Source organism: Streptomyces niveiscabiei, assembly GCF_033794345.1.
GTDB lineage: Bacteria > Actinomycetota > Actinomycetes > Streptomycetales > Streptomycetaceae > Streptomyces > Streptomyces niveiscabiei.
Genome location: NZ_JARAYJ010000012.1, coordinates 1 through 57,671, shown reverse-complemented (window position 1 = coordinate 57,671; position 57,671 = coordinate 1). Strand labels below are relative to the sequence as shown.

Annotated in this window: 46 protein-coding genes and 1 tRNA gene (1 of these 47 running past the window's edge); 22 read left to right on the top strand and 25 right to left on the bottom strand. The window is 72.3% G+C overall.

All coding sequences use genetic code 11. The annotated features are described in order from the left end of the window. Nucleotides 1–1,255 carry the 3' portion of a glycoside hydrolase family 26 protein gene (locus PV682_RS18545; RefSeq protein WP_319731158.1) on the top strand. The gene continues 80 nt to the left of window position 1, outside the view, so the window shows 1,255 of its 1,335 coding nt (coding positions 81–1,335); its start codon lies off the left edge, out of view; it ends in the stop codon at nucleotides 1,253–1,255. Between the two features lie 28 nt (nucleotides 1,256–1,283). On the opposite strand, the gene PV682_RS18540 is transcribed toward PV682_RS18545, so the two are convergent. From PV682_RS18540 to PV682_RS18500, 9 genes are all read right to left on the bottom strand, one after another. After that, nucleotides 1,284–2,390, bottom strand: coding sequence for a GNAT family N-acetyltransferase (locus PV682_RS18540; RefSeq protein WP_319731156.1), 1,107 nt, complete (start codon nucleotides 2,388–2,390; stop codon nucleotides 1,284–1,286). After that, nucleotides 2,387–3,121: a YveK family protein gene (locus PV682_RS18535; RefSeq protein WP_319731154.1), complete on the bottom strand. Its 735-nt coding sequence runs from the start codon at nucleotides 3,119–3,121 to the stop codon at nucleotides 2,387–2,389. Before PV682_RS18535 ends, PV682_RS18540 begins: the two co-directional genes overlap by 4 nt. Further along, nucleotides 3,118–4,251, bottom strand: a complete 1,134-nt coding sequence (locus PV682_RS18530; RefSeq protein ID WP_319731152.1) for a glycosyltransferase — start codon at nucleotides 4,249–4,251, stop codon at nucleotides 3,118–3,120. Before PV682_RS18530 ends, PV682_RS18535 begins: the two co-directional genes overlap by 4 nt. Next, entirely contained in the window at nucleotides 4,248–4,994 is a 747-nt protein-coding gene (locus tag PV682_RS18525; RefSeq protein WP_319731151.1) for a polysaccharide deacetylase family protein, read from the bottom strand. Before PV682_RS18525 ends, PV682_RS18530 begins: the two co-directional genes overlap by 4 nt. Beyond that, nucleotides 4,978–6,717, bottom strand: a complete 1,740-nt coding sequence (gene murJ, locus PV682_RS18520) for a murein biosynthesis integral membrane protein MurJ (RefSeq protein ID WP_319731149.1) — start codon at nucleotides 6,715–6,717, stop codon at nucleotides 4,978–4,980. Before murJ ends, PV682_RS18525 begins: the two co-directional genes overlap by 17 nt. Nucleotides 6,718–7,634: 917 nt before the next feature. Continuing rightward, nucleotides 7,635–8,942, bottom strand: a complete 1,308-nt coding sequence (locus tag PV682_RS18515) for an O-antigen ligase family protein (protein ID WP_319731147.1) — start codon at nucleotides 8,940–8,942, stop codon at nucleotides 7,635–7,637. A gap of 5 nt (nucleotides 8,943–8,947) precedes the next feature. After that, the gene (locus tag PV682_RS18510) at nucleotides 8,948–10,348 is read right to left on the bottom strand and encodes an exopolysaccharide biosynthesis polyprenyl glycosylphosphotransferase (RefSeq protein WP_319731145.1); all 1,401 of its coding nucleotides are present in this window, start codon (nucleotides 10,346–10,348) and stop codon (nucleotides 8,948–8,950) included. Then, on the bottom strand, nucleotides 10,345–11,523 hold the full coding sequence (locus tag PV682_RS18505; RefSeq protein ID WP_319731143.1) for a glycosyltransferase: 1,179 nt from the start codon (nucleotides 11,521–11,523) through the stop codon (nucleotides 10,345–10,347). Before PV682_RS18505 ends, PV682_RS18510 begins: the two co-directional genes overlap by 4 nt. 54 nt (nucleotides 11,524–11,577) lie before the next feature. After that, nucleotides 11,578–12,672 carry a DUF3344 domain-containing protein gene (locus PV682_RS18500; RefSeq protein ID WP_319731141.1) on the bottom strand — a complete coding sequence of 365 codons (1,095 nt, stop codon included), beginning with the start codon at nucleotides 12,670–12,672 and terminating at the stop codon, nucleotides 11,578–11,580. 265 nt (nucleotides 12,673–12,937) lie between these two features. Between PV682_RS18500 and PV682_RS18495 the strand changes: the two genes are divergently transcribed. The 7 genes from PV682_RS18495 (at nucleotide 12,938) to PV682_RS18465 (ending at nucleotide 17,737) form a co-directional block, all read left to right on the top strand. Next, nucleotides 12,938–13,177: a chaplin gene (locus PV682_RS18495; RefSeq protein ID WP_050371008.1), complete on the top strand. Its 240-nt coding sequence runs from the start codon at nucleotides 12,938–12,940 to the stop codon at nucleotides 13,175–13,177. Nucleotides 13,178–13,406: 229 nt separating this feature from the next. Then, nucleotides 13,407–14,366 (top strand): hypothetical protein, encoded by a 960-nt coding sequence (locus tag PV682_RS18490; protein WP_319731137.1) that lies wholly within the window; start codon nucleotides 13,407–13,409, stop codon nucleotides 14,364–14,366. 282 nt (nucleotides 14,367–14,648) lie between these two features. Beyond that, entirely contained in the window at nucleotides 14,649–14,939 is a 291-nt protein-coding gene (locus tag PV682_RS18485; RefSeq protein WP_319731135.1) for a hypothetical protein, read from the top strand. 203 nt (nucleotides 14,940–15,142) lie between these two features. After that, nucleotides 15,143–15,637 (top strand): DUF5949 family protein, encoded by a 495-nt coding sequence (locus PV682_RS18480; RefSeq protein ID WP_319731133.1) that lies wholly within the window; start codon nucleotides 15,143–15,145, stop codon nucleotides 15,635–15,637. Between the two features lie 186 nt (nucleotides 15,638–15,823). Then, a complete protein-coding gene (locus tag PV682_RS18475) occupies nucleotides 15,824–16,336 on the top strand; it encodes a hypothetical protein (protein WP_112475666.1) in 513 nt (170 codons plus the stop codon). A gap of 134 nt (nucleotides 16,337–16,470) precedes the next feature. Beyond that, complete coding sequence (locus PV682_RS18470; protein ID WP_319731130.1) at nucleotides 16,471–16,887, top strand: tyrosinase cofactor; 417 nt, start codon at nucleotides 16,471–16,473, stop codon at nucleotides 16,885–16,887. Continuing rightward, complete coding sequence (locus tag PV682_RS18465; RefSeq protein WP_319731128.1) at nucleotides 16,871–17,737, top strand: tyrosinase family protein; 867 nt, start codon at nucleotides 16,871–16,873, stop codon at nucleotides 17,735–17,737. Before PV682_RS18470 ends, PV682_RS18465 begins: the two co-directional genes overlap by 17 nt. 79 nt (nucleotides 17,738–17,816) lie before the next feature. Here PV682_RS18465 and PV682_RS18460 read toward each other — a convergent pair whose 3' ends face one another. From PV682_RS18460 to PV682_RS18445, 4 genes are all read right to left on the bottom strand, one after another. Further along, entirely contained in the window at nucleotides 17,817–18,107 is a 291-nt protein-coding gene (locus tag PV682_RS18460) for a chaplin (RefSeq protein WP_109362596.1), read from the bottom strand. Between the two features lie 82 nt (nucleotides 18,108–18,189). Beyond that, entirely contained in the window at nucleotides 18,190–18,468 is a 279-nt protein-coding gene (locus PV682_RS18455) for an acyl carrier protein (protein ID WP_319731125.1), read from the bottom strand. Then, the gene (locus PV682_RS18450; RefSeq protein WP_319731123.1) at nucleotides 18,465–19,541 is read right to left on the bottom strand and encodes an HAD-IIIC family phosphatase; all 1,077 of its coding nucleotides are present in this window, start codon (nucleotides 19,539–19,541) and stop codon (nucleotides 18,465–18,467) included. Before PV682_RS18450 ends, PV682_RS18455 begins: the two co-directional genes overlap by 4 nt. Next, a complete protein-coding gene (locus PV682_RS18445) occupies nucleotides 19,538–21,394 on the bottom strand; it encodes a GNAT family N-acetyltransferase (RefSeq protein WP_319731122.1) in 1,857 nt (618 codons plus the stop codon). The genes PV682_RS18450 and PV682_RS18445 overlap by 4 nt, the downstream gene beginning before the upstream one ends. Before the next feature lie 356 nt (nucleotides 21,395–21,750). On the opposite strand from PV682_RS18445, the gene PV682_RS18440 reads away from it, so the two are divergent. After that, complete coding sequence (locus PV682_RS18440) at nucleotides 21,751–22,131, top strand: S-adenosylmethionine decarboxylase family protein (protein WP_055724003.1); 381 nt, start codon at nucleotides 21,751–21,753, stop codon at nucleotides 22,129–22,131. 42 nt (nucleotides 22,132–22,173) lie between these two features. On the opposite strand, the gene PV682_RS18435 is transcribed toward PV682_RS18440, so the two are convergent. Next, nucleotides 22,174–22,584 (bottom strand): hypothetical protein, encoded by a 411-nt coding sequence (locus PV682_RS18435; protein ID WP_319731119.1) that lies wholly within the window; start codon nucleotides 22,582–22,584, stop codon nucleotides 22,174–22,176. Nucleotides 22,585–22,670: 86 nt separating this feature from the next. On the opposite strand from PV682_RS18435, the gene PV682_RS18430 reads away from it, so the two are divergent. Beyond that, nucleotides 22,671–24,776 (top strand): NB-ARC domain-containing protein, encoded by a 2,106-nt coding sequence (locus PV682_RS18430; RefSeq protein ID WP_319731117.1) that lies wholly within the window; start codon nucleotides 22,671–22,673, stop codon nucleotides 24,774–24,776. 131 nt (nucleotides 24,777–24,907) lie between these two features. Next, nucleotides 24,908–26,584 (top strand): hypothetical protein, encoded by a 1,677-nt coding sequence (locus tag PV682_RS18425; protein ID WP_319731115.1) that lies wholly within the window; start codon nucleotides 24,908–24,910, stop codon nucleotides 26,582–26,584. Between the two features lie 11 nt (nucleotides 26,585–26,595). Here the strand turns inward: PV682_RS18425 and PV682_RS18420 are convergent. Beyond that, nucleotides 26,596–26,668: transfer RNA gene (locus PV682_RS18420), tRNA-Arg, on the bottom strand. Between the two features lie 316 nt (nucleotides 26,669–26,984). Between PV682_RS18420 and PV682_RS18415 the strand changes: the two genes are divergently transcribed. The 7 genes from PV682_RS18415 (at nucleotide 26,985) to PV682_RS18385 (ending at nucleotide 35,790) form a co-directional block, all read left to right on the top strand. Continuing rightward, nucleotides 26,985–28,586 carry a dynamin family protein gene (locus tag PV682_RS18415; protein ID WP_319731113.1) on the top strand — a complete coding sequence of 534 codons (1,602 nt, stop codon included), beginning with the start codon at nucleotides 26,985–26,987 and terminating at the stop codon, nucleotides 28,584–28,586. A 3-nt stretch (nucleotides 28,587–28,589) separates the two neighbouring features. After that, nucleotides 28,590–30,479, top strand: a complete 1,890-nt coding sequence (locus PV682_RS18410) for a YfjP family GTPase (protein WP_319731110.1) — start codon at nucleotides 28,590–28,592, stop codon at nucleotides 30,477–30,479. 262 nt (nucleotides 30,480–30,741) lie between these two features. Beyond that, complete coding sequence (locus tag PV682_RS18405) at nucleotides 30,742–31,179, top strand: single-stranded DNA-binding protein (RefSeq protein ID WP_319731108.1); 438 nt, start codon at nucleotides 30,742–30,744, stop codon at nucleotides 31,177–31,179. 292 nt (nucleotides 31,180–31,471) lie between these two features. Further along, nucleotides 31,472–32,875 carry a Cys-Gln thioester bond-forming surface protein gene (locus PV682_RS18400; RefSeq protein ID WP_319731106.1) on the top strand — a complete coding sequence of 468 codons (1,404 nt, stop codon included), beginning with the start codon at nucleotides 31,472–31,474 and terminating at the stop codon, nucleotides 32,873–32,875. Nucleotides 32,876–33,044: 169 nt separating this feature from the next. Further along, nucleotides 33,045–34,709: an energy-dependent translational throttle protein EttA gene (gene ettA, locus PV682_RS18395; RefSeq protein WP_319731104.1), complete on the top strand. Its 1,665-nt coding sequence runs from the start codon at nucleotides 33,045–33,047 to the stop codon at nucleotides 34,707–34,709. Between the two features lie 2 nt (nucleotides 34,710–34,711). Beyond that, nucleotides 34,712–35,122: an acyl-CoA thioesterase gene (locus PV682_RS18390; RefSeq protein WP_055717978.1), complete on the top strand. Its 411-nt coding sequence runs from the start codon at nucleotides 34,712–34,714 to the stop codon at nucleotides 35,120–35,122. Further along, nucleotides 35,119–35,790, top strand: a complete 672-nt coding sequence (locus PV682_RS18385; protein WP_319731101.1) for a hypothetical protein — start codon at nucleotides 35,119–35,121, stop codon at nucleotides 35,788–35,790. The genes PV682_RS18390 and PV682_RS18385 overlap by 4 nt, the downstream gene beginning before the upstream one ends. 40 nt (nucleotides 35,791–35,830) lie before the next feature. Here the strand turns inward: PV682_RS18385 and PV682_RS18380 are convergent, their stop codons facing one another. Beyond that, the gene (locus PV682_RS18380) at nucleotides 35,831–36,244 is read right to left on the bottom strand and encodes a globin (protein WP_319731099.1); all 414 of its coding nucleotides are present in this window, start codon (nucleotides 36,242–36,244) and stop codon (nucleotides 35,831–35,833) included. 83 nt (nucleotides 36,245–36,327) lie between these two features. On the opposite strand from PV682_RS18380, the gene PV682_RS18375 reads away from it, so the two are divergent. Further along, nucleotides 36,328–37,230, top strand: coding sequence for a methyltransferase domain-containing protein (locus tag PV682_RS18375; RefSeq protein WP_319731098.1), 903 nt, complete (start codon nucleotides 36,328–36,330; stop codon nucleotides 37,228–37,230). Between the two features lie 169 nt (nucleotides 37,231–37,399). Here the strand turns inward: PV682_RS18375 and PV682_RS18370 are convergent, their stop codons facing one another. The 9 genes from PV682_RS18370 to PV682_RS18330 form a co-directional block, all read right to left on the bottom strand. After that, complete coding sequence (locus PV682_RS18370; RefSeq protein ID WP_319731096.1) at nucleotides 37,400–39,673, bottom strand: FHA domain-containing protein; 2,274 nt, start codon at nucleotides 39,671–39,673, stop codon at nucleotides 37,400–37,402. Nucleotides 39,674–39,722: 49 nt separating this feature from the next. After that, complete coding sequence (locus PV682_RS18365) at nucleotides 39,723–41,069, bottom strand: vWA domain-containing protein (protein WP_319731094.1); 1,347 nt, start codon at nucleotides 41,067–41,069, stop codon at nucleotides 39,723–39,725. Nucleotides 41,070–41,150: 81 nt separating this feature from the next. Beyond that, nucleotides 41,151–42,383, bottom strand: coding sequence for a PP2C family serine/threonine-protein phosphatase (locus PV682_RS18360; protein WP_319731092.1), 1,233 nt, complete (start codon nucleotides 42,381–42,383; stop codon nucleotides 41,151–41,153). Between the two features lie 3 nt (nucleotides 42,384–42,386). Continuing rightward, nucleotides 42,387–45,014, bottom strand: coding sequence for a serine/threonine-protein kinase (locus PV682_RS18355; protein ID WP_319731090.1), 2,628 nt, complete (start codon nucleotides 45,012–45,014; stop codon nucleotides 42,387–42,389). Continuing rightward, nucleotides 45,011–46,279: a coiled-coil domain-containing protein gene (locus PV682_RS18350; protein ID WP_319731088.1), complete on the bottom strand. Its 1,269-nt coding sequence runs from the start codon at nucleotides 46,277–46,279 to the stop codon at nucleotides 45,011–45,013. Before PV682_RS18350 ends, PV682_RS18355 begins: the two co-directional genes overlap by 4 nt. 83 nt (nucleotides 46,280–46,362) lie before the next feature. Further along, on the bottom strand, nucleotides 46,363–47,370 hold the full coding sequence (locus tag PV682_RS18345) for a glutamate ABC transporter substrate-binding protein (RefSeq protein WP_319731086.1): 1,008 nt from the start codon (nucleotides 47,368–47,370) through the stop codon (nucleotides 46,363–46,365). Then, nucleotides 47,367–48,689 carry a hypothetical protein gene (locus PV682_RS18340; RefSeq protein WP_319731084.1) on the bottom strand — a complete coding sequence of 441 codons (1,323 nt, stop codon included), beginning with the start codon at nucleotides 48,687–48,689 and terminating at the stop codon, nucleotides 47,367–47,369. Before PV682_RS18340 ends, PV682_RS18345 begins: the two co-directional genes overlap by 4 nt. 619 nt (nucleotides 48,690–49,308) lie before the next feature. Further along, complete coding sequence (locus tag PV682_RS18335) at nucleotides 49,309–49,446, bottom strand: hypothetical protein (RefSeq protein WP_319731082.1); 138 nt, start codon at nucleotides 49,444–49,446, stop codon at nucleotides 49,309–49,311. A gap of 75 nt (nucleotides 49,447–49,521) precedes the next feature. Further along, nucleotides 49,522–50,790, bottom strand: a complete 1,269-nt coding sequence (locus PV682_RS18330) for an acyltransferase family protein (RefSeq protein ID WP_319731080.1) — start codon at nucleotides 50,788–50,790, stop codon at nucleotides 49,522–49,524. 500 nt (nucleotides 50,791–51,290) lie between these two features. On the opposite strand from PV682_RS18330, the gene PV682_RS18325 reads away from it, so the two are divergent. The 3 genes from PV682_RS18325 (at nucleotide 51,291) to PV682_RS18315 (ending at nucleotide 57,234) form a co-directional block, all read left to right on the top strand. After that, a complete protein-coding gene (locus PV682_RS18325) occupies nucleotides 51,291–51,791 on the top strand; it encodes a hypothetical protein (protein WP_319731078.1) in 501 nt (166 codons plus the stop codon). A gap of 89 nt (nucleotides 51,792–51,880) precedes the next feature. Then, a complete protein-coding gene (locus PV682_RS18320; RefSeq protein ID WP_319731076.1) occupies nucleotides 51,881–53,527 on the top strand; it encodes a S1 family peptidase in 1,647 nt (548 codons plus the stop codon). 137 nt (nucleotides 53,528–53,664) lie between these two features. Continuing rightward, a complete protein-coding gene (locus PV682_RS18315) occupies nucleotides 53,665–57,234 on the top strand; it encodes a hypothetical protein (RefSeq protein ID WP_319731075.1) in 3,570 nt (1,189 codons plus the stop codon). Nucleotides 57,235–57,671 lie beyond the last annotated feature (437 nt).

Genomic DNA, 57,671 nt, shown 5'->3' with positions numbered 1-57,671 from the left:
CTCCGGTCCTGGTTTCGCCGCGAGTGCGGGGGTGGTGCAGCGCGCCGATCCTCCCGCTCCCGCGTGGTGGGAGCGCGACGGGTGGTGGGGGGACGACGAGGAGGGCACGCCCCCCGTCGAGAGCCCGGCGCCGGCCCCCGTACCCGTAGACCCCGTAGTACCTCCGAAGGACCCGGCGGCCCCCGCCAAGAAGTACCCCGCCTTCGGCGCCTACCTCGACTACGGCCCCCGGGGCGTGTCCCGGATGGCCGAGCTGAGCCGGTGGCTCGGCGGGTCGGAGCTGAAGGTCGGCCACACCTACCTGCCGGGCGACCGGTGGAGCAACATCGAGGGCGCCCCCGGCTTCCTCGACGTGTGGGCGGACTGGCGGCGCGAGAAGGACGACCGGATGTTCGTCCTCAACGTGCCGATGCTGGAGCGCAACGAGGAGGGCGTCTCCGACACCGAGGTGCGCCGGCTGCTGCGGCAGGGCGCCGCCGGACAGTTCGACCACCACTACAAGGCCCTCGCCGAACGCCTCGTCGCCCTGAAGGTGCCGGACACGGTGATCGTGCTCGGCTGGGAGATGAACGGCACGACGTACACCCATCGGTGCGGCCCCGACCCGCAGACGTGGAAGACGTACTGGAACAGGATCGTCACCACCATGCGTTCGGTGCCGGGCCAGCAGTTCAAGTTCGACTTCACGCCGAGCCGGGGCCGGGACGCCGTTCCGTGGACCGAGTGCTACCCCGGTGACGACACGGTCGACATCGTCGGAATGGACTCGTACGACCAGCCGACCGGCCGGACGTTCGACGAACAGGTGACGGAGCCCTACGGCCTTCAGAGCCACGTGGATTTCGCGAAATCCCACAACAAGGCCATCTCCTATCCGGAATGGGGACTCTTCCGCAACGGCGACAACCCGGAGTACATGCGGCGCATGCTCGCCTGGATGGACGAGCACAAACCGCTGTACAACACCGTCACCGACTACTGCCCGCACGGCGTGTGGCAGTGCGGATCGAACCCGCGCTCCTCCGAGGTCTACCGGTCGATGCTGTCCGGCCGGATCGACGAGCCGGTCACCCCGGTCGAGCCGCCGGTCACGCCGCCGGTCACGCCTCCGGTGACACCCCCGGTGGAGCCCCCTGTGGTGCCTCCGGTGGACCCGCGGCCGGACTGCTCGCCGGTCGACCTCGGCAGCTGGGTCGAGCACTGGCTCGGCGGGAAGCTCTGCCTGAAGTTCGACTGGTTCTCCCGCAACCGGTGACCCGGCCGGTGGCGGCGGGCTCACACGCTCAACTCCCGCCGCCACCGGACCGCTCCCTGAAGGACTCCCAGCGGTGCAGTAACTCCTTGCCGCGCCGCCGGGCCGCCACGTCGCACAGCGCCGCCGACAACAGCGGCGCGGTGCGGCGCCGGGCGAGCAACAGCCGCTGGTTGACGACGGGTTCGGGCCGCCAGTGGTGCTTGTACGGCTCGTTCCCGCGCAGCAGGCTCAACGCACCCCGGGGCGGCTTGCGGGCGTGCTCGGCGCACGCGTCCAGCAGCATCACCGCCACGTCCGCCTTCCGCTCCCGCAGCCGCGGATGCGCCCCGTACAGATAGCCGCCGGCCAACTCCCGGGACAGCAGCGTGAGATCGACGGCCACGACGTCGTCGTCGAGCCGGAACTCGGTCACCACCGCGTCCCCCGACCGCACCATCGGCCCCACCGACCTCACCAGGTGGTCGCAGAACCGCTGTTGCAGGTGCTCGGACGTCACCTTCCGGCCCTGCCACTGGAGTCGGTGCAGTTCGAGCAGGCGCCGCAGCGCCGCGTCCACGCCGTCGGCCGGTACGACGCTGCGCTCCACCCCGAGCGAGGTCAGCTTGCGCAGCTTGGCCCGCACGCGCTGCGCCTTCGCGGACGGCAGCCGCGCCACCAGCTCCTCCATGGGCACGGCCGGCAGCTCCAGGCACACCGAGTCCCCGACCCGTCGGCGCGGCCCCCGCCAGTGCTCGTACACCCGCTCCACGGCACCCCCCGGACGCACCTCGCGGAAGTCGATCAGCGCGGTGCGCGCCGCCGCCGCGAGCCCTTCGGTGAGCGCGGCGACGGCCTCCTCCGCGCGCTCGTCGTCGACCAGGACGTCCCCGTAGTCGGAGATCGCCCCGCCCAGCGGCACGAGCGAGGGGAACGGACTGTGTACGGCCATCAGGGGCGCGGCGGCGAGGAGTTGGCCGTTTCCGCCGCGCACCAGGAGCAGGCGCAGTCGGCCGCGCCTGCCGTAGGACAGCCACCAGGAGTGCAGCCAGGCGTGGCTCTGGAACGGGGTCGCCGTCGCGCAACGCCCGTACAGGTCGGCCCAGTCAGCGGCGAGGGCGGCGAACTGGGCCTCGTCCGTGACCAGTTCGGCGTTCATCGTGCCCCGTGGACGTCGGCGGCGAGGGCCGGGCCGGGGACAGAGGTCTTGGCGTCCTCGGTGGTCCGCGTCTCCTCGGCGGTCCGCTTCTTCTCCGCCGCCCGCGTCTCTTCCGGCGCCCGCGTCTCTTCCGAAGTACGCGTCGCCGCCTTGGTGCCCCGCTTCGGGCGGGCCAGCAGCACCAGCCCGCCCAGCAGCCCGCCCGCGCTCGCGCCGACCAGGCCGGTGACCGCCGGGGACTGCGAGGACGGGTCGGTCGGCTTCAACGCCCTTGCGAACTGCTGGAGTTCGACGTTCGTCGTCTTCTCGCTGCCCTTCGCGTGCTGGGTCAGCGCCCGCGACACCGCGTTCGCCATGTCGGCGGCGAGGTCCGCGCGGCCCGAGGTCGCGGTGATCGACACCATCGGCGCGTCCGGCGAGGTCGCCGTCTGCACGCTCTTGCGGAGCGTGTCCACCGGCACCCCGGCCCACACCTGGGCGTCGCCGAGCACCGCGAGCTGCGTCGCGACCCGGCCGTACGCCTGCGCGAAGCCCAGCGCGGAGGACGGGTCGGACTTCTCGGCGGGGACGGCGACGACGTACGCGGTCGCCGTGTAGACGGGCGGCTTCAGCGCGCCGTACGCGCCGCCCGCGAGGCCACCGGCGAGGGCGCCGGCGGCGAGCAGGGTCCAGGGCGGGAGGGCCTTGGCGCGGGTGAGGAGGGCCGGGCGGCGGGAGGTGTTCTCGGTCATGTGGCGGTGGCTTTCTGGGGTGACGGGACGGAGAGGGTGGTCGTGTAGACGTCCATGAGGCGTGCGGCGCTGCGGGCGATGTCGTAGTGGCGGGCGGCCTCGGGCGGGGTGCGCGGGCCACAGGTCGGGGGTCGGCGCAGGGCGTCCGCGAACTCTGCGGCGCCGCACGGGACTTGGCGGGCGTCCGGGGCCTGGCCGGGCAGGTCCTCGATCGCCGGGCACGATGCGTACCGCACCGGCAGACCGGCGGCGAGCGCCTCCACGGCCGCCAGGCCGAACGCCTCGTCCGGTGAGGGGGACGCCAGGACGTCCATCGCCGACGTCAGCGACGGCAGGTCGGGGCCGGGGGAGCCGTCCGGGACGTACGGGCGCTCGCCGGTGAACAACACCCGGTCGGCGACGCCCACTTCGTGCGCTGTGCGCCGCAGCACGCTCTCCTCGGGGCCGCCGCCCACCAGCAACAGCCAGTGGTCGTCCGGGAGTTGGGCCAGGGCCTCGATCAGGACGTCGAAACGTTTCCCGGCGCTCAGCCGGCCGATGCCGCCGATCACGTACGCGCCCTCGGGCAGGCCGAGGCGGCGGCGCGTGCGGTGGCGGGCCACCGGGTCGAAGCGGAAGCGGTCCAGGTCGATGCCGTTCGGGACGACCTCGATGCGCGGCGCGGGCACGCCCCAGCGGCGCAGGCGGTCGGCGACCGTGGGGGAGACGGCGACCGTCGAACGCCCCAGCCGCTCGCTCGCCAGGTACAGGGCGCGCACACCCTGCGTGAGGCTGCGGCCCTCCATCTGCGCGTCGCCCAGGGAGTGTTCGGTCGCCACGATCGCCCGCACCCCCGCGAGCCGCGCCGCGAGCCGGCCGTACACGCAGGCGCGGTACAGGTGGGTGTGGACGAGGTCGTAGCCGCCGGCCCTGATGTGCTTCACCAGGCGGGGCAGCGCGCCCAGGTCGCGGTTGCCGGACATGCCGAGGTGCGTGACGCGCACCCCGTCCGCGATCAGGCCGTCGGCGACCGCGCCCGGGTTGGTGAGCGTCACCACGTCGCACTCGACCGGCAAGTGCCGGATCAGCAGCCGCAGTTGCTGCTCGGCGCCGCCCGTGCCCAGGCCCGTGATGATGTGCAGCGCCCTCACCGCAGGCCCTCCACCGGACGCCGGCGCAGCCGGTGCAGGCGGTGCTTGAGGAAGAGGCGGGCGGCGGTGTCGTTCTGGCCGATGTGCACGCGGGGGAGGGCGTGGACGCCGTTCAGCGGGCCGGGGTCGATCGCGCAGGCGTAGGCGTAACCGGCGTCGCGCACGGCCGTCACGGCGCGCTCGTCGATCGTGCCGTAGGGGTAGCAGAAACCGTCGACATCGGTTCCCAGGAGGTCACTTAGCTGGTCGCGGCTCTGTTCGGTCTCCGCCGCGAGCGTCTCGTCGTCCGCCTTCGTCAGGTCGACGTGGGTAAGGCCGTGGGAACCGATTTCTACGCCCTGGGCCGCCGCCTCGCGGATGCCGTCCGCCGTGAGGAGGGGCTTGCGGGGGCCCAGCGGGTCCCAGGCGTTGTCGCCGCCGAGGCGGCCGGGGAGGACGAAGAGGGTCGCGTTCATGCCGTGCGCGCGCAGGACGGGGAGCGCGCGTTCGACGAAGTCCGTGTAGCCGTCGTCGAAGGTGAGGCCGATCAGGCCGGTGCGGTCGGGGGCCGCGAGCAGCTCGGCCATCGAGACGCCCCTCAGGCCGCCGCGCGCGAACCAGGCGAGCTGCGCGGCGAGGCGCTCCGGGGTGACGGTGATGCGGTACGGGTCGTCGGAGCAGTCGCCCACCGAGTGGTACATCGCCACCCAGGGAAGGGAGTTGGGTGTCCGGCGTCTGCTTCTGGTCTCAACGGGAACGGACATGGGCTGCCAGCCTTCGGGATGCGGAACGGACGGAGCTGAGGACGGGCTCGACCCCCTGGGCGTCCAGCGCCCAGCCGAGGACGAGGAAGACGGCGGTCACGGTCAGCCCCCCGGCGAACGCCCCCGCGATCGGCCCGCCGGTGACGTGGCCCGCCGCGTACGCGCCGAGGACCGTCGCGACCAGCGCGGCGCGCAGCGGCCGGCTCAACTCGCGCAGCACGCCCCGGACATGGACCGGGACACTCCGTTGGCCCATCCCCGCGAGCAGCACCAGCGCGGTCACCGAGATGCCCGCCGCGTTCGCCACGGCGATGCCGGTGACCCCCAGGCTCCCCACGCTCAGCGCGCCGATCCACGACGTCACCACGATCCCCGCGGCCATCGCGCCCACCGGGTACCAGCTCGGGCGGCCCGCCGAGAAGTACGAGCGCACGAGTACGCCGGTGAGGGTCTGGCCCAGCAGGCCCAGCGCGTACACGCGCATCACCTGCGCGGTCGCCGCGGTGTCCTCCGGGGTGAACGCGCCCTTCTGGAACAGGAGTTGGATGATCTGCGGGGCACAGGCGACGACGGCCGCCGTGCCGAGGAGGACGACGCAGGTCGCCAGCGCGAGGTCGCTCTCGACCCGCTTCCTCGCCCGCTCCGTGTCCCCCTCCGCCAGCGCCCTCGCGACCACGGGGAACGTCACCGTGATCAGCATCATCGACAGCAGCATCGGCATCTGCGCCACCTTCTGGGCGTAGTTGAGATGCGAGATGGCCCCCTCGGGGAGCCGGGACGCGAGGAACCGCTCGATCAGCACCTGCGACTGGCGGCACAGCGCGAACAGCAGGACGGTCGCGAGGAGGGCGGTGTTCAGGGCCTGGGGCTCCTGCCCGGCGCGCTTGTCCTCCGTGGCGGCTTTGCTGGTCAACTGCTTGAGCAGCGAGGGCAGTTGCACGAGGACCATGAGCACGCCGCCGACCGCGACCCCGGCGGCGGCCGACCGCACCCCCCAGTGCTCGCCCAGCACGAACATCCCGGCGATGATGCCGATGTTGTACGCGACGTAGATCGCGGCGGGGGCGCCGAACTTGCGGTGTGCGCGGAGGGCGGCGCTGCAATATCCCGCCAGCCCGAAGCTGACGATGCACGTCGCCGTCAACCGGGTGCAGTCGACGGCGAGTCGGGGGTTGGACAAGCCGGGCGCGAGCGCGTCGACGACCTGGGGTGCGAGCCCGGCGACAATCGCCCCGACGCCCATGAACGCGAGCGACAACTTCGGCAGGGTCCCGGCGACAAGCGCCCGCACAGGGTCCCCCGAGGCACCCTGCGCCTTCCGCGCCAAGGCCATGCTGAACGCCGGAATCAGCGCGAACGCCATCCCGTCCTCGATCAGCAGCGTCGCCGCGAACTCCGGCACGGTCCAGGCGACGAGGAACGCGTCGGTCTCCTGCCCGGCCCCGAAGAGCCGGGCGAGCGCCTGATCCCGGACGAGCCCGAGGAGGGACCCGGCGATGGAGAGGGCTGCGGTGAGAACGGCGGCTTTGGCGAGGAACTTGCCGGTGGGGTGCGCGGCTTGGGAGGGGCGGGGGGCACGCTGACCGGGGGGCGAAGAGGGGGCACTCTGGCCGGGGTGTGGCCTGTCGGCCGGGTGATCGGGAACCGGCTTGCCAGCAGGGCGCGCGGGGGCCCTCCGGAGACGAGCGCCATCGGAACCCGCGACGCTGCCACGAGCCGACACACCACCGCTGCCCCACGCCTCGACTCCCCCATACCGCTCGATGTCCGGGGCGGCACAGCGCCCCCCATCGAACTCGGCACGCGCGGCGGCTCCGCTCGGCGGCCGGGTTCCGGCCCGCGCGGAGGCTGGGCCCGGTGGTTCGGCTCCTGGCGCGGCTCCGGGATTTGCCCGCAGGGCGGCTCCGCCTGGTGTCTCGGCTTCCGCTGGCGCGGTGGCTCCGCCCAGCGATCCGGCCTCCGACGCGGCCCCGGCCCTCGCCTGCGCGGCGGCCCCGCTCGGCGGCCGGGTTCCGGCCTGCGCGGAGGCTGGGCTCGGTGGTTCGGCTCCGGCCTTTGTTCGCAGGGCGGCTTCGCCTGGTGTCTCGGCTTCCGCTGGCGCGGTGGCTCCGCTCAGCGATCCGGCCTCCGACGCGGCCCCGGCCCTCGCCTGCGCGGCGGCTCCGCTCGGCGGCCGGCTTCCGGCGCGCGCGGAGGCTGGGCTCGGTGGTTCGGCTCCGGCCTTTGCCCGCAGGGCGGCTCCGCCTGGTGTCCCGGCTTCCGCTGGCGCGGTGCTTGCGTTCGGTCGGCCGGCTCCCAGAGCGGTGTCGGCTTCCGCCCACGCGGTGGTTCGGCTCGGTGGTTCGGCTCCCGGCGCGGCCTCGGCCTTTGCCCGTACGGTGGCTCGCCCTGGTGTTCCGGCTTCCGCCCACGCAGTGGTTGGGCGCGGGTGCCCGGTTTTCGTGGAGGGCTCGGTCTGGGCCCGGGCGGTGGCCTCGTCCAGTGGTTCGGTGCCCGTTCTTGGCTCCGCGTTGGACGATGCCCGGACCTCGGTCAGTTCCTCGGTGTCCGGCTCCGGCGTTCCGAACGCCCCGGTGGACGGCTCCCGCGCAACCTCCTGCGCCGGGCTGTCCGTTCGGGGTGTTCGGGAAGGGGGCACCGTCATCGGGCGCTGGCCCCCTCGGAGTGGGCGGCGAGGCCCCACCATGCGATCAAGCCGACGCAGATCGCTGTGAGGACTGTCGACGGTCCGCCGATGTCCGCGTACATGAAGTCCGTGAGCTGCCACACCGACAGCCCGCAGGCGATCAACGCGCAGTCGAGGGAGCCTTGTTGGCGCTTATGCGCGCGGGCCAGGTTGCGCAGGGCGCAGGTCAGGAGGGCCAGCCAGCCGCCCGCGAGGGCCAGCAGGCCGAGGAGGCCCTGTTCGCTGAGGATCAGCAGGTACATGTTGTGCGGGGACAGGAGGGGCTGCTTCACGTACCCCGAGCCGGCGCCCTCCGTGTCGCTGCCGGAGGACAGTGCCAACGAGGCGTGCGCGTCACGGTGTTCGGGGAAGCCCTTCAAGCCGACGCCCGTCAGGGGGTGTTCGCGCCACATGCCGATCGCGGCGGCCCACATGGTGTAGCGGTCGGTGACGGACTGGTCCGGGGTGTCGGTGACTTGGGTGATGCTGCTGACCCGCTCCTGGAGCATCGCGGAGCCGACGCCGAGGCCGCCGACGAGGATGATGCCGAGGGAGACGACAACCGCCCCCACTTTCAGGGCCCTTCGCAGTCCCGCCAGCACCAGCTGGACCGTGCAGGTGAGCGCCGTGGCGATCCAGGCGCCCCGGCTGAAGGACAGGGCCAGCGGAATCAGCAGCGCGCCCGCGCACGCCGCCGCGATCAGGCGTTCCCGCCGCACCGACCGCCCCAGCGCGAGCCCCACCGCGCAGATCAGCCCGAAGGACACGACGGTCGCCATCCCCATGACGTCCTGGGGCCCGAACGTGCCGACCGCCCGGATCTCCTCGCCCTGGTAGGACGCCCCGGTGTGGGTGACGAACTGGTGGACGCCGACGGCCCCTTGCCACCCGGCGAGGCCGACGAAGGACCAGGCGAGGAGCCGGAAGTCGCGGGCGTCGCGGATGAGGAGGAGGACGGCGGCGGGGACGAGGACGAAGACCTGGAGGTAGCGCCCGAGCCCGGACATCCCGGCGCTCGCGGAGGACGCGCCGAGCGCGGCGAGCGTGAGCCCGGCGACCGGCATCCCGAAGAGCACGGCGGCCCGCCGGGACAGCGGCCGGGCCCGCTGCCGCAGCAGCCGTACGACGCAGAAGAGGACGACGAGCGCGGAGAGCGCGTCGGCGGGCCCGGCACCCCCTTCGCCGCCGGGCGCGACGGGCAGGGCGATGAGCGCGATCACGGCGGCGACCGGCAGGACCGGCGAGAAGGACCGGGGCGGCGTGAGGGGCAGGGCGAGGGCCATCGGCGTCAGCTCCCGGTCGGACGGACGAAGGCGGCGGCGGTGCGCAGCAGGATGCAGACGTCCTGCCACAGCGACCAGTTGTCGATGTAGGCGTTGTCGAAGCGGGCCCGGTCCTCGATCGAGGTGTCCCCGCGCAGCCCGTTGATCTGGGCGAGCCCGGTGATCCCGGCCCGCATCCGGTGCCGGGCCGCGTAACCGGGGTAGGTCTGGCTGAACTGCCCGACGAAGTACGGCCGTTCGGGACGCGGCCCGACGAGGCTCATGTCCCCGCGCAGCACGTTCCACAGCTGGAGCAACTCGTCCAGCGAGGTCTGCCGCAGGAACCGGCAGAACGGGCTCATCTCCCGCTCCCCGGCGACACTCCACCGCGTCGCGGACTCGTGCTCGTCGGCGGGCCGGTACGTGCGGAACTTCAGCAGCGTGAACGGCCGCCCGTCCTTCCCGATCCGCTCCTGCCGGAACACCACCCCGGGCCCGTCGGTCAGCCGCAGCACCACCGCGCACACCAGCAGCAACGGGCTGATCAGCAGCAGCAGAACCCCGGAGACGGCAACGTCGAGCAACCGTTTGCCGGCGCTGCCCCGCCGCCGCGACCCCAGGTCCAGCGGCCGGCGCGCGTACCCGGCGAGCTGGTCGCGCGAGGCGTACGACGGCGACTCCGCGTCCACCTCCCACACCGCGCACCCGGACTCCGCGAGCGCCCGCAGCAGCGGCGCCTGCCTGACCCGTACGGCCGGGTCGACGCACAGGACGTCCCGCACCCCGTTCTGCACGACCGCCATCTGCACGTCCTGACCAGTCGTCAGAACCGGCAACCCGCCGCTCCCGCCGCCCTGTTCGGCGACGATCCCGACCGGCTCGACCCCGCACCGGGGCTGCCGCAGGACGGCGGCGGCGACCTTCTGCGCGGTGGCGGCGGGGCCCACGACGAGCGCGGCACGCGGCCGGCGGGCCAGCAGCCGACGGCGCCGGTGGTGCACCAGCGACCGCCCGGCGCACGCGGCACCCGCCTGCGCCGCGCACCCGAACCCGAGGGTCCCCCAACTCAGTGCGTCCTCGGGGGAGTTCGCGGCGACGAGGGCGGCGAGCAGCAGCCAGGCGACCGCGATCCGCCCGCAGACGGCGGGGAGTTCGTCCAGCACCCCCGCGACGGGCCGTGCCCGCTGGGGCCGCAGAAGTATCGTCGCCGCCACCAGCACCCCGACCAGCAGAGGCCGGCGCTGCGCCTCGGCGAGCGCGGGGAGACCGGCGGCCACGGCGGCGAGGTCGGCCAGCAGCAGCGGCAGCGGCGACGCGGGCCGCGCCGAGGGCCGCCGTACCGGGAACCGGAACCCCGTACCGCTGTCGCGGCGCGGGATGACGGAGACGGGCGAACCGGGGGAGGGGACGGTGCTTTCGGCGGTCACGAGTGGATGGACTCCCTGCACTCGGTGGGCTCGACGCGCGGCAACGGCCGCTCGCCGCCCAGGAGTTCGCGGTACAGCTCCGCGACCGTCCCGGCGCTGCGCCGCACGTCGTGTGTGGACAGGACGTGCCGGCGGCCCCGGGAGCCGAGGGACTCGCGCAGCAGGGGGTCGAGCAGCAGGCCGGTGACCGCGCCCGCCAGCGCGGCGGGCTCCCCGGGCGGCACCAGGCATCGTTCGGCGAGCGCGGGCGGCAGGCTCTCGCGGGCGCCGGCCACGTCGGTCACCACCACCGGCCGGCCGCACGCCATCGCCTCCAGCGGGGCGAGCGCCATGCCCTCCCAGCGGGACGGCAGGACGACCAGATCGGCGGCCTGGTACCAGGGGGCGGTGTCCTCGACGGCACCGGCGAACGTCACCGACTCCGGTGCGCGAAGGGCGAGTTGAGACCGGTCCGGGCCGTCCCCGACCAGCACGAGACGGGCTCGCGGCACCTGCCGGACGACCGGCTCCCACGCCGCGAGCAGCACGTCCTGGCCCTTCTGCCGGCACAGCCGCCCCACGCACACCACGAGCGGCGCGGCCGGGTCGACGTCCGGGAGGAGGGCGGCGCGGACGGTGTCCACGGGGGCGGGGTGGAAGCGGCCGGTGTCGATGCCGTTGGGGATCACCTGGTACCGGGCGGCGATCCCGGCGCGCTCGCCCGCCGCCCGCTCGCCCTCGCTCACGCACACCAGCCGGTGCGCCCAACGCGCCCCGAACCGCTCCCAGTTGAGGGCGAGCGCGGCCATGGCCCCGTCGACGGCCTCGAACGACCAGGCGTGCGGCTGGAACACCGTCGGCACCCGCCCGCGCACCGCGAGCCGCCCGGCGAGACCGGCCTTCGCGGAGTGCGCGTGCACCAACTCCGGCCGCACGTCCCGCAGTACACGCCCGAGCCGCCGAACCTCCGGGCCCAGCGAGGGCCCTGGCGCGCGGGCCGCCTCCCACCGGCGCACGACGGCCCCCAGCGCGGCCAGGTCGGCGGCGAGCGGGCTGTCGGGGAGGGCGACCGTGACCTGGCACCCGGCGGCGAGCTGAAGGACCGTCAGATCCCGGACGACGCGGGCGACTCCGCCGTCCACGGGCTGGGTGACGTGCAGGACCCGGGGACCGGCTTCGGGTACCGACTGGTGCATGGCGCGGTTTCCTCGCTCACGGACGACGCTCGGGACGGGCGGGAACGCGCCTGACTACTGCCGGGCGTCGACGGCGACGAAGACCGCGCCGGCCCACGCCGCGTCCCGGGAGGAAACGAGACGGAAGGCCGCCTGGTCACCACCGCGCCGCAAACCCTCGCTCAGATCGAACACGTCGGAGTCGTAGCCGAGGGTGCTCGCGTACGCCGGTTCACGCGCCGCCGGAGCCTCCCCCGGCTCGCTGATCGTGGAGTTCAGTACGTCGCCGGCCGGATTGGCGGCGTTCTTGAGCGCGGTCTCGCGGCCCTTCCCCGTCGAAAACACGAGCGAGTCACCCGTTCGGCCGGGGGTGCCGCCGTAGGCCACGAGCCCGGCGTACCCGCCCGCGTGCGCCGCCAGCGCGCGCCCCTTGAGTGTCACTTCGTGCCCCCGCTTTCCGTTCAGGGTGTCGAAGCCGTCCCAGAGGGAGAGGTGGCGGAGGGGTTCGCTGCGATTGTCGTACGCCACGACGAGCGTCCACCCGCCCCAGGCGCCGGCCTTCGACCTGCCCATCGCCACGTTGACTTGTGCGACCGTGTACAGCCCCTCGCCGCTCTCCCGGACGAGCTTCGTGACGTCCGCGGAGGCCTGGAAGGCGTCGGCGCCGCCCGCGACCCGGTGGCCCACGACCGTGTCGGCGAGGAGCGCCTTGTAGGAGCCGCCGGGCTCGGCGATCAGGACGCGGCCGTTGTCCTTCGGCGGCTTCTGCTCGCCGACGCGCAGGTTGCCGCCCCAGTAGAGGCGGGCGTACGTGACGCGCGAGCCCTCCGGGAGGCGGACCTCGGCGCGGGAGGAGTTGTAGGTGTTCGGGTCGTCGTCGACGTCGACGTAGAACATGTCGAAGTCGCTGTTGGCGCCCGGGAGCCGCCCGTCCCGCACCTCGGCGCAGCCGGGTGCCTGGGCGCGGCAGGTGATCGAGGTGTTCGCGGCGCGGACGATGCCGCCGTGCTGGGTGGCGCGGTAGCGCTCGGCGAACGGGAGGGCGGGGGCCTCGGCGGCGGCCGGCGGTGCGGGCGGGGCGGCGAGCGCCGAGCCGGCGCTCCAGAGGGCGGCGAGGGCGAGGGCGCCCACCGTCGCGCGGCGCAGCAGCGGAGCCGTGGGAGTGCGCATGACCGGCATGGCCCTTTCGGGGAACCTGCGGGGTGAGTCCGCAGTGCGATTTGCTGGCTTATAGGGGTGCGTCGGATGGGCCGCAACTCTAGACCGTATTCGGACTAATACGGTGATAGCGGTCAAGTGTGTCGGAATGGTGAAAGTCGGACCGGCGCCACATCACCCCATTGGCCGCACAACCCCTCAGGGCGCCGCGCGTTGACACAGCGCCGGGCATCCCCGCCCGGATGTCTGTGTCAAGACCTCCAAGGAGCACCTCTCCATGTCGCGTATCGCGAAGGGCCTGGCCCTCACCACCGTTGCCGTAGCGGCCGTCGCCGGCGCCTCCGGCATCGCCGCCGCCGACAGTGGCGCGCAGGGTGTCGCCGAGCACTCCCCGGGCGTGCTGTCGGGCAACGTCGTCCAGGTCCCCGTGCACGTGCCGGTCAACGTCTGCGGCAACTCCGTCGACGTCATCGGTCTGCTGAACCCGGCGTTCGGCAACACCTGCGTCAACGACTGACGCGCCTCTTCGCCGGACGGCCGCTCCCCAGCCAGGGGGGCGGCCGTTCCGTGTCTGCTCCCCCGAATGGGGGGTCGGCCGCGCGACACGGGGCGCGACGCTTGACGACCCGTCCGACCTGGGGTGATGCGGTCGAGCAAGCGGTCGCGGAAGGTGATTGATCTGTTGCGGTGAGTGTGTGTCACTCGCACGGTGGGCTCAAGACCTGACGCAATCGAAAGGAATTCCCATGCGTGGTCTGCCCGTACGGCGTATCGCGTCCACCGCACTGTGCGCCTCCCTCGTCCTCGGCGTCGCCGCCCCCACCGCGTTCGCGGCGGACGGCCCCGCCCATGAGCGCACCGCGGCGTCCAAGGCGCCCCTCCCCAACGCCGACGCGCTGCTCGCCCAGACCAAGAGCCTCGGTGACCTCGGTTCCCTGCTCACTCCCGTCACCGACCTCATCAACGCCGTACTCGCCGCCCCCGACGGCCAGTTGACGCCCGACAAGGCCGCCGCCCTGTCCGACGCGATCAAGGCGGCCGTCGCGAAGATCACCGCGGCGGTCCCCGCGGCACCGGCGCTGCCCGCGACCCCGGCGGTGCCTCCCGCACCGGACGCGGCGGGACTTCCGGCGACCCCGGCCCTGCCCGAGGCCCCGGCGCTCCCGGCGACGCCGCCCCTGCCCGCGACCCCCGCGCTCCCGGCGACGCCGCCGCTCCCCGCCACGCCGTCGCTGCCGCTGCCGGCCGCGAAGTCGGGTTCCGGGGCCGGAGAAGGGGCCGGGGAACTTGCCGCGAGCGACGAACGTTCAGTGAGTGACGACGGCAAGTCCGGCGCGCGAGGCGAGAGGAAGGCCGCCGACCTCCAGGGTGACGCCCTCGCCGCGCTCCAGGGCGCCGTCGCGAAGCTGCTCGCGGCGGTGACGTCCGGCGACGTCACCGGTGTCGTCCCCGCGGCGACCGGCACGCTGCTGGGGCTGGTGAACCTCGTCGCGGCGACCCTGCTCGGCGGCGGCCTCCCCGCGCCGAGCCTGGCGGGACTGCCGGCGCTGCCCGCGCTGCCGGTGGACCCGGCGGCGGCCGTACCCGCCGCGCCCGCCCTGCCGGTCGACCCGGCGGCGGCCCTGCCCGCCGCGCCCGCCCTGCCCCCGACCCCGGCGCTCCCGGCGGCGCCCGCGCTGCCGCCGCTTCCCGTATCGGCGCAGTAGCAGCGCAGTGACGGCGGATACGGCGCTGACACCGCCGTGAATCCGAAAAAGGTTTCCGCACCCCGGCCGACGGCGTCCCGGCTGCTCCTCCTTTGTGAACTCGCCCTGCGCGAGCCGTATTTGAGGAGCACCGGAACAGCCGGTGAACTCCCGCCCGCCAGGTGGGAATCCGGCCGGGGTGCAGAAATTTTCTGCGTCCGGGGTTTCCGGCGCGCGAGGCGGTCGTTAGGCACGGCGTCGTGTTTTGCCGACTTTCTCTCAGCCGCCGATGAAAGGAACCCGATGAAGTCGCTCAAGGCTGCCGCTGTCGTCGCCGGAAGCATTGCCCTCGCCGGCGCCGCGGCGCCCGCGTTCGCGCACAGCACCGCCGACCTCACGCCCACCAGCCTCACCGGCGCGGTGAACACGCTCACCTCGGGGAACCTCACCGCGAAGGACGTGATGCCGCTCCAGCACCAGTCCGACGCGCTCAACACCGAGAACGAGGACTCCCCGCTCAACACCGTCAAGGGTGCGACCGGCGCGCTCAACCAGCACAACCCGCTGCTGGGCGGGCTGCCGTTGCAGGGCTGAGCGCCGTACCGAAGGCCGGTCCCGGCACGCACGGGACCGGCCTCGCGCGTCACCGGACCCCCGCGACCCGGCTCGCGCGTCGCCGCCCCCGCGTCGACCTGGAACCCCGCCCGTCCCTCGTACGGGTGGCGCGCCCACCCCGCGTCCTCCGCTCGGGTGAGGACGCGTTCTGACGGGGCGTCGGCCGCCGCTATGGTCGCGCGGTGACCTCAACTAGCGAAACCCGCCCCTTCCGTGTCGCCGACCTCGGCACCCTGGTCGTGATGCCGTGGAGCGGCGAGGCCCCCGACGGCAGTGACATGCCCTACCTGCTCGCCTACTCCCTCGGTGACGCGGCCGACGGGCCCGAGGTGACCGCGAGCGCCATCGAGCGGCTCCTGACCGACAACGGCCTGCCCGTCGGCGGCGACCTCGTCGACGGGACCGAGCGGCCCAGCCTGCCGGTCAGCCTGCTGGTCGAGTCCGGCCAGGCCGTGCTGAACATGCCGAGCCTCAACGCGCAGTGCGTGCCGCCGCCGGAGTGGCTGGCCGCCGTCGAGCACCGGGGGTACGCCTACCTCGTGTTCACCACCCGCCCCTGGCCCGAGGCCGAGCCGGGCAAGCCCGTCGAACTGGAGGCGCTGGCCACGTTCGCCGGAGCCGACGAGACGCTCAACGCGGCGGCCCACATCGTGCTGCCGGCCCGCAGCCTCCGATAGCACGTCCGCGGAGTGCTTTTGAAGCGGACGGGGTGTCACCCATGCGAGTGACACCCCGTCCGCTTTAGTCGTTCGATTCCCGCGTCCGGGGGAATTGTCGACCGGCCTCGTTTCCAGGGTGTCCGCCCCGCTCGTTACCCCGTACGCAGAGCGCGTCCCCCGACATCCGAAAGGCCCTGACCCGAGATGAAGTCGACCACCCGAGGAACCCTCGCCGCCGTGCTGCTGGCCGCCGCCGCAGGTGCCGCCGCCGCGACCCCCGCCGCCGCGGCCGAGACGGTCCCTGTGCCCGTCCCGCTGGACGGCGCCGAGACGGCGCTGGGCATGGAGCTGCCGAAGGTCGGCGGCGAGCTCCCGCTCCCGATGCCGGGCGCCCCCGACGGCCCCCGGTACGTCGAGGGCAGCCTCGTCCCGGACCGCGCGCTCCCCCAGCTGCCGGTCGGCGCGGGCCTGCCCGGCCTCGGACTGCGTACGCCGCTCCCGCGCGTCCTCGGCGACGAGTTCGACCACGTCGGCCTCGACGCCCCCGCGAACGACGTCCGCGCGCTCGGCCCCGGCGCCACCCTCGACCTCCCCCTCACCCCGCCGAACCCCGACAACTTCGGCCTCCCGGAGCCGAAGCTGCCCGCGGCCGGCATCGTCACCCCGGTGCTCCAGGCCGTCCCGGCGGCCGACCTGGGCCTGGGAGAGGGCCTGTAGCAACCGGTTGCACAACGGCGGCGGCCCGGGGCGGTGGACGGCCCCGGGCCGCCGCACGCGGGAAGCTGATCCGTGACTCCCCGCGCCCCTTCGCGGTTACCGCTGTGACAACGGAACCGGAAGAGGAGTCGAGCATGGCGGTCGTCGGTGTGGGCGGGGGTTCGGTGGCGGTGGCGAGACCCGGGCGGCGGGCGCTGCTGCGCGGTCTGATCGGGGTGGGCGCGGTCGCCGCCGTCACCCCGCTGCTCGTCGCCTCGCGGGGCTTCAGGAACGTGGACCCCGGGCCCGGGTTCGACGAGATGTACCGGGGGCGGCACATCCAGGGCATGCCCGCGCAGGCCGGCCGCTCGGGCGAGGGCGCCTGGCAAGTCACCGTCGACGGACGGCCGTTGCACCTCATGCGCCGCGCCGACGGCACCTGGCTGAGCATGGTCGACCACTACCGCTCGTACGACACCCCGCTTCAGGCCGCGCGCGCCGCCGTCGACGAACTCAGCCCCGGAGAACAGCTCAAGGAACAGGCGGGGGGACACCATGGCCTACACGCGTAAAGACGTCAGCACCCTCACGGCGGCCGAACGAAAACGCTTCGTGAAGGCGCTCCTGGAGGTCAAACGCCGGGGCGAGTACGACGAGTTCGTGCGCATGCACATCGACTTCTACGTCTCCGACGGCGAGGACGGCCTCCGTACGGCCCACATGGCGCCCTCCTTCCTGCCCTGGCACCGGCGCTTCCTGCTGGAGCTGGAGCGGGCGCTGCGCAAGGTCGACGACTCGGTGACCGTGCCGTACTGGGACTGGACGCGCGACCGCACCGCCAGGTCGGCGCCCTGGACGGCGGACCTGCTCGGCGGCAACGGCCGTCCCGGCGACCGGCAGGTGACGACAGGGCCGTTCGCGTACGGGTCCGGCCACTGGACGCTCCGCGAGAACATCACCGACGAGGACTTCCTCACCCGCGACCTCGGGCGGGCCCGCGACCCCATCGAGCTGCCCACCAAGGACGAGCTGGAGTGGGCGATGTCGGACCCCGTCTACGACACCGCGCCCTGGGACTCGACGGTCACCAAGGGGTTCCGCAACAAGCTGGAGGGCTGGGGGACCGGGCGCGGAAGCGTCTCCTGGCGCAACCACAACCGCGTGCACCGCTGGGTCGGCGGGGTGATGCTGGGCGGCGCCTCCGTCAACGACCCGGTGTTCTGGCTGCACCACGCCTTCATCGACCTGCTCTGGTACCGCTGGCAGAAGCGGCACCCGCAGCACCGGTATCTCCCCGAGAAACAGCCGGAGTTGGGCAACCGGCAGCGGGGGCGGATCGTCGCCCGGGGCGAGAAGCTGCCGCCCTGGGATATGACGCCGGACCAGTTGGAGGACGTCAGCCGTATCTACCGCTACGCGTAAGGCGGTTGGGACCACGGGAAAACCCCGGCGCTCGGAGGTGCCGGGGTTCTCTCGCGCAGGTACGGGAGGTGACGGAGAGTCAGCCGCCGTAGCCGCCGCCGTAGCCACCACCGTGCTTCGGGCCGCCGTGGCCGTCGTTCACGCAGGTGTTGCCGAAGGCCGGGTTCAGCAGACCGATCACGTTCACGGTGTTGCCGCACAGGTTCACCGGGACGTTGACGGGGACCTGGACCACGTTGCCGGACAGGACGCCGGGCGAGCCGACAGCCGCGCCCTGCGCGCCCGCGTCCGCCATGGCCAGACCGGCGCCGCCGATGACCACGGCGGAGGTGCTGAGCACTACGGCCGCGGTCTTCGCGATGCGAGACATCACGTTCTCCTCACTGACTCGGTACGTGCGGCGGCAGGGTTCGCCGACCGCACTCCCCGTTAACGTCAGCGGCGCGAACGGGTCACGGCGCGTCCGGGCGCATCACCCGTGTGACGAACTGAGCCAGCGTCCCGATCGACTCCAGGCTGTCCAGGCCGATGTCGAGATCGGCCACGTCCACGTCGTACCGCTTCTTGACCGCGGCGAGCAGGGCGACGCCGGCGAGAGAGGTCAACGCGATCTGCGGGCCGAAGAGTTCGGTGTCCGCGGGGAGGCCGGCGAGGTACTCCGGGTCGAGGCGGGTGGCGTCGGCGACCATCGCGCGGATCTCGCGCTCGACGTCGGTTTGAGGGGTGGTCATGCTTCGGGGGTCTTTCTGACGTGGAGGTACGAGGGCGGCTGGGGGAGCGGGGCCGCGAGGGAGCGGGTGAGTACGGGGAGGGCGACGCCGTCCGCGCCATCCGTGGCGTCTGTGTCGGCTGTTCTGCGCAGCCCCGCCTGCCGCAGCAGGAGCCGCATCTCCAGGTTGGCGTCCGTCGGGCGCAGGGTGACGGAAAAGTTGTGTACGCCGTTTCCGCGCGCTTTCTCCATCAGGTGGATCAGGAACGCCGCCGCCGCGCCCCGGCCCGCGACCCGGCAGGACAGCGCGAGGAGGGGGACCGACCAGGTGTCCGGCGCCGAGTGGTCGACGAGGGCGGCGCCGATGATGCCGTAGTCGCCGAAGCGGTCGGACATGCGGGCGGTGTGGAGGGTGTGCGTGCCGGTGCCGGCGACCAGGGCGCGCAGCTTCTCGGGGGAGAGGCCCGAGGAGTTCAACCGGTGGGTGCGGGCGGCGAGTTCGAGGGCGCGGGGGACGTCCGCCGGGGTGGCCGGGCCGATCGTCAGGCGCATGTCGCACCAGGCGAGGAACTCCTCGCGGGTGCCCTCGAAGCGGTCGCCCTCCGCGCGGCGCACCGCTTCCGTGCGGTAGCGGTCGACGCGGGAGCGGGACTCCGGGGTGACCTCCTTGCCCTCGAACTCCGCGAGCAGCAGGGGGAGTTCCTCGGGGGCGAGGGTGGTGACGCCGGGCAGCAGGGCCGCCACCTCGGCGCGTTCGTACGGGGAGTCGTCGACGAGGAGCAACGAGTCGGTGGCGATGCCGAGTTCCTCGGAGATCCGGCGCAGGGCGACGCTCTTGTCCTGCCAGGAGACCTGGGGGGACAGGAAGCGGGCGTGCACGTCCGGGAGGTGCTCCGCGAGGCGGTCCAGGACCGTCGGCGCGCTGCGCGACGCGATGCTGCTGAGCACGCCGTGGGCCGTGAGGGTGTCGATCGCGGCGAGCATCTCCGGGCGGGGGGTGGGGAGTTCGTCGGTCGGAGTCTCGACCGCGACCTCGTCCCACAGGGTGCCGTCGAGGTCCCAGACGACGCACTTGACGTGGCCGTACGTGGTCACCGGGCGGCCTCCGCCGGTTCGTCGCCCGCCGGGAGCTTCAGCTTCATCGTGAGGCTCGTCGGGTCGAAGCCGAACCGGCGGTAGACCGTGCGCATCGGGACGTTGCCGACGTGGACCCGGCCGGTGACCTCCTCGATGCCGTTCGCCAGACAGAACTCCAGGCCCGCCGTGAGCAGGAGTTCGGCGACGTCCGCCCGGTTGTCGAGCGGGGAGACCGCCAGGGAGCGGAAGTTGGCGTAGCGGTCGCCGGTCATCGCGTTCGTGTTGATGCTGATCCAGCACCAGCCGACGGGGGCGCCGTCCGGGGCCGCCGCGACGATCATGCCCGCGCGGTTCTTCTCCATCGCCCTGCCGAGACGGGCCGACCACACCGCCGGGTCGTCGATGGCGTCCTCGCCGAAGGAGACGCGGGCGATCTCGGCCTCGAACTCGCCGATCGCGGGGAGGTCGGGTTCGGCGGCCTGGCGGGTGAGGTAGGGGGCGGCGCGGTGGGCGAGGGCGGTGCGGGCGTCGGGGGTGGGGGGGCGCCAGCCGGGTTTGGGGGTGGGGGGGTTGGTGAGGGGTGCGGGTGTCGCGGGTGCCGTCCGTGTTTCAGCAACCGGTTGCTGTCGCTGTTGCTGTCCGGTGGCCTCCGAGGCGGGCGGTGCCGGCATCGTCGTGGCCGGCTCCGTCGTAGTCGGCTCCGGCGTCTCCGGTACCAACTGGCCGGGCCGGAAAGGGCCCTTGCCGCAGTTCGGGCAGCCCTCCGCGCGCAGGGCGCCGACCGAGGACCACTTCGCGCCGGGGCCGACCTCGACCGACGTGCCGCAGGACATGCACTCGTAGCGCCGGGCGCGGGTGCGCTTGTCGCCGGTGTAGAGGGGGCCGGTGAAGTCGCCGGTGTGCGTCGGGGCCGTCGTACTCGTCGTCAGGAGGTGCTGGAAGAAGCCGACGCCGCCGAGGATGCCGCTGCCCTCGTACTCGTTGAAGTTGCGGATGTGGCCGTGGGTGACCAGGCCCAGGTCCATGATCTCCCGCTGGACGGCGAGCATCTGGTCCGGGCTCTTGCCGCCGAAGGAGAAGAAGATGCTGTGCGCGGCGCCGGGGCGCAGGCCCTCGACCGCGCGGGAGAGGAAGAGGCGCGCGCCCTCGGGGGTGTACGGCGGGTCGGTCATCGCCGCGTCGAACCGGCCGCGGAGCTGCTCGGGGAGCGGTTCGCGCAGGTCGTGCTCGACCGTCTCGACGCGCGTGCCGAGCGTGGCGGCGACCTTCCGGATGTACCCGAGGATCTCGGGGGAGATGTCGACGACGGTCACCCGCTCGACGATCGGCGTGCCCAGGACGTCCCCGACGACCGCGACCGCGAGGGAGACCAGGTCGTCGTCCCCGACCAGCAGCAGCGAGCCGCCCGGCAGGACCCCGGCGGTGAGCAGCGCGAGGACGCGGCGGACCTTCGTCTCGGGCGTGCAGTGCGACTGGTCGATCGCGAGGTCGGCGGCGGGGCCATCGGCCATCAGCGCGCTCAGGCGCCGTACGGCCTCGTCGAGCACGTCCGGGATGACCAGCTCGCGGCCGGCGCACGTTGTGCACGTGGCGTCCAGTGCGAGGTCCATGCCCAGCTCGCCCAGGAGCGCGCGGCCGGCCGGGGTCAGGCGGGAGGGGCGCTCCTTGCTGACCAGGCCGCGGCGGCGCAGTTCGTTGCCGACGGCCGCGACGATCGGGACCGGCAGGCTCGTCGCCCGGCTCAGCTCTTTCGTCGACGCCGGTTCCAGGCGGCGCAGCGCCCGCAGCACCGAGCGGACGCCGGGCGGGCCCTCCTGGAGCCGGACCGCTTCGGCGACTTCGCTGAGCACTCGATCGGCGGCCGTACTCACCAGGGGTCTCCAGGGCGGGGGAGGGTTTCGGACAGGGTGTCATCCAGTGTAAGGGACGGGAGTTCGGCGTATGCGAGGGAATAGCGGGGGTATTCGCTTCGGGAATTCGGTGCGGTCCGCCAGGGAATCCCTTGATCTTTTATCGGGGCGGAATTCCATAAAGTGAAGCAGGTCACGTCCGGCTGCCTTCTTGACGAACTGGCCGAAGTGCCGTAGGGGGCGTCTGATGCTAGGCTGGCATCCACGAGCGCCAGTGACTGGCCTCGCGACCTTCCCTGTTCGGCCGCGCGGACCAGCGCAGAAACCAAGCGAAAGGAGACGGGGACGGTGACCTCGGTCACGCTCCCCGGTCCCCCATGACGAACGCCGAAAGCCTTGCCACCGAGGGTATAGACGTCGACGATCTGTGCTCGTACGCCGTCGACGTATGGGTGAGCGACAACAGTATTCTGACGGACGAGGAACGCCTTCTCCAGGTGCTCAGGACGGCCGCCGAAAAGGGAAACGCCAAGGTGCTCGGCGAGGCGTCCCACGTGTTTCCGAATGGGGCGGTCACTGCGATTCTGCTCCTTTCGGCCTCCCACCTCAGCATCCACACGTGGCCGGAGTTCAACCTGGCCAACGTCGACCTGCTCGCGTACGGGCGGCTGAACGGCGAGCGGATGATGGAGAGCGTGGAGCTGGGGCTCGCGCCCACGCGGATCAACGTGACGCGGATGCTGCGCGCGGTCCACTGACCGCTGCCTCTGTCGCGGCCTGAGGGGCGGCGGCTCCGGGCGTCAGCTCGCGCCGCCGCTGTCGAAGGTCGTGTTCTCGAAGGAACGGCCCATCAGGACAGGGCCGTTGAAGATCCCACCGCTGATGGTGTTGCGGACCGAGGCGTTCTGGGCCGGGGTGAACTCCTCCACCAGTAACCGGAGTTCCTCCGCCGCCTCGGGGTTCTCCGCGAGCAGCCTGCGCAGGCGCATCCGCACCGACGCCGTGACATCGGCGGTCTCCTCCTCCGGCGCCGCGACCAACGCCGTGCGGGACGCGGTGAATTCGCCGTCCATGGCGTCCGCGCCGCCGGCCTCCCCGCGCGCGAAGAGCCGTACCACCCGCTGGCGCACCTGGTCCCACGCCTCCGTGGCCATCAGGCCGACGATCGTCGTCGCGCCCGTCCCGGCGAGTGCCACCAGTTCCGCTTCCACCCGCGTCCCCCTGTGAAGTCGTCCTCCCGTTCACGGTAGAGGGACGACCCTCGACTGCGCCACCACGGTAGTAAGTTGGGGCACTCGTGGGTGAACGGGAGGGTGGCCGGGTGGGCGAGAGCGGGTCGACGTACAACTCCATCTCCGGGGACGCGGCGTTCTTCGGGCCGGTCGTGATGGCGGAGCGGGTGGGGTCGTTGACGCTGCCACCCGGGCCCCCGCAGGTGACGCCTCGTCAAGTCCCCGTCGACACACCGCAGTTCGTCAACCGTACGGCCGAACTCGGCCGCCTGGACTCGGTCGCCGAGGCGCTGCGCGCGGCGCGTACCCCGGGTGTCGTCGTGCTGACCGGACTCGGCGGGGTGGGCAAGACCGCGCTGGTGGCGCGGTGGGCCGCCGGGGCGCCGGACTATCCCGGCGGCCACCTCTACGTGAACCTCGCGGACAGACGGCAGGACGGCGCGGTCGACGTCAGCGACGTACTCGCCCGGTTCCTGCGGGCCTTGGGGGTGCACCCGGATTTCGTCCCGGCCGAGGTGGACGAACGCGCCGCGCTCTTCCGGAGCCTCACCGCCCGGCAGGACACGCTCGTCGTGGTGGACAACGTCTGGCAGGCGGCCGAGATCAGGCCGCTCGTCCCGGCCTCGGGACTGCTCGTGGCCACCAGCAGGACCCGCCTGCCGGGCCTGGCCAGGGACGGCGCGGTCCTCATCGACCTCGACCCGCTCGACGAGTCGGCCGGCGTCGAACTCGTCCACCGGTGGCGGGACGCGGACACGGACGGCGCCGCCGCCGAACTGGTCCGGTTCTGCGGCGGCCTGCCGCTGGCGCTGGGCGTCGTCGGCGACTGGCTGGACGAGCACTCCCACCTCGGCCTGAGCGACGCTGTGGCCGAACTCTGCGCGGGCGAGGACGGGTTGGCGGCGGTGACGACGGTGCTCGACCTGATGTACGGGTCCCTCCCCGAGCCCGCGCGGCGGCTCTACCGCCTGTTGGGCCTGCTGCCGGGAACCACGGCCACCGGTTCCCTCGCGACGGCCGCCGGTGTCCCCGACGTGGGCAAGGCGGTGGCCCGGCTCATCTCCGCGCGCTCGGCGGAGGTCGTCGAGTCCCTCGACCGGCCCGTGCGCTTCCAACTGCACGACGTCGTCCGGCCGCACGCGCGCAAGGCCGCCCAAGGGCTTCCGGAGGCGGAGCGTACGGCCGTCCTGCGGGCTGTCGCCGACTTCTACCTCGCTGTGTGTGTGCATGCGGCCTCCTATGTGCTTGGCCCGCGCTTCTGGCTCCAGCCGCCGCCCACCCGCTCCCTGGCCGAACTGAGCGGCAGGGAACCGCTGTTCACCGACAAGGCCGAGGCCATCGAATGGCTCGACGCCGAACGCGGCAATCTCCTGGCCGTGTTGAGGGTGTGCGCCGAGCAGCGCTGGGACGACACCGTCTGGCAGCTCTGCGAATCGCTGTGGGCGCTCTACCACAGCCGCAAGCACCACCTGGACTCCATCGAGGCCCACACCCTCGGCATCGAGGCGGCCCGGCGCTGCGGGCGTGCCGACGCCGAGATCCGGATGCGGAACCAACTGGCGCGGGCGCACTACGAGTTGGGCGCGTACGAGGAGGCGCACCAAGTCCTGGACGCGGCAGGGGAGTTGCTCGACCGGGTCACCGACGCGCGGCTCAGCGGCGTGCTGTGGGAGACCCGGGGGCTGGTGTCCCTCGCGGAGGGGGCGGCGTGGCAGGGCCAGGGCCTCGCCGCCCGCGCGCAGGGCGCGTACGAGGACGCACACGCCTTGTTCCTCAAGGCACTTGAGGCCAACGCGGCCAGGGACGACGCCCACGGGATCGTCGTCCAGTCGTACAACGTCGGACAGGCGCTGCTGGCCGCCGGGCGGGCGGCGGAGGCGCTCGGTGTGCTCGACGAGGCGCGTGCGAAGGCCGTGGCCGGGAACAACACGGGGATGCTGCTGCGGCTCGACATCGTCCGGGCGAAAGCCCTGTACGCCCTCGGGCGTTCCGGGCCCGCCGTCGAAGCCGCGGTCGGCGCCGCCGAGCAGGCCGCCGCGAGCCGCCAGCACGCCAAGTTCGACCAAGCGCTGGGCGTCCTCGCCGAGTTGGCGGCGAGCGACCCGACGTTGCGGGCGGCCTGTGAGGCGAAGCTCGGGGAGCTGCGCCGGAACGTGGGCGTGAGGCCGTAGAGCGAGCGCGTCCGCCGATCCCGCAACCGCCGTACTGGAGAAGCCCGTTGTCCGTGTTCCGCCGTCCGCGTCCGCCGCGTGCCCGGTCCCGCTGGGACACTCAGTCGCCGCCCAGGGCAGCGGTGCTGGGGGTGGCGCGCACGCTGACCTCGGCGACGCGGGTGCTCGACGTGATGGAGCTGCTGCGCGTCGAGGACGGCATCGAGAAGTACTACACGGTGAATCCCGGCTCGGCCTTCGCGGACGGGCTGCACGAGTACCTGGTGTCCGTGGCGGGGCCGCGCGTGCTGACGTGGGCGGAGGCGACGCGGCGCACCTTCCAGCTCGCCGTCGCCTGCGCCGTGCACCCCACGATGCGGCGGCTCGACGCGCCGCTGATGGTGATGCCGCACGGCGCCGGGTACAACCGGCTGGTCAGCGAGTCGACGGGCGACGCGACGTCCCCGGCGGGGCTGTCCCGGCGGGAGCTGACGCACCGGGGCAAGGTGATCCCCGCCGCGATCGGCGTCTCGCATCCCGACCAGCTCGCCCGGCTGCTGGACACCTGCCCCGAGGCGGTGCCGCGCGCCGAGGTGATCGGCGACTGGTGCGCCCAGCGGATCCGGGACAGCGAGGCTCGACGCGACTGGTACCGCGCCCGGTTCGGCGTCACCGACGGGCGGCGGCTCGTCGTCCTGCACTCCACGTGGAGCGCGCACTCGCTGCTCGGCCGCCACCCCGGCCTGCCCCTCGATCTCGTCACCGCGCTGCCCGCCGACGAGTACGCCGTCGCCGCCGTCTTCCACCCCAACGTCTGGGCCAGGCACACCCGCGCCGACCTCCTGGAGCGGCTGCGCGAGCCGATGGACGCGGGCCTGATGGTGATCCCGCCCGAGGAGGGCTGGCGGGCCGCGATCGTCGCCTGCGACGCGGTGATCGGCGACCACGGCAGCACGACGTTCTACTCCGCCGCCCACGACCGCCCCACCCTCCTCGCCACCGCCGGCCTCGCCGAACTCGACCCCGTGTCCCCGGCCGCGGCCTTCGCCGCCACCGCGCCCCGCCTCGACCCCTCGGGCGACCTGCACGCCCAACTCCTGCGCGCGCAGCGGGAGTACGACCCCGGCGTGCTGCGGCCCGTCGTCGACAGCCAGCTCGCGGACGTCGAGAAGTCGGGGGAGCGGACGCAGCGGCGGCTGTACGCGTTCCTGGAGCACCGAGGGGTTCCCCTGCCCCGGCAACTGCCCGGCCCGTCCCCGGTCCCCGAGCCGTCGCCGGAACGGGGGGCGCCGACTTTGGCGTACGTGGTCACGGGCGCCGTCCTGCCCGACGGCTCGGTCGGGGTGCGCCGGCTGCCGATGGTGCCGGGGCGGGTCGGCGCCGGCTTCGCCGGGGCGGCGGGCAGCGGCTCTGCCGAGGAGGGGGGCGGCTTCTACGCCGTCGCCGCCGAGTGCGCGCATCCGACGTGGTCCCAGAGCGCCGACGTCATCGCCCGTACGGTCCCCGTCGTGGACCCCTCCCCGGCGGACTGGTGCCTGCGCGAGGCGCCCCGCCGTCTCGGCGCCGCCGTCCTGGCTGCCCGGATCGACGACTTCTCCGCCGTCGTCCGCCTGCGCGACACCCTCTTCGAGGCCCACACCGAACGCCCCTGGGGCGGACTTCGGCCAACCTTGGACCCCCTCCTCCTGGGCGCCGCCCTCAACCTGTGGCTGACGGACGGGCACAGCGGGGCGGAGCTGGTGCGGGGGCTGGTGATCCGGACGGGGCCCGGGAGCGTACGCGTCGCGTTCACCCGGGCTGCGACGAGCCTTGCCCTTGACGGGGTGTGAGAGGTGCGGTGCGCCCCCGGCAGGACTCGAACCTGCGGCCAAGCGCTTAGAAGGCGCCTGCTCTATCCACTGAGCTACGGGGGCCGGGTGGTCGGCGGTGTGCCGGGACCGGGTGGGGCCGTCGGGACGTTGCCGGGGACAAGGATAGGGCTCCCGGCTCCTTGTCCTGGTTGCTTCCCCTCCGTGGCTCGATGTGGAGGTTCGGTGAAGCGGTCCTGATAATCGCAGGCAGGTGCGAATCGTGCACCGTTTTTGGGGGTCCTGAGCGCCGGGTGTTGTGCACTCGTTATGCCTGGGGCGCGCTCTTGTCCCGCTCGTCCCTTCCGTCCCCTGTGTCCAGTCGGCGCGCAGACATCCCTATGTGCTTCAGAAATCACCTGAAATTGGGCATTCTTCGCATGTGGTGACCTTGGACGTACGGCCTCAGCTGCTCGACGCACTCTCCGCCCTGCGCGACCGTGTCGCCGCCGCACGCTTCCCGCTGCCCCTGGCGGGGGCGCCACGCGCGCGTGCCAACCGCGACGAACTCCTCGCCCAGCTCGACGACTACCTGGTGCCCCGGCTCAGAGCCCCCGAAGCGCCGCTCCTCGCGGTCGTCGGCGGCTCCACCGGCGCCGGCAAGTCCACCCTCGTCAACTCCCTGGTCGGACACCGCGTCAGCGAGGCGGGGGTGCTGCGGCCGACCACCCGTACCCCCGTACTCGTCTGCCACCCCGAGGACCATCACTGGTTCAGCGGCATGCGCGTACTGCCCGGCCTCACGCGCGCGTGGGTACCCCATCAGGAACCCGCCGACGACCTCCTCCTGCCCGGCGAGGACGGCCGCCACGTCCTGCGCGTCGAGACCGCCGACACCCTCCCGGCCGGCCTCGCCCTCCTCGACGCCCCCGACATCGACTCCCTGGTGGCCGAGAACCGCACCCTCGCGGCCCAGCTGATCTGCGCCGCCGACGTCTGGATCATGGTCACCACCGCCGCCCGCTACGCCGACGCCGTCCCCTGGCACCTGCTGCGCACGGCCAAGGAGTACGACGCGACCCTGGTGACCGTCCTCGACCGCGTCCCCCACCAGGTCGTCTCCGAGGTCTCCCGCCAGTACGGCGCCCTCCTCGCCAAGGCCGGGCTCGGCGAGGTGCCGCGCTTCACCGTCCCCGAACTCCCCGAGTCCGCCTGGGGCGGCGGCCTCCTGCCCGCCACCGCCGTCGCGCCCCTGCGCACCTGGCTCGTCCACCACGCCCAGGATCCCGGCGCCCGCCACCGCGCGATGGCCCGCACCGCCCACGGCGTCCTCGACTCCCTCAAGTCCCGCATGCCGGAACTCGCGGGCGCCGCCGCCGCCCAGTACGCCGCCGCGCTGCGCCTGACCGCCGCCGTCGACAACGCCTACGACACCGAGTACGCGCGCGTACGCGGGCGCCTCCAGAGCGGCGCCGTGCTCGCAGGAGACGCTCTGAAGCGCTGGCGGGCCTTTCCCCTCGACTGCACCCCCGCGGAGCTCCTGGACGCCCTTGTGGAGTCCCTGGCGGCCCTCCTGCTGTGCGCCGTCACCGCCGCCGACGAACGCGTCGCCGACGCCTGGCGCCGCGAACCCGCCGCCGGGCACCTCGACGACCGCGACCCCGACCTGGAGAGCGCCGAACACCGCATCGGCCTCGCCGTACGGCGCTGGCGGCGCGAACTGGAGGAGTACGCCGAGGACGAGGTCCGCGACCTCGACCGGGGCTCGGCGCCCGACCCCGAGTCCGTCGCCGCCCTCGTCGCCACCGCCCTCCTCGGCGGCCGGCGCGCCCGCTCCGCCGGCGAGGGCCTCGCCGAACGCCTCGGCGCCCACGGGGCGCTGCGCCTGCGCGACCGGGGAGGCCGCCTCCTCACCGCCCACCTCGACCGGGTCGTCACCACCGAACGCGAACGCCGCCTCGCCCCCCTCGACGGGCTCGACGTCCACGCCGAACCGCAGGCCGAACTGATCGCCGCGCTGTCCGTATTGCAGAAGGAGAGGTGACGGATGACCGCCGTCACGGACCATCAGGAACACGAGCGGGACGGGTCCCCGGAGGACCTCGGGGACGAGGGCCCTGTGACCGAAGTTGTCGCAAACGTCGCCTCTGAGGAGGGCGATGACGAAAACGGCGCCCCCAGGGACGACGATTTCCCCGACGCGCCCCTTGCAGACGCCAAGGCCGCACCCCCCGCCGACCCCGACGCCATCTCCTGGGACGACGGCCTCATCGCCCGCCGCGTCACCGCGGGCGACCCCGAACCCCCCGCCGCCCCGGAACCCCGCACCGGCCCCCTCTCCTCCGCCCCCCTCGCCTACGACGGCCCCCTCAGGTCCCGCCTGGACGCCCTCAGGGAACTCGTCGGCCTCTCGCGCGCGCGCCTGGACGGCAAGACCCTCGCCGAGGCCGGCCGCGTCCTGGACGAGGCGGCGGCCCGGCGCAGACTCTCCGGCCAGCACACCGTCGTCGCCATCGCCGGCGCCACCGGCAGCGGCAAGTCCCAGCTCTTCAACGCCCTGGCCGGCGTCACGATCTCCGAGACGGGCGTACGGCGGCCCACCACGGCCGCGCCGATCGCGTGCAGCTGGAGCGACGGCGCGGCGGGCCTCATCGACCGCCTGGGCATCCCCGGACGCCTGCGCAGACGCCCCGTGCAGAGCCCCGAGGCCGAGGCGCAGCTGCGCGGACTGGTCCTCGTCGACCTCCCCGACCACGACTCCGCCGCCGCCTTGCACCGCGAGCAGGTCGACCGGGTCCTGGCCCTGGTGGACGCCGTCATCTGGGTCGTCGACCCGGAGAAGTACGCCGACGCCGTCATCCACGAGCGCTACCTGCGCCCCATGGCGGGCCATGCCGAGGTCATGTTCGTCGTCCTCAACCAGGTCGACAGGCTCCCCGGCGAGGCCGCCGAGCTCGTCCTCGACGACCTGCGCAGACTCCTCGACGAGGACGGCATCGCGCTCGGCGAGTACGGCGAACCCGGCGCGCGGGTCCTCGGCCTGTCCGCGCTCACCGGGGACGGCGTACCGGAACTGCGCGAGCTGCTCGGCCAGTTCGTCACCGAGCGCGAGGCGCCCGCGCGCAGGGTGGCCGCCGACATCGACGCCGCCGCCGCGCGGCTGCGGCCCGTCTACGCGCCCGCGCGCCGCGCGGGGCTCACCGAGGAGGCGCGCGACGAGTTCGCCGCCCGCCTCGCGGACGCCGTCGGAGCGAGCGCGGCCGGGGACGCCGCCGAGCGCGCGTGGCTGCGCAACGCGAACCGCGCGTGCGGGACGCCGTGGCTGCGGCTGTGGCGCTGGTACCAGGACCGGCGCGACCCGCCGACCGGGCGGCTTCCCGTGCGCGCGCAGATGGACGAGGAGGCGACCGCGCGCCAGCGCGTGGAACAGGCGGTCCGTACGGTCGCCGACCGCGCGTCCTCGGGGCTGCCGGCGCCCTGGGCGCTCGCCGTGCGCGAGGCCGCCGTACGGGGCTCCCAGGGGCTTCCCGAGGCGCTCGACGACCTCGCCGCGCGCGCGGGGCTGCCGCCCGGGCGTCCGCCCCGGCCCGGCTGGTGGCCCGTCGCCGTGTTCGCCCAGGCGTCCATGACGGTCCTCCAGATCGTCGGGGGGCTGTGGCTGGTCGCGCAGATCGCCGGGGTCATGGCTCCCAACCTCGGGGTGCCGGTGCTGCTGATGGTCGCCGGGATCATCGGCGGGCCGCTCGTCGAGTGGAGCTGCCGGATGGCCGCGCGGGGGCCCGCCCGGCGGTACGGGCAGGACGCGGAGCGGCGGTTGCGGGAGGCGGCGGCCGGGTGCGGGCGGGCTCGGGTGCTCGATCCGGTGGCGGCCGAGCTGCTGCGGTACCGGGAGGTGCGGGAGCAGTACGGGAGGGTGGTGGGGGTGGGGGGCCGGTAGACGGGGGTGGGCGGCGGTGCCTGCCGGTGTCCGGTGCCGCCGCTTTTCCGTGTACGGAGGGTGATCATCGGCGTGTACGGAGGGTGATCCGTGCAGGTGATCCACAGGTCGCGTGACGTGGTGTCACTCGATCGGGTGGCGGGGTTTTCCCCAGGCCGGGTGGTTGTCCACAGGGCTCGGCGGGATTTTCGCGGCCGGTCCAGTCTGGCTCTGCGGCGATCACGAACGGCGTGGTCGGCGCGTGACAGACAAGGGGTGAGCGATGAACGAGGTCACGATGTGCGCGGTGGGGAACGTCGCGACGCAGCCCGTCTACCGGGAGCTCGCGGCCGGCGCCTCGGCGCGGTTCCGGCTCGCGGCGACCGCGCGGTACTGGGACCGGGAGAAGAACGAGTGGGTGGACGGGCACACCAACTTCTTCACGGTGTGGGCCAACCGGCAGCTCGCCGTGAACGTGGCGGCGTCGCTGTCGGTGGGGGACCCGGTGGTCGTGCAGGGGCGGCTGAAGGTGCGCTCGGACCTGCGGGACGGGCAGAACTGGACGTCCGCCGACATCGACGCGTCGGCGATCGGACACGATCTGGCGCGGGGCACCTCGGCGTTCGTCCGCGCGGCCAAGGCGGAGCCGGCGGGCGGGCGGCCGGAGCAGGAGCCGGAGTGGGAGACGCCCGCGGAGCGGGAGCCGGTGCGCGTGGCGTGAGGCCAAGAGGCGGCTGACAGCGCCGGGTTGGGGCTTGTCGGGGGATCACACCTCGCACGGGAGCGGATCAACCGCCGTGAAAGAGCGTTGATTTGTCGATAAGCCCGGCTCTCCGGCCCGTTGGAGCGATCTTGGGATAACGATTCCGATTCGGATCGGTTGCCCGATGATCCGACGGGGAAAGGGGCCGCGCCGCTCTCTCTAGGATGCGCGACATGGCCCTTGTGGCTTCCGATTCTGCTGGTGGGACCCCGTCCCCCACGTCAACGGGTCCCGCTCGAAGGGGAATTGCGTGCTTTCTTCGATCACTGTGCCGCTCGCCCGAGGGGTCGGCCGCCTCGCCGCGGTGACCCTGGTGTCCGGGCTCGCCGCCGCCGGAATCCTGGCCGGCGCGGGCCAGGCCGCCGCTGCCGCGGGTGCGCAGGCGCAGGGCGGGGCGACCGCGACCATAGGCGGACTGAAGGTCTACGGCAGCGCGGTGCTCCACGAGGAGGGCGGCGACCAGGAGATCCCGGCAGGGCTGTTCGAGATGTCCGTCGACGGCGGGGGGACGCTCCAGACGTACTGCGTCGACGTCTACACCCCCACCCAGAAGGACGCGAAGTACCACGAGACCGCGTGGAGCGGGACCTCGCTGGCCGCCAACAAGCGGGCCGGGCGCGTCGGGTGGATCCTCCAGAACTCCTATCCGCAGGTCAACGACCTCGCCTCGCTCGCAGGGAAGGCCGGGATCAAGAGCGGGCTCACCGAGCAGGACGCGGCGGCCGGGACGCAGGTGGCGATCTGGCGGTACTCGGACGGGGCGGACGTCGACGCGGTCGATCCGCAGGCGCGCCAGCTCGCCGACTACCTGGAGAAGGCCGCCCGCGACGCCGCCGAGCCGCCCGCGTCCCTGACCGTCGACACCCCGGCCGTCTCCGGCAAACCCGGTGACCTGCTCGGGCCGGTGACCGTGCACACCGACGCCGGGACCGTGTCCGTGGCGCCGCCGCCGGACGCCGCGATCAGCGGGGTACGGGTCGTCGACGCCGACGGGAAGCCGGTCACCTCAGCCGGTGACGGGAGCCGGCTGTACTTCGAGGTGCCGGCCGAGGCCGCCGCCGGGTCCGCGCGGGTGACGCTCCAGGCGTCGACGACCGTGCCCGTCGGGCGCGCGTTCGTCTCCGAGGGGCGCAGCCAGACCCAGATCCTCGCCGGGTCCAGCGAGTCGACGGTCTCCGCGAGCGCGGTGGCCAGCTGGGGCGCGGCGGGGGCGGTGCCCGCGCTCTCCGCCGCGCGGGACTGCCTGAAGGGCGGCCTCGACATCACCGCGTCCAACAAGGGCGACCAGCCGTACACGTTCGCGCTCCTCACGGCCGAGTACACGGTGGGCGCGGGCGAGACCCGCACCTTCACGGTCCCCCTCCAGGAGGACCAGCCCTACGACTTCACCCTCACGACCCCCCAGGGCACGGCCCCCCGCTTCACCGGCGTCCTCGACTGCAAGACCCAGTCCCGCACGACCTCCAACCTCACCACCCAGACCTACAGCGACCCGGCCCCCGCGACGGTCCTCCCGGCCACGCCGACCAACCTCGCGGTCACGGGCTCCGACAGCGCGACCCCCCTCATCGCCGGAACCGCCATCGGCCTGGTCCTCGTCGGGGGCACGGCGCTGGTGCTGACGGCGAGGAAGAACCAGGGCGCGGGCAAGTAGGCGAGCCGGACCGCCGGAAACGCAGGGTGACCGGCCGGTCACCCGCACCTACGAGGAAAACCCCAGGTCACCCCACCCCCGCCCAACAGGTTTCCGCCCAGGGATGGACGTACGGCAAGATGGGGTGTATCTGCCCACTGCCAGATCTCAAGTTGCCGGACGGTTTCTCTTGGCTGAGTACATCTACACCATGCGCAAGACGCGCAAGGCGATCGGCGACAAGGTCATCCTTGACGACGTGTCGCTGAACTTCCTCCCCGGCGCGAAGATCGGTGTGGTCGGGCCGAACGGGGCCGGTAAGTCGACGATCCTGAAGATCATGGCGGGTCTCGACCAGCCGTCGAACGGCGACGCGTTCCTGTCGCCGGGATACACGGTCGGGATCCTGCTCCAGGAGCCGCCGCTGAACGAGGAGAAGACGGTCCTGGAGAACGTCCAGGAAGGCGTCTCCGAGGTCAAGGGCAAGCTCGACCGCTTCAACGAGATCGCCGAGCTGATGGCGACCGACTACAGCGACGCGCTGCTCGACGAGATGGGCAAGCTCCAGGAGGAGCTGGACCACGCCAACGCGTGGGACCTCGACGCCCAGCTGGAGCAGGCGATGGACGCGCTGGGCTGCCCGCCCGGCGACTGGCAGGTCACCAACCTGTCCGGCGGCGAGAAGCGCCGGGTCGCCCTGTGCAAGCTCCTCCTCGAAGCCCCCGACCTGCTGCTCCTCGACGAGCCCACCAACCACCTCGACGCCGAGTCGGTGAACTGGCTGGAGCAGCACCTCGCCAAGTACGAGGGCACGATCGTCGCCGTCACCCACGACCGGTACTTCCTCGACAACGTCGCGGGCTGGATCTGCGAGGTCGACCGCGGCCGGCTGCACGGCTACGAGGGCAACTACTCCAAGTACCTGGAGACCAAGGCCACCCGCCTCAAGGTCGAGGGCCAGAAGGACGCCAAGCGCCAGAAGCGGCTCAAGGAAGAGCTGGAGTGGGTGCGGTCCAACGCGAAGGGCCGCCAGGCCAAGTCGAAGGCCCGCCTCGCCCGGTACGAGGAGATGGCCGCCGAGGCCGACAAGATGCGGAAGCTGGACTTCGAGGAGATCCAGATCCCGCCGGGCCCGCGCCTGGGCTCCATCGTCGTCGAGGTCAACAACCTGACCAAGGCGTTCGGCGACAAGGTCCTCATCGACGACCTCAGCTTCACGCTCCCGCGCAACGGCATCGTCGGCGTCATCGGCCCGAACGGCGCCGGCAAGACGACCCTGTTCAAGATGATCCAGGGCCTGGAGACCCCCGACTCCGGCACGATCAAGGTCGGCGAGACCGTCAAGATCTCGTACGTCGACCAGAGCCGCGAGAACATCGACCCCAAGAAGTCGCTGTGGGCCGTCGTCTCCGACGAGCTGGACTACATCAACGTCGGCCAGGTCGAGATGCCCTCACGCGCGTACGTCAGCGCCTTCGGCTTCAAGGGCCCCGACCAGCAGAAGGCCGCCGGCGTCCTGTCCGGCGGTGAGCGCAACCGCCTCAACCTCGCGCTCACCCTCAAGCAGGGCGGCAACCTGCTCCTCCTCGACGAGCCGACCAACGACCTCGACGTCGAGACGCTCTCCTCGCTGGAGAACGCGCTCCTGGAGTTCCCGGGCGCGGCCGTGGTCGTCTCCCACGACCGCTGGTTCCTCGACCGGGTCGCCACGCACATCCTCGCCTACGAGGGCGAGTCCAAGTGGTTCTGGTTCGAGGGCAACTTCGAGTCCTACGAGAAGAACAAGGTCGAGCGGCTCGGTGCGGACGCCGCCCGCCCGCACCGCGCCACCTACAAGAAGCTGACCCGGGGCTGACCTTGCGGCACATCTACCACTGCCCCCTGCGCTGGGCGGACATGGACGCCTACGGCCACGTCAACAACGTGGTCTTCCTCCGCTACCTGGAGGAAGCGCGCATCGACTTCCTGTTCCGTCCGGACAAGGACTTCCAGCAGGGGTCGGTGGTGTCGCGCCACGAGATCGACTACAAACGGCAGTTGGTCCACCGGCACGCGCCGGTCACCATCGAGCTGTGGGTCACGGAGATACGGGCCGCGTCCTTCACCGTCCGGTACGAGGTGAAGGACGACGGCGTCGTGTACGTCCGCGCCGCCACCGTCATCGTCCCGTTCGACTTCCAGGCGGAGCGGCCCCGCCGGCTCACCGCGGAGGAGCGGGAGTTCCTGGAGGAGTACCGCGACGACCCGCAGGGGGCCGTCGCCGCATGACGGTGCTCCATCTCGCCGACGAGGGGGAGGCCGCCGACCTCGCCGCCTTCCTCTCCCGGCTGCTGCACTACGACCGAGGCGCGGCCGTCCGGCTCCAGGCGGCCGGCACCGCGCTCGCCGTCTTCGGACGGCCCCCGTCCTTCGAGGTCCTCGCGGTACGGGCCGTACGGCTCGCGAAGCCGTACGAGGACGGGCTCGACGCGAGCCTCGATGTCACCGTCTCCGCGGGGGAGTTGCTGGAGGGCGTCGACGAGAACGGGTCCCTCCTCACCGTGCCGGGCGCGGTGACCGGCCCGCCCTGGGCCGGAGTCCTGCCCCCCAAGGGCGGCTGGCGCGCCGAGGGCGGGCTGCCCGGCGTCGTCGAGCTGCGGGACCTCGTCGCCGGGGTCGTCGGTGAATTCCGGCGCCGCAGCGAGGAGTTGGCGGCCGAGCGGCGTACCCGGGCCGAGCTGGACCGGATCGGGCGGGAGATCTGGTCGCGTACGGTCGGGGCAACTCCCCTGCCCGTACGGGCCGTTCACGCCGCCCAGGCGCTCGGGTTCCTGCGGCCCGCCACCCCGGATGCGAGCCTGTTCTCCTCCGGGGCGTGGCTGCGGCTGCGCACCGAGCACGGGTCGATCGCCGTACGGCGCGCGGGACTTGGCGATTTCGGGCTCAGCGTGCGCTGAACTGCCGTGACGGGGCAGGGGCGTTGACCAGCGACCCTGGCTAGTCGGGGGCGTTGACCATCGACGCCGCCGCGTACGTCAGGTACTTCCACAGCGTCGCCTCGTGGTCCTCCGAGAGGTCCAGGGAGTCCACCGCGTCCCTCATGTGCTTCAGCCACGCGTCGTGCGCCGCCCTGTCCACTGTGAACGGCGCGTGGCGCATCCGCAGGCGCGGGTGGCCCCTGTTGTCGCTGTACGTCGTCGGGCCGCCCCAGTACTGCATCAGGAACAGCGCCAGGCGCTCCTCCGCCGGGCCCAGGTCCTCCTCCGGGTACATCGGCTTCAGGATCGGGTCCCGCGCCACGCCCTCGTAGAAACGGCGGACCAGGCGGCGGAAGGTCTCCTCACCGCCGACCTGCTCGTAGAAGGTCTGCTGCTGGAGTGTGCCGCGCCGGATCTCATTCACGCCTCCCATGGTCTCAGATCGGGGGGACCAGGACTCGGGGCCTAGGACCTCCTCTGTTCGCCGGGGGCGCTGTTCCGGGTCACAGTGGAGGGATGGGCGTACGGGAACTGGTACGGGTCGTCGAGGAGAGCGGGGTGTTCTCGGGGGAGCCGCTGTGGCGGGACGCGTTTCTGGCCGTGCCCCGGCATCTGTTCGTGCCGTACTTCTACGTCGCCGGGGCGGGCGGGTACCGGCGGGTGTGGAAGGAGGACCCCGATCCGCGGGTGCGGGAGCGGTGGTGGCGGGGGGTCTACGAGGACGTGCCGCTCGCCACGCGGGTGCGGGACGGGGAACTCGTCTCGTCCAGCAGCCAGCCGTCGCTGATGGCCCTGATGCTGGTCGCCCTGGGGGTGCGGGACGGGGACCGGGTGCTGGAGGTGGGGGCCGGGACCGGGTACAACGCCGGGCTGCTCGCGCATCGGCTGGGGGACCGGGGGGTGGTGAGCGTCGATCTCGAGCCGGAGATCGTGGAGTCCGCGCGGCGGCATCTCGCCGATGCCGGGTTCCGGCCTTCCGTCGTGGTGGGGGACGGGGCTCGGGGGGTGCCCGAGGGGGCTCCGTACGATCGTGTCGTCGCGACCTGCGGGGTTCGTACCGTGCCTGAGGCATGGGTGCGGCAGTGCCGGGTCGGGGGGCGGATTCTGGTGCCGCTCGCGTCGGGGCTGGTGTCGCTGCGGGTGGTGGGGGAAGGGCGGGCCGAGGGGAGGTTCTTGAGTACGCCGGCTTATTTCGTGCCGCTCAGGGGGGTGGGGGAGCGGCGGGAAGAGGCGGAGGTGCAGGGGGAGGAGGGGTTTCGGTTCATGGTTGGGCTGGTGGGGGAGGGGGAGGAGGCCTACGAGGTGTGGGAGAGGGAGGGGCGGCCTGGGCGGGAGCGGTTCGGGGTGAGTGTGGTGGGTGGGCGGGTTCGGGCTTGGCTGGATTCGCCGGAGGGGCCGTATTCGTGGGTGCTGCGGTGATGCCTACGGGGGTGGTGGGTTCGGTGGTGTGGCGGCTGCGGGTGCGGTGTGGTTGTTCGCGCCCACGCGGCGGCAGCCGCAGATCGATACAGCCCCGCGCCCCTGAAAAAGACGCGGCTGATGCCGGTTTTCGGCAACAGCCACGTCTTGTGTACAGAAACTATTTTGTTCAGCCGCGCCTGATCGTGATCGTCGTCCAGGCGCCTACGTGGACCCGGTCGCCGTCCTGCAACGGGACCGGGACGAAGGGCTGGATCGGTTCCTCGCCGTTGTTCACCGTGGTGCCGTTCGTGGAGTTCTGGTCCACCACCGCCCAGGTGCCGTCCGGTTGCTGGACCAGGACCGCGTGCTGGTGGGAGACGCCGGGGTCCTCCGGGGGGACCGAGAGGTCTATGTCCGGGGTCTCGCCCGTGGAGTGGCGGCGGCGGCCGATCGTCACCTGGTTGCCCGTGAGGGTGCGCTGCTGTTCCGGGGAGTACGCCGGGAGGTTCAGGCCTGCCGCCTCGGGGCCCGAGCGCTGCATCATCGCCATGAAGTAGTCGCGGTCGGGGCCCACCGTCGCCGTCCAGGTGGCGCCGGGGGCCGAGCCGGGCTGGGGGTAGCCGTAGCCGCCGCCGGGGGTGCCGGAGGTCGGTGGGGAGATGACCCAGTCGTCCTCGGCGCCGCCGAACGCGGGGCCGGGCGGGGTGCCCGGGCCGGGCTGGTTGCCCTGCTGGGGGAACCTCGGCGGGGCCGTCGCGCCTGCCTGTTGGAACGCCTGGGGGGAGCCTGCTGTGCCGGGGCCGCCGGGGCCCGGGCGTGAAGGGTCGCCGAAGGGGTTGGGGGCGCCGGGGCCACCGGGGCCGCTCTGGCCTCCGGGACCGCCCTGGCCACCCGGTCCACCGGGCGCGCCGAATCCGCCGGGGGCGCCCGCCGGGTTGCCGTCGCGGCCGGGGAACTGGCCGCCGGGGCCCGGGCTCGTGGTGTCCCGGCCGCTGAACAGTCCTGCGGGGGCGCCGGAGCCGCCACGGCCGGTTCCCTCGCGTCCGCCGAAGGGGCCGCCGGGGCCGTTGGGGTCGGAGGCTTCGCGTCCGCCGAAGGCACCGGCTCCACCGGGGCCGGTTCCCTCGCGTCCGCCGAAAGCGCCCGCTCCGCCCGGGCCGGTTCCCTCGCGTCCGCCGAACGGCCCGCCCGGACCGTTCGGGTTCGACGCCTCGCGTCCGCCGAAGCCACCGGCTCCGCCAGGTCCGCCGGTCCCCGGCGACCCCTCCCGGCCCCCGAAGGCACCGGGACCGGTCGACCCTGGGGCCCCCGTCGCCGTACCGGCGTCGCGGCCGAAGCCGCCGCCCGAAGTCGGCGGGGGGCCTCCCGGCCGTCCGCCGAAGGGCGGTGCGCCGGCGGAACCCGAGGGCTCGCTGCCGAAGGGAATCGGTTCGGCGGGACGGTTCACGCGGGACGGGCTGGAGCCCTGGTAGTCGAAGGAGTCGCCGCCGCCGAAGGAGGGCGAGGGGTAGCGCGCGCCGGCCGGACCACCGGCGCCGCCGGGGCCCTCGGGTGCGCCGGAACCGCCGGGCCCACCGGAACCGCCAGGCCCACCGGGGCCGCCGAAGTTGCCGGGGCCACCGGTCGTGGGCGGACCGCTGTAGCCGCCACTGGGCGCACCGGAGCCTTCGGCCCCGCCGAAGTCACGAGCCCCACCGGGACCGCCTGAGCCGGGGCCGCCGAAGTCACCCGCGCCGGGTCCGCCCCGTCGGCTGGAGTCCCCGAAGCCACCGGGTCCCCCGGAACCGCCGAAGCCGCTGCCGCCACCGGGTCCGCCAGAGCCGCCGGGCGCGCCGGAGCCGCCGGGACCGCCGAAGGCACCCGAGCCGCCAGGACCACCGGAACCGGGACCGCCGGAGCCGGGGCCACCGAAGTCACCCGCGCCAGGCCCGCCCCGTCGGCTGGAGTCCCCGAAGCCACCGGGCCCCCCGGAACCGCCGAAGCCGCTGGACCCGCCAGGTCCACCGGGAGCCCCAGGCCCACTGGGCCCGCCGGGCCCGCCAGGACCCCCAGGCCCTCCGGGTCCGCCGAAGCCCCCCGCTCCTCCCGCCCCTCCGAACCCGCCGCCCGGCGAGTTCGACGGGCGGGGTGCGGCCGGGGTGTACGACGTGGCCGTGTTCGTCAGGAAGTTCCACCGGCACTCCTCGCAGAACGGCGCGCCCCCTTCGCGGGGCGTCCGGCACTGCGGGCACAGCTCGGCCTCCTGGCCGGGTACGGCGGAGAGGTGGCGCCCGCCACCGGGGCCTCCGCCCGCGCCGGGACCGCCGGGACCATTGGGCTGGCCCGGCGGAGGAGGGAAGCCGTATCCGCCTGGCGGCGGAGGCGGGGGTGGCGGCGGAGGTACGGCACCGGCCATGCGGTGACCGCAGACCTCGCACCAGTCGTCGGAACCCGACTGGTGTCCGTTCGGGCAGGTCGGCATGTCGGCGCGTCCCCCTTTCCTTACCTGTGTCGCTCGGTGTCGGTCCGTGTCACTTCTTTACACGAACAGTCTTTGTGGACCGGGTTTCGAGAGTCATCTCGTCGGCCTCGGCGACCTTCGCCTTCAACCGCACAGTACCTGTCGTGGCATCGACCACGTCCACCACCTTCGCAAGCAGTTTCGCAGTATCCGCGTTCCCCGAGACACTCGCGAGCTGGACGGCCCGGCCGAGTTTGGCCGTCGCCCCGTCCATATCGCCCGCTTTGCGCAAGTCCAGCCCCTGTTGGATGACTTGGGCGAGTTCGGCCTGTCCGGTGTAGTGCGCGACCTGCGGATTGATGGACGTGGAGGCGGTCATGTCGTCGGTCCACACGGCCCTCACCAGCCCTTGCGCGCCGAGGTTCCGCACCGATCCGTCCGCCTGCGGTACGACGAGCGAGACGCGGGCGGCGAGCATCTCCTGACCGAGTCCGGCACCCGGCACCTCCACGCAGACGTGGTAGTCGCGGGACTCGTCTCCCCAGGATCCGGTGGGGTAATCCCCGGACCGGGGACCGGACTCGGTACGCCGCGAGGTCAACTCCTCCACGGTCGGCGCGACTTGCTTGACGAACTTGACCGTCGTGCCGACCGGCGTCCACAACCGCAGGGCCACGTCGGCGACTTCCTTGCCCATCGCCGTCTCCATCATGTGCGTGAAGTCGGCGGAGAGGCCCGCGGGGTCGGCGACGATGTCGGCGCTGCCGAGCAGGGCGGAGGCGATGCCTGTGACTTCTTTCACTTCCCAGTCGGTGCCGACGCCGCGCGCGTCACACGTGAACCGACCCGCGCAGTGGTCGAGGGTCGCCCGGAGCGCCTCGGGCTCCTCGTGCTCGTTGCGCCCGTCGGTCAGCACGATGCCGTGCCGGATCGCGACGTCCGCCGAGGACAGCAGCTGCTCCGCGAGCCGCAGCCAGGTCCCGATCGCCGTACCGCCCCCGGCGCTGAGCCTGCGCAGCGCCTGCTTGGCCTGCTCGCGGGTGGTCGCGTCGGCGACGGCGAGGCGCCCGGCGCCGGGGTACACCTCTTTCGCGACGTGCGTCCCGGCGATCACCGCGAAGTGCACGCCGTCGCGTACGGCGTCGATCGCAGCGGCCGTCGCCTCGCGGGCGCCGCGCATCTTCGTCGGCGGGTAGTCCATCGACCCCGAGCAGTCCACCATGATCGCCACGGCGGCGGAGGGGCCCTGTGCCGGTGAGTAGAGGTGCGGCGAGGTGACCGCGCCGCCGATCGTGCCGCCGCCGGTCGAGGTGACCGTGACGATCGCGTTCACCTCGCGACCGCCCTCGGGCAGGTACTCGTTCTGATAGACGTCCACCGCGAATTGCGGCACGTTGGATTTCGAAAAGTTGGCCATACCGCTCAAATCCCCCTGTGAACACAGCACATGACTGAGGTGGACCCGGCCCCCACCGGGTACCCGCCTCGGACCGATACCTCAGACCGATCCTGCCCCCATCGCCGCCGCCGGGAACGGCACGACCGCCACTGTTACGTTGTCGTGGCCCCCACCGTCCAGCGCGTGACCGACCAGCACCCGCGCGCTGTGCAGCGGACGCGCCGCCGCGTCGAGCGGCAGCACCCGCGCCATCTCCTCCGCCGCCTCGGCGTAGTTCCACAGCCCGTCCGTGCACACGACGACCACGCCGGGCCGGTCGGGCTTGAACGACGCGGTGTGCGGCTCCAGTTCGTACGCGTCCGCGCCGAGCCACCCGGTGATCGCGTGGGCGCGCTCGTCGGCGTACGCCTCGGCCTCGTTCATCAGGCCCGCGGCGACCATCTGCGCGGCCCACGAGTCGTCCTCGGTGAGCCGGGCGGCCGGCGCCGAACGGTCGGCGGGCACCCAGTACGCGCGGCTGTCGCCGACCCAGCCGACGACCAGGAGGCCGGGCGTCACGACCGTACCGACGATCGTGCAGGCCGGGGCGTTCTGGTGCGGGGAGTGCTCGCGGGCGCCGCCGTCCTCGTCGGCCAGCGCGTTGACCGCGCGCGCGGCGGCCACGATCGCGTCGTGCAGGGCCTGTTGGGGGTGCGTGCCCTGCGGGAGCGCCGCGAGGACCGTGTCGTGCGCGGCGCGGGCGGCGGCCTCCGAGGCGTCGTCCGGGCGGGTCGCCGAGGAGACGCCGTCGCAGACGATCGCGACGCTCGCCGGGGCGCCGTCCGGCAGGACGGCCGTACCGACCGCGAACGCGTCCTCGTTGCGGTGGTGGCGCAGCCCCCGGTCGCTGACGGCGGCCAGCGGGCCGGACTCGCGTTCCATGTGGTCGCGTTCGCGGGGCTGGGCGTGGCCGCAGTTCTCGCAGTAGCCGTCGCCGTCGACGCGGCCCGCGCGGCAGGCGACGCAGACCTGCTGAGCCGCGGCGGCCTCGGCGGCGGCGCGCGGGTCGGGGGCCTGGAGGGGGTACTCCTCGGGCTCCGGCGTCTGCGGGTGGTCCGGCGTCTGCGGGTGGTCCGGTGTTTGTGGTCGGTCCGGAGTCTGTGGGCGGTCGAAGCGGACGCCCGAGCCGTTCAGGGGCAGCGTCGGATGGTCGTCCGGGCGTGGCGGCACGGCCGACAGGTCGTATCCGCACGCGCCGCAGTAGCGGTCCCCCGACTCCAGGGGCTCCGCGCAGCTCGGGCACGTCGGCAGGGCTGCCGTGGGGGGCGTGTGCGGCGGGGGCATCTGCGACATCAACTACACCCATGTCCGGGGGCGGTAACGGTTGGCTCGTTCCACCAGGTCGATCCTCTCCTCACCGGCGGTGGCCAGCCGGGCCAGCGCGCGGTACGAGCGCTCCAGGCCGAAGCGCAGGCCCCGCTCGTCGAGGGCGCTGCCGAGCAGCGTCCGCGCGGGCGCCGGGTCGCTGCCCCGGCCCCCGGAGAGTACCCAGTCGAGGGCGCTGCCGAGGACTTCCGCCGACAGCCGCTCCCGCCGTTTCGGGTCAAGGCCGTACGCGTCCAGCGCCTCGACCTGCGCCGCCGCGGCGGTGAGGTCCTGGAGGAAGGGTACGTCGCCGCTGCCCGCCGTCCGCTGCCGCAGCCGCGCGCGGACCGCCGCGACCCGCGCCGCCGTGTAGTGGATCGACGACTCCGGCACGGATTCGAGGGTGCGTACGGCGCCCGCGCGGTCGCCGGCGGCGAGGCGTACGCGGGCCAGTCCGAACGCGGCGCTGACATAGCCCGGGTCCGTCGTCCACACCAGGCGGTAGTACTCCGCCGCGTTGTCCAACTGGCCCAGCACCTCCGCGCACAGGCCCAGCGCCAGCTTCGGCGCCGGTTCGCCCGGGAACGCGTCGTAGATCGCGTCGAAGGCCAGCGCCGCGCTCTCGTGGTCGCCGGTGACGAGCGAGGCGAGGCCGCGGTACCAGACGACCCGCCAGTCGTCCTCCCGCTCATTCTCCAGGGCACGCAGGGCAGTTGTGGCCGCTGAGGTGTCGTTCATCTCCAACCAGGCTCTGACCTGCCGGAGTTGCGTCTCCACCGAGGGGTTCGGTACGGCCTCCAGGGCAACGGTCAGTTCACCGGGGGCCGTTGCCGAAAGCCCGGCCAGGAAACCGGCGTTGGGGTCGGTGGGGTCGACCAGGGGAGTGGGGAGGGCGAGGGACGCGGTGGGGGCGTCGGCCGGTTTCACGAGGGTCGTGGGGGTGGGCGGGGGAGTGGGTGCCACCGGTGCCGGGGGGAGCACGGTGTTCCTGGGCCCCGAGGGGCTCGCCGCGCGCGTCGGGTCGCTCGAAATCTCCGTCGCTGTGGGGCTGTTGACGAACGTCGTGACGGCCGGGCTCGCGACCGCCGGGGGCAGGCTCGCCGTCACCGGCACCGGCACGGCCACCGCCTTCGGCGTCAACATCCGCGTGAAACGGCCCGACTTGACCGTGCGCGCCCCCGACCGCGAGACCTCGCCGTCCAGTCGGGGGAACAGCTCGGTGTCGGTGACGCGGATCTCCGGGCCGAAGAGGGTGGACAACGCCGGTCGCGCGCGGCCGGTCTGGATCGAGACCACCTCCCGCAGTACGCCGGTGAGTTGCTCGGCCATCTCCTGCGCGGAGGCGAACCGCCGGGCCGGGTCGGGGTCGGTGGCGCGGACCAGGAGACGGTAGAAGGACTCGTACGTGCGGAAGACCTCGATGTGGTCGGGGTCGGGCAGGGAGTCCGCGAAGACCGTCGTGTAGCCCTGGAAGTCGAAGGTCAGGACGGCCAGCGTGCGGCCGACCGTGTACAGGTCGCTGGCCACCGACGGGCCGGCCTCCGCGACCTCCGGCGCCTGGTAGCCGACCGTGCCGTAGATCGCCGACTCGTCGTCGTCCATCCGGCGCACTGCGCCCATGTCGATCAGCTTGAGCTGGTCCTCGGACTGGATCGCGTTGTCGACCTTGAAGTCGCAGTACAGCAGGTTGCGGCTGTGCAGGTGCCCGAGCGCCTCCAGCGCCTCGATGCCGTACGCGCACGCCTGCTCCACCGGCAGCGGATCCCGCCGCCCGTCCGGGGCGCGGCGCGAATTCGCTATCTCCTTCAGGGACTTGCCGCCCACGTACTCCATGACGATGTACCCGTCGAGGGAGCCGGTGCGCTGGTCGAGGTGCTCGACGAAGTTGTAGATGCGGACGATGTTGGCGTGCTCGATCTCCGCGAGGAAGCGCCGCTCGGAGATCGCCGCCTCCATCGCGTCCTGGTCGCCGGTGTCCAGCAGGCCCTTCAGCACCACCCAGCGGTCCGACACCGCGCGGTCCACGGCGAGGTAGACCCAGCCGAGCCCGCCGTGCGCGAGACACCCGGCCACCTCGTACTGGCCGTGCACGACGTCCCCGGCCTTCAACTTCGGTACGAAGGAATAGGGGTGACCGCACTTGGTGCAGAACCCCTCGGTCCGCCCCACCCGCTCGCCGCGTGAACGGCCCACGGGCGCACCGCAGTCGGAGCGCGAACAGAACCTCTTGCGCTCCGGCACCTCCGGGTCGTCCAGCACCATCGCGCGCGGGTCCGGCTTCGGGACCTGCGGCACCGAGACCAGGCCCACACCGAGCCGCGCCCGCCCCGACGAGCCCGCCGAAGCGCCCGAACTGCGCACCGACACCGAGCGGTTGGAGGCGTTGCCCGACAGCGAGCGCGAAAGGCGGCCGGAGACCGAGCGGCGGGACCTGGACGACTGGGAGGAGGTGGACGACGGGGACGGCGCGATGCCGCTCGTGGCGGGCGAGCCGACCATGCCGGTCGCCGACACCACCGGCGCCAACCCGCAGGTGTCGCAGTACAGTTCGCCGCCGCCGACGTCCTCGTACGCGCCCTCGCACCCCGGACGCTGGCAGCTCTGGCCGGCCTGACTCATGACGTACCCCCAGTCCGCTGGTCCTTCGGCGCCGCCAGCAGCTCAGCCGCCAGCCGCTGATACCGCAGGACCGCCTGCTCCGCGACCCGCAGATCGCAGGGCGCGCTCCACAGCATCCGGCGCGCCGCGTCGTACCGCTCGATGAGGAACGGGTCCTCGGCGAGCCCGAGCCGCGCCACCTTCGCCTTGTACGCGTCGAGCCGCCCGCGCAGCTCGGCGCGGATCGCGAGCGGTGCCGTCACCGCGCCCAACTGCTCGCGGGCGCGCTCCAGTTCGTCGTCCGCCTGCTGCTCAAGGGACTCCAGCAGCGGGGAGAGCCGGTGCCACTGGCCCTGCCTGCGGTACTCGGCCGCCGCCGCCAACTGCTCCTGGAGCGCCGTCGGCGGGCCGCTCACCACCGGGACCTCGGTCGCCGCGATCTTCGCCAGGACCTCGCCGCGGGCCGACCTCGCCTCGGCGAGGGTGCGGTCGGCGCGCGAGAGGACGTCCCTCAGCCGCACGAGACGCTGCTCCGCGTCCTGACGGACCGTCAGCACCGCGTCGATCTCCCGGCGCACGTCCTCCAGGGCGCGCGCCTCGCGGTCGTACACCGTCGTGTCCGGACGGCCGCCGCCCGGCGCCGAACTCCCTTTTGTGGGAACCCAGTAGGCCAGCGGGTCGGACACCACCCGCGCCCGCAGGTCCGTCAGCGTGCGGGTGATCTGCTCCAGGTCGTCGCCCGAGGGGTGCTCGCCGGGGCGGACGCCCACCGAGTGCGCCAGCTGGCGGGTGCGCTGCAACTCCGCGGCCAGTAAATCGATCCGTGCCGGGAGCGCGGACCAGACGGCGTCCGCCGCCACCACCAGGTCCAGGGACGAGGCGTACAGGTCGTTCATGCGGTCCACCAGGGCCGCCAGCGAGAAGTGCTCCGCCAGGACGCCGGTGCCCGCCACGGATATCGGTTCGCCGCGCAGGAGTTCCGTCAGCTCGGCCAGGTCCTCGCGGGAGGACCAGCGGCGCCGCGAGCGGATCTCCCGGGCCGAGCGCAGGGCGTCCGTGTACGCGTCGAAGTACGTCCACAGCAGGGATATCGCGGTGTCGGCCGCGGCCCAGCGCTCGCGCGTGACGCCGGTCAGCTCCGCGCCCTCCAGCAGACGCCGGCCCGCGTGGTCCTGGAGCGCGAGCAGGGAGGTCTCGATCGCCTCGTGCTCCTGGCCGAGCCGCGCCAGCGCACGGTCCACCTCGTCCCGGTCCATCACCGGACCAGGGGGTCCCGCGACGCCCATCGATCACCTCTTGTCGTTGCTGCCGGAGTTGCTGCCGGGGGTGGTTGCTCTGTGCGGTCGATCTTCCCTGTCCGTGTGGTCGTCTAACGGGTGCGCAGATAGACGGGGTTGGTCGGCAAGTACGGTGCGAAGTCGTTGCCCATCGTCGGGGACAGCCACTTCTTGTACGAGGTCTGCCAGCCGCCCGAACGGTACTGCGCGAGAACCTGGTTGACCCTGCTCACCAAGTCGTTCGCGTCCAGCTTCATGGCGACGCCGTAGTACTCGGTCGTGAACGGCCTGCCCTTCAGCTCGACCGTCGGGTCCTGGGCGGCCTGACTCGCGGCGAGGGCGCTGTCCGTGATGACGGCGTCCGCCTCACCGAGCTGGAGCCGTACCAGGCAGTCGAGTTGGTTCGGGACGACGAGGGCGGTCGCGCCCTGCTTGTCCGCCTCGAACTCCGTCTCCGCGATCGAACCCGACGCCACACAGACCTTCTTGCCCGCGAGGCTCTTGTCGAAGCCGGTGATCCCCAGCGCGGCCTTCGGCGCGAGAACCTGCTGGCCCGTCCTGAAGTACGGTGCGGAGAACGCGACCTGCTCGATCCGCGCACAGTTGATCGTCATGGTCCGCACGACCATGTCGACCTCGCCCTTCTGGATGGCGTTGATCCGCTCGTTCGTCGGAATCGCCCTGAACTGGACGGCGCCCGGGTCCCCCAGGATGTTCCCCGCGATCTCGTGCACCAGGTCGATGTCGAAACCCTCGAGCGCCGCCCTGGTGTTGTTCGGGTCGCGGTAGCCCCAGCGGTAGCTGTTCTGGTCGACGCCGACGATCAGCTTGCGCTGCGCCCCCGTCCGCGCCTTGATCTTCGCGATCGTCGGGCCGTCCGCGGTGGAGGGGCGCAGCGTCTGCGCCTCCGGGTTCGCGCAGGTCTCCGCTGCGGCCCCGGCCGTGTCCGCGACCGGCTGCGTCCCTCGACCCTCCCGGTGTCCCCGCGCCAGCGGCAGCAACAGGGCGACGGCCAGCACGAGTACGCCGACGACGGCCGCCATCACGCCGACTCCGCCCCAGCCCTTGCCCCTGCCCGGCATGGATCCTCCCCTGCTCATCGGAACTCCGACAGTCTGCGGCCGATGCCGAGCACGGCGCCCGCGGCGGCCAGGACGGCGAGGACACCGGCGCCGAGGGGGAGGCCGGAGAAGGCGCCCCGGCCGTCCCTGGCGGCCTGCTTGAACTCCGACTGCTCGTGGGAGATGGCCAGTTCGAGGCTCTTGTCGACGGCGCCGAACGAGTCGTCGGTGGTCTCGCCGGAGCCCACGACCTGCTTCAGGGCGACCTCGTAGTCGCCGTTCTCGTCCGCCTCGCGGGCCTCGGCGTGGCGCGACTTCCACTCGTTCACGCTCTGCCGGGCCGAAGCGACCGGCGTCCGGCCGGACTTGTCGTCCGCGAGGGTCTCCGCCCGGGTGAGCCCGGAGACCAGCCGGCCCATCTCGTCGCCGTACTCCACGTCGTACTTGTCCTTCGTGTCCTTCCCGACCTTCGTGGTCTCCGCGCCGCGCGCGATCAGGGTCAGGTTCTCGTTCCCCCGCGCCTTCAGCGCCGCGATCCGCGCGTCGTGCAGCACCGTCAGCGAACGCACCCCGTGGTCGTACGAGGCGGTCAACTCCGCGCGGGCCACGCTGTGTCCGACGACCAGCCACAGCAGGACGACCGTCGTCGCGCCCGCCGCCGCGACCAGGCCGTGGCTCAACACCCGGTTCGTACGCCGGTATTCACGCACCTGTGCGGCGCCGAGAGCGGCCAGCGCGAGGACGCCGAGCGTCAACGCGGCCCAGGGGTACGGCTTCGCGGCCGCGTAATCCGCGTCGAGGCGGTCGTTCTCCTGCGCGTAGAGGCTGTGCGCCGCCTCCAGCATCTCGTCCTGCATCTTCTGGTTGGCGTACCGCAGATAGGCGCCGCCGACCGGGAAACCCATGCGGTTGTACGTACGCGCCCGCTCCACCAGGCCCTTGTACACCGGCAACGCCGTGTTCAACTGCGTGATCGCCGCCGCCGACGCGGAACCCTCACGCGCGCTGCCCGCGGCCTTCACCAGCTTGCGCGCCGCCGCGTCGATGTTCTCCTCGTACGTCCGCCGGGCCTCGGGCGTCTCCTGGCCGCCCGCCAGGAACGCGCTCGACGCGGCCGTGTTCGCCTCCGCGAGCGCGCGGTAGATGTCCGCCGCGTCACTCGTCAACGGCTGGCTGTTGTACAGGACGTCGTCGGCCGCGTCCGAACGGTCGGTCATCTGCCACGCGGTCACCGCGCCGAACGCCACGACCAGCACCGCCAGCACCGCGCCGATGATCCGCAGCCGTCCCGGCTCCGTCGTCGCCGCGCGCCTCAGCCGTTCGGTGTTCTCCGCCCACGCCGTTCTCCGACCGCCCACATCCGGCCGATTCCCCACTGCCGACCCCCCCCGTGTCCCGTCCGCGCCGCAAGTATCACCGCCCCGAGGCTCACCGCGCACCGGACTTCACTGGATCTTGATCGGTTCGTGTCACCACCTGCGCATGAACCTTCTGCCCATGAATACGCGGGGAGCGTGTGTTCGGTTCCTTATGGGGGTCTCCGGGTCTTCGGGGACTGCCCCGGGGTACCGGCCCCCCTTCCACGGCCACATCACCACCGACGAAGGCGACCTCCTCGTCCTCCACGACGTTCAACTTGCCCCGCCTGGCGGGGGTTCGACCTCAGCGGGAGTTCGGGGGGTGGGACGTGTATCGGGCCCGTGTTTCCGGCAAGGGCGGAGTCACTGACGTACCTTGGGGCGATTCGTAACGGCGTTGAGGGCTCGTGCGGTCCGTGTTCCGACGAGGTGTCCGCACCGGCAGAACCGGGAGCGGGCGACTTTCGACACCAGGTTCCACAAGTCGCCAACTCCCGCGGATTCCCCGTCCGAAACGCCGTCGGCTCGCCTTTCAAGGGGAGTGTTCTTCACCGGTTCCGGCAGATATCAGTCCATGGGGTCAAAGACTCTGGGCATCCTGTGTCCCGACCTGTCCGAGTCAGTGCCCACTCAGTTCATCGCCGCAGCATGGGCAGACCGTGTCCTCGTCGGACCAACCGGGCTCCCCGAAGGGGTACTCGCCGTCGTCGGCGTCGGCAGTCTCCCGCTCGGGGTGGCTTTCAGGGGTGGACGTCATTGCTGTCATTCCTTCCACGATGGTCGTACGTACCCCCCTCGCCCCGACACGTCCGCGCACGGTGTCCTCCCGGCGTCACCCCACGGTCGCGTTCTCCTTCGCCGGGGCGGAAGAGACGGGGGCGGGGGCGGCGGGGGTGTTCCCGCCGAGGTCCTTCAGACGGAGCGCGGGCTGTTCGACGAGGTGCCAGGACGCTGCGGCGAGCGCGACGGTGAGCACCATGGTCAGCGCGAAGTAGACAGGGAGCCCGAAGCGGGGGACGTCGAGGACGGCGAGCGTCTGCTGGACGAGGAAGCCGTAGATGTAGATGCCGTACGAGTAGTCGTTGCGGGCACCGATACGGCGGAACGGAGCGGGAAGCCGGATGGCGAGCCACACGAGGGCGTACGCGAAGGCCGGGACCCCGACGACGAAGAAGTACCCGAAGTGCAGACTGCCGAGCATGACGACGAGGGCGACGACACCGAGCGCGTCGCTGACGGGTACGCGCTCCTTGTACAGCTCGATCAGCATTCCGAGGGAGAAGGCGAAACCGAGGTAGATCATCCAGACCGGCGTGACGAAGCCGATGCCGGGCAGCTCGACGGCATGGAAGTAGCGCGCGTCGTACGCACCGGCCCAGAACCGCTCGTCGATCGCCTGCCGGATGACGAGCCAGCCGAGAAAGGCCGTGAGCAGGAGTACGGCGCGCCGGGCGCGCGTGAGGACACCGGTGACGGCGAGGACGGCGACGACGACGTAACACAGGGCCTCGTGACGCAGCGTCCACAGGGAGCCGTTGAAGGCGGCGTTGTGGGTGACGCCGGCGACGCGCTGATGCTGCATCAGCCCGGCGATGTCGTACTGCCGGGTGGCGATCAGCCAGTTGGCCTTCACGTGCGCGACGAGCCCACCGGGGCCGTTCAGCCCGGCGAAGGTGGAGTGGACTTTCCAGTACAGCAGCGGTGCGACGACGAGTACCGTCACCGCCAGGCAGACCCAGAACCCGGGCAGGATCCGCAGTGCACGGTGCCACAGGAACCGGCCGACCGGGAGCCGTGCGCCACTGCGCGCGACCAGGATTCCGGAGAGGACGAAGAAGCCGTACACCGCGAGTTTGCCCAGATCCGTCTGGCCGCCGGTGAAGGTGTGGCCGAACTCCTTGCCGCCGTATCCGAGAACGCGGGCGTGGGACGCGACCACCGCGGTGGCCAGCACCAGCCGGAGCAGCCCCAGGCTGTTGTTGCGTCCCCTGAGCAGTTCGGCGACGGTGCCGTGCGACCAGCGCGGCGTGAATGTGAAGGTACGGGTCCCGACCTGGACCTGACGGGTGGGCCTGCCTGACAGGTCGGTTCCGGATATCACGAAGTGTTCCCCATGGGTCGCGGGCTACGGACAAGGGAGCACAGACACAGGTGACGAAAGAGATGCTTCCCCGGGTCCCCACCCTCAGCGGCCGCCGACAGGGCCACTCCCCTTACAGAGAGGGAGACCCTAACAAAATACAAAGTGAAAACAAAGTCATCACATGGTTGACGCCAAGCGTGCTCGCCAAGGTGGTGATGTTTGATACATTTCGTCCCATTTGGTGATGGGTGAGTAAAAGGCACTTTTTCTTTGCTTACGTTTTGCGAAGGCTTTGTTTTTGCCCTCCCCTTTGTTAATCTCGATTTCCACAGGGGGGCTGCCTCGGTCATGGCCGAGTTGACGAGATTTCACGCCAGAAGGCCGAAATCCACCACAAGTGACGTGCGTCACTTCGTCTTGTTTCTTTCGTTCGGACCGTCGCCTTCTTTCCTCTTTGTTCGATCGATCGAACAACCTCCTCTGTGTTCTTCACCGTTCCCTACACGGAGGGATTCTTCGTGATTTCCAGACCTCTCGGACTGCTCGGTGCCGCGCTCGTCGGTGCTGTCACTCTGGCCGGCGTCGCCACCTACGCGGTGGCCACTCCGGCCACCGCCGGGCGGACCACCGTCGACGGCGCCCCGCCCGTCGTCGTGGAGGACTTCTCGTACCCCGACGCCGCCAGGATCAAGGCCGAACAAGGCATCACCCTCAAGCGCGGCGACGGCAGCATCACCCTGACCACCTGCGACAGCGCCGCCACCAACCAGATCCAGGTCTGGACCCGGGAGAGCGCCGACGGCAGGTTCTGCTTCCGTTCCACCGCCTCCACCGGCTGGCTCACGCTGGAGGTCCCCGAGGTCTACGCGCTCGCCACCGAAGCCCGCGCGGTCCGCGCCGAATTGAGCGCCGAGGGGAAGAGCCAGACCGTCAACGTCGCCAAGGGTGAATTCAAGGGTGTCGGCGAGGGAGTCGGCACTGCACCGACCGTCCTGCTCGAACTCCGCGTCACGGGCTGATTCGCCCGCCTTTCCTCGGCGTGAGCGCGCTCGGCCGCGCCGCCGAGTCGATCCAGCACTTTTTCAGCGGACATCACAGAAAGTTTTCCATGCGCCGTACCCCATCACGTCTGCGTACCACTGCCCTCGTCACGACTTCGATCGTCGCCGCCTCCCTGTGCACCAGCACCCAGGCCACAGCGCTCGGCGGGGACTCGGTGACCGCGGCGTCGTATGCGTTCACTGCGAAGCTCGCGATCGGTGACACGTTCCGTTCCTGTACCGGCACTCTGGTGAACGCGCAGTGGATTCTCACCGCGAGCAGTTGTTTCGCCGCCGACCCCTCGGCGGGTTTCACGGTCGCTGCGGGCGCGCCGAAGTGGAAGACGACCGCGACCGTCGGCCGTACCGATCTGACGACCACGGCCGGTCAGGTCAGGGACGTCGTGGAGCTGGTCCCGCACGCGGACCGTGATCTGGTGCTGGCCCGGCTCGCCACCCCCGTGCGCGGTATCACCCCGCTGCGGGTCGGTGCGACCGCGCCGACGGCCGGTGAGCAGCTGAAGGGCACCGGTTACGGGCGGACCAAGGACACCTGGGTGCCGAGCACGCTGCGTTCGGGCGCGTTCACGGTCAACCGTGCGGACGCGACCGAGCTCCAGATCGACGGCACCCCCGTCTGCAAGGGCGACACCGGTGCGCCGGTCTTCCGGGAGAAGGACGGCCTGCTGGAGCTTGCGGCGGTGACCACCGCGTCCTGGCAGGGCGGCTGCCTCGGTGTCACCGAGACCCGTACCGACGCTCTCGCCACCCGTGTCGACGACCTCGCCGCCTGGGTGAGGCAGTCCACCGCCTCGACGCTGACCCCGTGGCGTCTCCAGATGGTCACCGTCGCGAACAAGGACCTCTTCCACACGGTGCGCGACAGCAACTGGGACTGGTCGGCGTTCGGTGACGTCGAGCGGGCTGCCGGCGGCATCGGGGACATCGCGCAGGCCTCCGACGCGGCCGTCAGCGGCACGAACACCGTGCTCGCGCTCGGCGCGGACGGTGTCGTGTACGAGGCGAAGCGCAACCCCAACGGCACCTGGGTCGCCTTCCGTCCCCTCACCGGCGAACTCGGCGCGCTGACCGGGCTGAAGAAGATCGCCGTGACCTCCACCGGCTCCGCCCTGGGCCTGGTCGCGATCACCGGCAGCCGCGTCCACCACGCCGTGCGCGACGCCTCCGGCACATGGTCCAAGTGGGGCGACGTCACCGCCGCGGTCGGAACCCTCGCCACCCCCACCGACATCACCGTCGCGAAGGTCGGCGACACCACCCACGTCGGTGTCATCGCCAACAACGGCAAGGCCTACCACACCATCCGCGGCACGGACGGCACCTGGGGCACCTGGGGCGAGATCACGAAGGTCTCCGGCGCGCCGGCCACTGTCCGGTCGATGGCGTTCTCCGGCACCAGCACCGCCGACCTCCAGGCCGTCCTCGTCGAGCCCACCGGGACCGTCCGCCACGTCGCCCGCATCGCCGACGGCACCTGGACCTCGTTCGGCAACCTCACCGGCGTCCTGGGCACCGGCCCGGTGACCGCCGTCGATGCGACCACCGTGGACAACGAGTTCCACACCGCGGTCATCCGCGACGGCCGCATCCTCCACACGATCCGCCACACCGACGGCACCTGGGAACCCGCCGACACACCCCCCGCCGCCCCGGCCAACCCCACCTCCCTCGCCCTCACCGGCAGCTGGAACTGACCTTGGACAGGGCTCCGGCTCGCTTGGCGGGCCGGAGCCGCCTCATGAAGCGGAGAGGGTGTCGTTTCTTGACGAGAAGAAAAAACAAATCGACAAAGCTTCTTCCGGAAGGAGCTGCCGTAGTTCGGCGCGGCAAAGTGAGGCAGTCGGCCACAGCACTGTGCCTCTCGCTGCTCGTAGCCCTCCTGGCCGGGCTCATATCCGGCGTACCCGCCGCAGCGGTGGACGATCCGTCCGAACCCGAGCCGACGGGCCTGGAGCACATCCCGCCGACGGACCGGGGCAAGGTCCTCGAACTCTGGAAGACCGGGGGACCCGGTACCCGTGCGGCGGCCGAGGTCGCTCTCACCGGTACCGACACGGACGTCCGCCGTTTCCTGGACCAGGAAGCGGCGGTCGCTCAGCTCAGCGACGACCGGGTCGGCACCGTACAGATCCTCTCCATGGGCGGGCGCGCGGTGCGCGAGGCCGCCCGGACGGCGCTCGCCGGCACCCCGCAGCAGCTGACGGCGTTCCTCAAGGACGGCTGGCAGAAGCCGCTGGAGGAGGACCAGCGGGTCCAGGCCGCGCAGGTCGTCTCCTTCGGCGGGCGCGAGGTGCAGGCCAAGGGCCGGGCGGCCTTGAACGGGACCATCCAGGACGTCCGGGTATTCCTGAACGACGGCCAGTACACGGCCCGCGACAGTGACGACCGCGTCGCCCTCGTGCAGATCATGAGCACCGGCGGCCAGGCCACCCGCGAGGCGGGTCGGGCAGCGCTGAGCGGCACGGTGGACGACGTACGGGAGTTCCTCGCCGTCGGCCAGTACATCGCCCGCGCACGTGACCAGGAACAGGCGACGATCGCCGACCTCGCGCAGCAGGCGACGGAAGCGGGACGGCAGGCGGCCAAGGAGACCGAGGCCGCCAAGGAGGCTTCGGCCAGGGCGATCGAGGCCACGCAACTCGCCAAGGAAGCCGCGCAGAAGGCGGCCAAGGAGACCGAGGCCGCCGGCGCCGACGCCCGGCGGGCATCGAGCGCGGCCGGACGCGCCGCCGACGCGGCCCAGGGCGCGGCGCGCGCGGCCGAGCAGGCCATCGCCTCGGCAGCCGCCGCCAACACCTCCGCACGCATCGCCGCCAACGCCGCCTCCCAGGCCGCTTCGGCCGCCGCCGCGGCTGCCCAGGCCGCGTCGCAGGCACGCACCGCGGCAGCGGACGCGGCGACCGACGCGACCAAGGCGGACGCCGCGAACCAGGCCGCGCACAAGGCCAGGGACGCCGCGAGGGGCGCCAGGACAGCCGCCATCGCCGCCGACTTCGCAGGCCAGGCCGCCGCCGAGGCGGGCGACGCGGCGCAGGCCGCCATCAGCGCCGGAGCCAACGCGGATGCCGCCGCAGCCGCGGCGACCGCCGCGAGCGGACACGCGGGTGTGTCCGACGCCGAGGCCCAGCGGGCGCGGACCGCAGCCGCCGACGCCCGTCGGCACGCCGCGAACGCCACCAGCGCGGCGAACACCGCGCAGGCGCTGGCGAGCCGGTCGGCCAAGGCCGCTTACGAGGCACGGGACGCCGCCAACTCGGCCGCCGTACATGCCGAGAACGCCGCGACGGCCGCGGAGGAGGCCGCGAAACACGCCGGCGATGCCGCGAAGGCCGCCACGGAGTCCACCAAGCACGCGAACGCGGCCACCGCCGCTGCGAACGTGGCCACCGCCGCCGTCGCCACCGCGCGCAGGACGTTCGACCTGGCCCGGGAAGCCGAGACGGCCGAACTGGCCGCCCGCAGCGCGCAGTCGACGGCCCGTGCCGAGTACGTCAAACAGCTGACCGCTGAGCGCGAGGCGCGCGGCAAGGTCCGCGCCGAAGAGGCGAAGGCGAAGGACGCCGAGGCCGCCGCCCTCGCCGAACAGGCCGCGCAGCCCGGTGTGGACGTGGCCGAGGCCGCGGCCAAGGGCCGCAAGGTCGCGCTGCACATCGCGTCGACGCGCGGCCCGTGGAGTGTCACCGCCGCCGAGGTCGCGCTGGCGGTCCCGGACGGGCAGGTCGTCGAGTACCTGCGGACGGGACTGAAGCAGGCCGAGGAGCAGGACGCGTACGGCCGGGTCCTCCAGTTGGCCACCGACGCGGAGTCAGCCGCTGTCCGTACCGCGGCCGAGACCGCGCTGGACGGCGACGCCGTCTCGATCCGCGCGTTCCTGGCCACCGGCCAGCACACGGCGGCTGCCCACGACTACCGCATCGAGATCACCGGGCTCATCGACGGCGCCGGTCCAGGGGTGACGGAGGCCGGGCGCGCTGTGCTCGACTCGAACTCCACCGACCGGATGCGCCAGTTCCTCACCACCGGCTACTTCACCGCGCGTACCGACGACGAGCGGGTGCGGGCCGTGCAGTTGATGGAGAACGGTGGCGCCGAGCTCTCTGCCGCCGCCAAGGTCGCCCTGGCCGGGCCGCCGGATGTACTGCACGCGTTCATCAGCGTCGGGCAGTACGCCGCTCAGCGCGCCGACTTCCTGACGGCGACCCATGTGGCTCGTGTCCAGCGGCTGATCTCGGGTGCGGCCCGCGTCTCGGCGACCGCTCAGCAGAACGCGGCTCTCGCACAGAAGGTCGCCGCCGAGGCCCGCAAGGCGGCGTCGGAAGCGGCTGGGTACGCCCAGCAGGCCGCCGCGTCCGCCAAGCAGGCGGACGAGTACGCCGCCCAGGCCCGCGCATCGGCCACCGCCGCCGAGAAATCAGCGGCCCAGGCGGCAGCTTCCGCCCGCACGGCCCGCACGGCCGAGGCGAACGCCCACGCCGCAGCCCGCCGGGCGAGCAACTCCGCCGCCCAGGCCACCGCTTCGGCCGCCGCTGCCCAGGGCTCCGCCGGCGCTGCCTGGGAAGCCTCGAACGAGGCACGTGCCTCGGCGAACGCTGCGGGTAAGTCGTCGACGGAGGCGCGAGCGGCCGCCGACGACGCGTACCGGGCCGTCACGACCAAAATCCTCCAGGAGATCCAGGAAACCCTCCGTAACGCCGAGTATCGGCGAGATGTGGCGGAAGCCCAGGCACTTGAGGATGCGCTGGCCGATCTTGCGGCTGGCGACGAGAGCAGTTGGTGGGATTACGTCGCCACCGGCGGTCACCTGCTCCTGGATGCCGCCGGTATGATCCCCGCCGCAGGTGAGGCGTTCGACCTCATCAACTGCGGCTGGTACGGCGCTGAGGGAGACGCCCTCAACTCCGGCCTGTCGTGCGCGGCGGCGGTTCCTGTCGTGGGTTGGGGCGCGACAGGAGGTAAGTGGGGCAAGAATGGATTCTCGGCGATCGAGGCATTCTCGAAGTCGATGCGGGCCGATGGGAAGGTGCCGCATGTCTGGTCATCCACCAAGAAGCGGAACAATTCTCAGAACGCCGCGTACCACTGGAAAAAGCACAAGGCAGAGTTTCCGGAACTGTCCTCCATGTCGGAATATGTCGAACTCGCCCACCGGTACAGTTCAATCGCTCGGGATGCCATTAAAAATGGCAAGTCGACTCCCGATTTCCGCGTCTATCAGCAGAACGGTGGCGCGGTCGCTATATTTGACAACAATAGTAAGTCGTGGGCCGCTTTCACCTCGGACGGTGTTCCTCAGACTATGTACAAACCTGCCCCCTTCCATCCGATCGATAATCCGAATGGCTACACCACCACCTTGGAGGATTGGCTCGACGATGTTCATCGCGGAACGGAGCTCAAATGATGGAATCAGAGATTGTCGGAACCTCGCGAGAGGCTGATCAAAGCTTGGAAGAAACAGTTTGCCGTATCTGTGGCCGAGACGAAGGGGATATTCTCCGGGACCGGTACGGCGTACCCCAGTACGTAATCTGCGACTGCTGTGGCAATGAGTCGGGAATTGGTGACGACGATTTGTTCCAGGTCCGGCAACTTCGCGGCCTATGGGTGGCCAATGGTGCCCGTTGGGACGAACCCAGTAGCCGTCCAGAGAAGTGGGACTTGCTGGAGCAGATGAAGAACCTTCCAGCCGAGTGGCGGTGACCAGCTCTGCTGGATGTGCGCTCCTTCTCTGGGGTGCACATCCAGCAGATGAGTGCGTAGAGCTCGTAACACGATCTTGTTGAAGTGTCCTGGTTGGGCGTGACCGATGTGAGGATTCGGCCGTTCGGGATGGTGTGA

Bases quoted from the DNA above. Each gene is read 5' to 3' on its own strand.
- PV682_RS18540 (WP_319731156.1), bottom strand. From the start codon at position 2,390: ATGAACGCCGAACTGGTCACGGACGAGGCCCAGTTCGCCGCCCTCGCC.
- PV682_RS18535 (WP_319731154.1), bottom strand. From the start codon at position 3,121: ATGACCGAGAACACCTCCCGCCGCCCGGCCCTCCTCACCCGCGCCAAG.
- PV682_RS18525 (WP_319731151.1), bottom strand. From the start codon at position 4,994: ATGTCCGTTCCCGTTGAGACCAGAAGCAGACGCCGGACACCCAACTCC.
- PV682_RS18515 (WP_319731147.1), bottom strand. From the start codon at position 8,942: ATGGCCCTCGCCCTGCCCCTCACGCCGCCCCGGTCCTTCTCGCCGGTC.
- PV682_RS18505 (WP_319731143.1), bottom strand. From the start codon at position 11,523: ATGCACCAGTCGGTACCCGAAGCCGGTCCCCGGGTCCTGCACGTCACC.
- PV682_RS18500 (WP_319731141.1), bottom strand. From the start codon at position 12,672: ATGCGCACTCCCACGGCTCCGCTGCTGCGCCGCGCGACGGTGGGCGCC.
- PV682_RS18495 (WP_050371008.1), top strand. From the start codon at position 12,938: ATGTCGCGTATCGCGAAGGGCCTGGCCCTCACCACCGTTGCCGTAGCG.
- PV682_RS18490 (WP_319731137.1), top strand. From the start codon at position 13,407: ATGCGTGGTCTGCCCGTACGGCGTATCGCGTCCACCGCACTGTGCGCC.
- PV682_RS18485 (WP_319731135.1), top strand. From the start codon at position 14,649: ATGAAGTCGCTCAAGGCTGCCGCTGTCGTCGCCGGAAGCATTGCCCTC.
- PV682_RS18475 (WP_112475666.1), top strand. From the start codon at position 15,824: ATGAAGTCGACCACCCGAGGAACCCTCGCCGCCGTGCTGCTGGCCGCC.
- PV682_RS18470 (WP_319731130.1), top strand. From the start codon at position 16,471: ATGGCGGTCGTCGGTGTGGGCGGGGGTTCGGTGGCGGTGGCGAGACCC.
- PV682_RS18465 (WP_319731128.1), top strand. From the start codon at position 16,871: ATGGCCTACACGCGTAAAGACGTCAGCACCCTCACGGCGGCCGAACGA.
- PV682_RS18460 (WP_109362596.1), bottom strand. From the start codon at position 18,107: ATGTCTCGCATCGCGAAGACCGCGGCCGTAGTGCTCAGCACCTCCGCC.
- PV682_RS18455 (WP_319731125.1), bottom strand. From the start codon at position 18,468: ATGACCACCCCTCAAACCGACGTCGAGCGCGAGATCCGCGCGATGGTC.
- PV682_RS18440 (WP_055724003.1), top strand. From the start codon at position 21,751: ATGACGAACGCCGAAAGCCTTGCCACCGAGGGTATAGACGTCGACGAT.
- PV682_RS18410 (WP_319731110.1), top strand. From the start codon at position 28,590: ATGACCGCCGTCACGGACCATCAGGAACACGAGCGGGACGGGTCCCCG.
- PV682_RS18405 (WP_319731108.1), top strand. From the start codon at position 30,742: ATGAACGAGGTCACGATGTGCGCGGTGGGGAACGTCGCGACGCAGCCC.
- PV682_RS18385 (WP_319731101.1), top strand. From the start codon at position 35,119: ATGACGGTGCTCCATCTCGCCGACGAGGGGGAGGCCGCCGACCTCGCC.
- PV682_RS18380 (WP_319731099.1), bottom strand. From the start codon at position 36,244: ATGGGAGGCGTGAATGAGATCCGGCGCGGCACACTCCAGCAGCAGACC.
- PV682_RS18375 (WP_319731098.1), top strand. From the start codon at position 36,328: ATGGGCGTACGGGAACTGGTACGGGTCGTCGAGGAGAGCGGGGTGTTC.
- PV682_RS18370 (WP_319731096.1), bottom strand. From the start codon at position 39,673: ATGCCGACCTGCCCGAACGGACACCAGTCGGGTTCCGACGACTGGTGC.
- PV682_RS18365 (WP_319731094.1), bottom strand. From the start codon at position 41,069: ATGGCCAACTTTTCGAAATCCAACGTGCCGCAATTCGCGGTGGACGTC.
- PV682_RS18360 (WP_319731092.1), bottom strand. From the start codon at position 42,383: ATGTCGCAGATGCCCCCGCCGCACACGCCCCCCACGGCAGCCCTGCCG.
- PV682_RS18355 (WP_319731090.1), bottom strand. From the start codon at position 45,014: ATGAGTCAGGCCGGCCAGAGCTGCCAGCGTCCGGGGTGCGAGGGCGCG.
- PV682_RS18350 (WP_319731088.1), bottom strand. From the start codon at position 46,279: ATGGGCGTCGCGGGACCCCCTGGTCCGGTGATGGACCGGGACGAGGTG.
- PV682_RS18345 (WP_319731086.1), bottom strand. From the start codon at position 47,370: ATGAGCAGGGGAGGATCCATGCCGGGCAGGGGCAAGGGCTGGGGCGGA.
- PV682_RS18335 (WP_319731082.1), bottom strand. From the start codon at position 49,446: ATGACGTCCACCCCTGAAAGCCACCCCGAGCGGGAGACTGCCGACGCC.
- PV682_RS18320 (WP_319731076.1), top strand. From the start codon at position 51,881: ATGCGCCGTACCCCATCACGTCTGCGTACCACTGCCCTCGTCACGACT.